The following is a 56716-nucleotide window of genomic DNA, read 5'->3' as shown; positions in this document are numbered from 1 at the left end:
GCGTTGGCGCGCATAACGGCAATACCGGTGCCAATGAGAACCGCCTGCGCCAGCAGGTCGTCGGCACGTTCGGCCGCGTGACGACACGGTTCCGCCTCGATGAGCGCTTCAATCCGCGTGGCAACGAGATCGGCGTGCGCATCCGCCCACTGTTGCGCTACAATCACCCGCTGCGCGCCACTGGGCTGGCGCTGTTCGCCAGCCACGAAAGCTTCATCCTGCCCAACAGCACCGCCTGGGGGCAACGCAGCGGCTATGAACGGATGCGCAATATCCTCGGCATTACCGTCCCGCTCGGCCGCGTCATGGCAGCGGATATCGGCTATCTCAACCAGTTCCGCCCGGCCCGCGCCGCAGCGCGCGCGCAGATGGACCATGCCTTGAGCCTGCAGCTGACGATCAATCTGCGCGACGCTTTATCCACCAGCGTCAACGACTAATCGGACTGGTTTCAGGGCGTCAGCTGCGCGCCGCCCGGCGTCGTATCCGCCTCACGCTCGGCCACATAATTCACCACCCATTTGGGATAGCCCTCAGGCGTCAGCACGATGTCGGGCACGGCGACCGGATCACCGCCTGTCTCGATCCACCCCGCACCGTGGCAATAGGCGCAGACCGCGCGCTTGCAGCGGAAGCTGACCAGATCGATCTCGGTGTTCCACTGGCCATAGCCCAGGCAGATCGGGCAGCGGGCATCGAGCGTGCCGTTGCGTATCTGGAGCGGGATGTTGTCGAAGGCGTGCGGACTATCGGGGCCGTCGCACAGGACGATATTGCTGGCATGGGGCATCGGACGGTCAACGCGGGGAGACGGATTCGGTTCAGGACCATTTGGGCGCAGCAGCAATTGTCGGGCAAGCGGAACGGGCTGCCGCGCTCGGCGGTTAGAGCGCGACCATCGGGCAATTCGGTCCCGGGTACGAACAAGGATCGCACCAATGTCTGCACCCGAAGATCTCATGGAAATCTACACCGACGAGCTGAAGGATCTGTGGTCCGCCAACGACCAGATGAAGAAGGTGCTGAAAAAGATCACCGCCAAGGCAAGCGACAAGGCGCTGAAGGACATGCTGACCAATTCGCAGGCCGGCATCGAAAAGCATACCGACGTGCTGAAGGAGCTGATCGCGGCCAATGACGAGAAGGTGTCCAAGGAGCATTGCAAGGGCATGGAAGGCCTCGTTGCCGAGGCGACCAAGCATGTGCTCGAAGAGGGGCCGGAAAAGGGTCCGCTGCTCGATGTGATGATCATCGCGCAATATCAGCGCATGACGCATTACGGCATTGCCGGCTTCGGCACCGCGGCGGCCTTCGCCAAGGCGCTGGGCCTCAAGGACGACAGCAAGAAGCTGAGCGCCGCGACCAAGGAAATCTATGGTGGCGACGAATATATGACCAAATTGGCTGAAACGAGCGTCAATCTGCAGGCAGAAGACGCTTAGAGCCGCCAATGCCCGTCGACTTTCGGGTCGGCGGGCATTTTGCCGTGCTGACGATAAGGGATGTGACCATGACGACTTACCCGCTGAGCGAGCCGGCGACAATTTATCGCAGTGACGCGCACCAATCGGACGCCGTGGTGTCGCGCGGGTCATTATCCGATTGCGCTGACCTGCTGCAGGATTGGTCGACCGAAGACCGCGCCGCCGTGCGGATCGAGATCGACGACATGGAGTTGCGCTATGGCCCCGAGCAGATCGAGGAACTGCTCAAATTTCTCCGCGAGGAGGATGACGCGCCGTTACCCGCCGTGGCGACCGGGAACCTTCTCTAGCGGCGGCGGTTGGGAAAATGGGTGGGCCGCGAAAGGTCTCCAATCATGCAGTCTGCGACATTTCTATCCTCGCTCAATCTTGGCACGCTTGTCATCGTCGTGGTCATCGTGGCGATCGGCTTTGCCTATTTCCTGCGCAAACGCTCCAACCGCCATCCGCTGGACGGCCGCGAGGAGCGTAACGTCGCGCGCGATCTGGATGCCGGTCGCGAGCCGCCCGATCACTCACCGCGCGCCTAGCGCTTAATCCGGCCTGCCGCGGCGGCCCAATGGAGTATCTACATGGCCGGAACGGCATTGGTGGTTGGCGCAAGCGGGATCGTGGGCAGCGCAACGGCGAAATTACTGGTCGAGCAGGGCTGGGATGTACACGGCCTCGCGCGTCGCCCGACCGCGCAGGACGCCGTAACCGGCGTGGCCGCGGATCTGCTCGATGCCGCTGCCACCAAGTCGGCGCTGGCCGATCTCCGGCCCGACGCGGTGTTCATTACCACGTGGCTGCGCCAGGATAATGAGGCGGAGAATATCCGCGTCAATGCGGCGATGGTGCGCAATCTGCTCGACGGGCTGCGCCCGACGGAGGGCCCGCGCCATGTCGCGTTGGTCACCGGGCTGAAGCATTATCTCGGGCCGTTCGAAGCCTACGGCAAAGGCGCGCTGCCGCAGACGCCGTTCCGCGAGGAGCAGGGCCGGCTCGAGGTGGAGAATTTCTATTATGCGCAGGAGGACGAAGTGTTCGCCGCCGCCGCCCGCGATGGCTTCACCTGGAGCGTGCACCGCCCGCATACGGTGATCGGCAAGGCGGTGGGCAATGCCATGAACATGGGCACGACGCTGGCCGTCTATGCCACCTTGTGCAAGGAAACCGGGCGTCCGTTCCGCTTCCCCGGCTCGGCCGCGCAATGGGAAAGCCTGACCGACATGACCGATGCGCGCCAGCTGGCGCGGCAATTGCTGTGGGCAGCGACGACGCCGGCGGCGGCCAACGAGGCGTTCAACATCGTCAATGGCGATGTCTTCCGCTGGAGCTGGATGTGGGCGCGGATCGCCGCTTGGTTCGGCGTCGAGCCTGCGCCGTTCGACGGCACGGTGCAGCCGCTGGAAACGCAGATGGCGGACGATGCCGGCTTGTGGCGCCAGATCGCCGCGCGCGAGGGGCTGGCCGAGCCCGATCTGTCGCGGCTGGCTTCGGCCTGGCATACCGATGCCGATCTCGGCCGGCCGATCGAGGTGGTCACGGATATGTCGAAAAGCCGCCGGCTGGGGTTCACCGCCTATCAGCCGACGGATGATGCCTTCTTCGACCTGTTCGCCGAGCTGCGCACCGAGCGACTGATCCCGTGACCCGGCGCGTCATCTCGGCACCGGCCGGGATGACGGCGGGCGGCACTACCCGCGATACGGCAGTGTGAATACGAAGCGTGCCCCCTGCCCCGGCGCGCTATCCACCGTAATATCACCGCCCATCGCGCGTGCCAGCCGCCGCGCGATATACAGGCCAAGCCCGCTGCCACCCGGTTCGCGCGGATCGACGCGTTCGAATTTGTCGAAGATGCGCGCCTGATCCTCACGCGCGATGCCCTTGCCGTGATCCGCCACGATCACCGCGGCGATATTGCCACCGCGTTCGGTGCGGATCCACACCATCCCGCCTTCGGGCGAATAGCGCACCGCATTGCCGATCAGATTGACCAGCACTTGCAAGGCGCGGCGGAATTCGCCGCTGGCCGGCAGCACTTCGCCGAGCGGCGGCTTGTCGATCCGCACCTTCGCCTCGCCGGCGCGCACGCTGAGCAGTCCGGCGGCGCGGCGCGCGACATCGGCAAGGTCGAGCGCGTCGCTGGCCACCGCGAAGTCGGGCCGCTCGATCGCCTGCAGATCGACCAGATCGTCGACCAGACCCATCAGATGACGCCCCGCGCTCGCGATATCCGCAGCATAATCGGCATAATCCTGCCTGAGCGGGCCTTCGGCTTGCGCGCTGATACTATCGGCATTTGCGATGATCCGCCCCAGCGGGTGGCGCAGCGCCGCGTCCAGCCGCTCGGCAAACGCGGTCGGCAGCCCTTCCTCCGCCGAGGGCGGCGCGGGCGTGGCCGCGCCGGGATCGATCAGATGCGCGCCGCCGATAAAGCCCGTGAAGATCCCCGCCTTGTCGGTGCGCGGGGTCGCGGCCAGGCGGACACTTTGCGTCGTGCCGCGGATCGTCGCACGTTGATCATCGAAGCGCTGGCGCAGGGCGAGACCGCCAAGGATCGGAAACACGCCCTCATTATCCTCGCCCAGAATAAACAGGCGAGTCAGCGGCTGTCCCAGCACCGCGTCGGGATCGAAACCATGAAGCGCCCCGGCGAAAGGCGATACGAAAGTGAGCCGCAACGCAGCGTCCGCTTCCCACAGCCAATCCGCGCCGCTGCGCAGGAAATCGCCGTCCCGCTCGTCCAGGGCCCCGCCCGGCGCCCAGGGCGCGCGCAGTCGCCAGCCGGTAATCTCTAGCCGTACGCCCGCCGGCTCGGGATAGGCGCGGACCCACAGATCGACATCGCCATCGCCGTCCCCCGCCACCGCGGCGCGCGAAATGAGCGTTCCCAGGCGCTGTGCCAATCGCGCGAGCGCGGCGATGCCCGGCACCGCCAGCGGCTGGCCGATCACACCGCCGGCACGCTCATTGAGCTCGCTCAACCGTTGATCCGCTTCGATCAGGCCACCGTGCGGATCGACCAACCCGCGCACCGGTGCCATGCCGGGTTCGGGGACGTTCATGTCGCCTCGCCCAGCGCCAGCAACGCGGCGCGCAGATCGGGATGCATCTTCAGCGCCGCCAGCCCGGCCTGCGCGGCATCGGGCTGCAGCGCCATCGCATCGTCGAGCGTTGCCGCGAACGCATCGAGATTACGACGCGGATCCGCCTCGCACAAAGCAAGGCCGATGCGGGCGATTGTTCCGCGATCCAGATCGAGCGCGCGCAGGGCGAGCAGCAACTGGTTGCCGGCCGGATCGGCGACAAAATCGCGCACCAGATCATAATCCATCGCTACGCTGTCGGCGAGCAATGCCGTGAACATTACAAGGCGCCGATCACCCAAAGCCTCGATCAGCATATCCACCAGTTGCCCGCGAGACGGGGCGACGACCCGCGCCAGCCGCATTGCCGCTGCCTCCAGCGCCTCGCCCTCGTCGTGCGCCGCCAGAACCCGTGAGGCAGCATCGGTCAGCGCGGCATCGCGCAGCGCCGCATCGTCGACATCATCCAGGCGTTGGCGCAACGCGGCGGTGATCCACCACACCAAGCGGTGATGCAATTCGGCCGGCAGATCGCTTGCCATGCCCCCGTCGCGGATTGCGCGGCGGCGATTTTCGGCAACGAACAACGCGCGGGCGGCACCTGCCACGACACGGTCGGAATGGTTGGCCAGCCGCGTTAGCAGGCTAGGATAATCGGCCCGTAGCGGCGCTTCGGCGGGCAGCGCATCGCCGATCTGTTCCTGCCGCGCGCGCGCGATCACTTCACGCATCAGCGCCACGTCACGGAGCACCCCGGCCTCGGCCAAACGTCCGAGCAGCGAGACCGCAGGTTGCGCCAGCCGCAAGGCCAGTTCCGGTGCATCGCGCGTCGTCAGCAGGCGCGCCGCATGCGCCGCGATGGCGCCTTCGGTGACCGCGACGATCGCCGCGAGCGAACGCGCGACGCCGGCGCGCAGGCGATCGTCCAGCCGCCCGTCTTCGCCCAGGAAAAAGTCGTCGATCGCTGTCGTCAGCCGGGCGTGTGCCAGTGCCGGTGCCGTCGCGGCGCGCGCGATCAGCGCGGCCGGCACCGCCGAAACCCCATCATCCGTGTCGCGAAAAGAACTGGCCATGCAGCCCCCATGGGGGAAATGTCGTTAAAACGACCCTAAGGCCTGTCGCGCAATCCCTCAATCGCCGCGGCCAGCGTGGTCGTGGCATAGGCGCCGGCCGCTGCCAAAGCGATCAGCGGCATCCCGGCGATCGACAGCGGCAGCATGATCAGCAGATACGCCACCGGGCTGCCCCACCAGCGCCGCTTGGCGCCCGGCCCGGCGGCCCGCTCGGCCAGCGCGGCGGCCACGACAGCGGCGATGCCCAACGTCCAGCCCGTGGCGGTGTCGTCGCTCGTGCTGGTGACATGGCCCAGTAGCAGCGCGGCCAGCGCCGCCATGCCAGGAATGGCATTACGCTGAAACGCCGCCAGCGGCTCTTCGTCGCGCAGCCAAGACAGCGCCGCACCGATCGTAAATACCAGGATGGCGAGGATCGCCAGCGCGATGCCCGGGGCGGCGCGGTCGAAGAAAATGGCAGCCACGGCGGCTAGCCCGAGCACAATCCCGCTCGCGGCCACAGCCATGCTGTGTACGGTGCGTGCCATCAATGGCGGCAAGGCAAGCCGCGCCAGCGGCGCGAGAATGTAGCGATCCGCCCACACCACCGGTTTCGACACCAATACCGCCAGCATTATCGTGCCGCGCGCCGCCAGCGCGCGCGAATCGCGCTCAATGCCGTGCGCGCCGCCCGATAGTGCCGCGGGCAGGCGAACATGCGCCGCCTCGCCCTGCGCCGCGACGCGCAGCAGCGTCGATTGGAAATCATAATCCTTGGGCATCGCCGCCACTTCGGCCACGCGCTTGGCATCAAGCCGCGCCACCCCGGCCCAGGCGGTCTCCGCGCCAACCCGCTCGAACCCCGGCGCCGCCTCCAGATCCGACACGGTCAGCAAAGCGTCGCCGCCCTCTTCCGTCAGCAGCGACAACACATCGCCCGTGGTGACCAGCCCATCCGCGAGCACCAGCACCCGCGCGAGCGGGTGCAATTTGTCCGCCGCCTCGACCGCGGTGCGCACGACATCGACCGATGCGCCGCGCCGTCCGATACGCGCGATCGCGCCGAGCAATTCCGGCGTCAGCCGCGTCACCACGACGAGCAATTGGCTTACGCCGGCGCCGATCAGCAAGCGCGCCTGGAATTCGATCAGCGTCAGCCCACCGAACGGCAGCGTCGCCGCCAGCGTGCCCACGCGGTCATCGGCATCATCGGTCGCAAAGATAAGTCCTGCCAGCATCATCGGGCTGTTAGGCGGTCATGGCGTGGAAGGCAAAGGCAGGGTCACCGACGCTTTTTGCCGCCCCGGCCGTCGCGGCTGAACTATAGCCGCTCCACCGCGCGGCGCAGTTTGCGCAAGACGACGACATCCTGCACCACCGCGCCCGCCGCCTCGCCGGCGATCGCCATCAGTCGCACCGCGCCAAAGCTCGCCGCCAGCCCCTTCAGGCGCAATGCCGCGATCTGCCACGCGTCGATGCTATGGGCGGCCTCCAGCCCATCGAGGCCACGCCGCACGCTGTCGAGAAAGGCATCGCGCAGCTCCGCGATCAGCACGGGTTCGTCCCCCACGGCCGCGGCCAGCGTTGCGTCGATTGCTCCGGGATCATAGGCCATGAGCGAACGGTTAACGCCAATCTCTTAAGGCAAAGTTTCGTAATTCGCTTTCTTGGGCGCCGTTTCGTGATAGACAAAGGGATGAACGGGGGTTCGCGCATCATCAATATTCGATCGAGCGGGGGCCGCGCCGTCCCCGATAGCGATCTGCTGCTGGAAGAGAGTATTCTCATCGACACGCCCGATTTCCCCGCCGAGATGTATGACACCGATGCGGAGGCGCCGGATCGTCGCGGCTGGATCTTCCCACTGCTCGGCCTGCTCGTGTCGCTTGGCTGGATCGCCGGCATGCTGGCCTTGTGCTGGCCGCAGCTCGGCGCGATCACCCCGGTTGAACTGGCCGGCTTTATCGCCGCCCTCTGCGTGCCGCCGGCATTGATCGGCGTGTTGCTGCTGCTCGGGCTGCGCACCAGCACGGCCGAAGCGCGCCGCTTCGGGCGCACTGCCCAGGCCATGCGGGCCGAGGCGGCGGCGCTTGAGCGCACCGTTGGCATGCTGTCGCACGCGATCGACGCCAACCGTGTGCGGTTGGCCGAGCAAGCGACCGAATTGCTTGCCCTGGGTGACCATACTGCCGCCAGCATGGCCAGCACGACGGCCGGCCTCAACGGGCAGATCGCCGATACCGCGGCGCATGCGCAGACGCTGGCCGATGCGGCGGCGGCGACCCACGCCAAGCTCGACGTGCTGATGTCGCTGCTGCCGCGCGCGCACCGCGAGACGGTCGATATCGGCCAGGCGCTCGATCGCGCCGGCACCGGGGCCGCCACGCATGCCGGCGCGCTCGATGCGCAATTGCAGGCGCTGGCCGAACGCGGGCGCGATGCCGAGGCGCTGGCGCAGGGCGCCGCGCAACAGCTGGTCACGCAAACCGCGCAGTTGGAAGCCAGCGGCAAGATGACGAGCGCACGCATTGAACAGGTCACTGGTCAGATGACCGAGGCAGTCGATGCATTGCTCGATCGCACCGCCGAAGCGCTAGACGAGACGCGCAAGCGCATCGCCGGGCATACCGATGCGACCTTCGCGCTGTTCAACGCCAATCAGGCCGCGATCGATCGCGCCGTCGGCGAAAACGCCGATGCTTTGTCGGCACGGGTCGCCGCGGTCGATGTCGTGATCGACCGCATCGCCGCGCGCCTGCGCGATCAGCGCAGCGCGGGTGAAGCATTTATCGGCACGCTGGATGGCGATATCACGCACGTTTCCCGGCGGCTCGATTCGCTCCACGCGCAGGGCGTCGAGCGCAGCCAGCATCTCGCGGCCTCGATCAGCGCGCTCGGCGGCTCGGCCGAGGCGATGACCGAAGCGCTGCAGATCGGCGACGTCATGGCCACCAATGCGATCGCCACGACCGAGCAATTGCTCGTCGCGCTCGACGCTGCGGCGCGCGAGATCGACGAAACCTTGCCGGATGCGCTGGCGCGGCTGGATGCGCGGATCGGCGAAAGCCGGCGGATCGTAGGCGCGGTCACCCCCGAATTGCTGTCCCTGGTCGGCACGGCGGAAAGCACGCATGACGCGGTCGCGGCGATTGCCGGCGTGCTCTCGGCGCAGCGCGACACGATCGAGCGCCTGTCCGCCAGCCTGCTGGAAACGCTCACCGAGGGCCGCGCCAAGGCCAGCGAACTGGGCGATATGGTCGACGAGACGATCGGGCGCAGCAATCGTTTTGCCGATGAAGCGGCGCCGCGGCTGATCGAGACGCTGATCCGGGTCCGTGACACTGCCAGTGTCGCCGCCGATCGCGCGCGCGAGACGCTCGTGGCCGTCATCCCCGAAGCCGCCGCCGCGCTCGAACAGGCCAGCGCCGCAGCGATCGAGCGCGCGTCGGGCACTGCCTTGCGCGATCAGCTGAGCGCGATCGGCCAGGCCGCCGCCAACGCCGCCGATGCCGCGACGCGCGCCTCGGAGCGTCTGACCCAGCAGCTGGCGACGATCGTGGAGAGCACGGCGCAGGTCGACCAGCGCATCGACGCGGCGCGCAGCGAACGCGACGCCGCCGATACGGATACGCTGGCACGGCGCGTATCGTTGCTGATCGAGGCGCTCAATTCGGCGTCGATCGATATCGCCAAGGCGTTTTCGACCGATGTCACCGACAGCGCCTGGGCGGCCTATCTCAAGGGCGATCGCGGCGTCTTTACGCGGCGCGCGGTGCGGCTGATCGATGCCAGCGATGCGCGCGAGATCGTCCGCCTGTATGACGACGACGACGCCTTCCGCGATCAGGTCAACCGCTACATCCACGATTTCGAGGCGATGCTGCGCGCGATCCTCGCGCAGCGCGATGGCTCACCGCTGGGGGTGACGTTGCTGTCCTCCGATATGGGCAAGCTGTACGTCGCACTGGCGCAGGCTATCGCGCGGCTGCGCACGTGATGCGCACGCCGGCGGCGGGGCGTCAGCCGCCGTTGGCCTGAAACAGCGCCAGCGTGCGCTCCTTGGCCAGATCGGCGCTCGCTTCGTGATAATCCTTGCGCCGGTCCGAATTGAAGCCATGCCCGGCCTCATAGACATATACGCTCGCATGCGGGTGGTTCGTCGCGATCACCTTCTCGACGCCCTCCATCGGGATGCCGGTATCGTGCCGCCCGAAATGCAGGATCACCGGCACTTTGGGGACCTCCGCCGCCGCGGCCGGGATCAGGCTGCCATAATAACCACTCGCCGCCGCCACCCCCGTCAGCCGGCTCGCCGCGAACCACGCGATCGAGCCGCCATAGCAATAGCCGACGACGAACACCGGGCCTTGGGGCCTCAGCGCATCGACACAGCGCTGCACATCCGCCAGGCTCAGCGCGAACGGGTGCAGCTGCCGCGCCAGTTCGACGCCGCGCGCGAGACCGTCCGCATCATAGCCCGCTTCGAACCCCGGATGCTCGCGATCGAACAGGGCCGGCGCCAGCACCTCATAGCCATCGCGCGCATACTCCTCGGCGAGATCGCGGATATGATCGGTAACGCCGAAAATCTCCTGCACCAGCACCAGCCCGCCGCGCCGCTGGCCCTCGGGCTGCGCATGATAGACCGCGATCACTGCGCCGTCGGACATCGTCATTGGCTCGAAGGCACCCATCGTCTTCACTCCCGAAAGTAAGGTGCCCCGGGCTAGCCCGCGTCGGCGCGACCGGCAAGCTGACGCAACACGCCTTCGAGCAGAACGCGCTCGCGCGGCGACAGTCCATCGAACAGCGCCGTTTCTGCCGCGCCGGCGATCCGTTCGAGCTGCGGCACGAGCAGCGCGCCCGTCCCCGTCAGGCCAATAATCTGCACCCGCGCATCGCCCCCGCCGCGCCCGCGCACCAGCAGCCGCTTGGCCACCAGCCGATCGACCAGCTTGGAGATCGCCCCCGGCGTCATGCCCAGCCGCTCCGCCAGCCGCACCTGCGGCACCGCCCCGGCGGCGCGAAGCTCGCGCAGCAAGGTCCATTCGGCGGCGGTGACGCCGTGCGGGAGCAGCGCGCGCGCCAGCGCCTGGTGCGCGGTGCCGGCAGCGGTGCGGAGCAGATCGGCGAGCTTGGTATCGGCCGGGGGCATCACATCGCCCCCCTCGTCACCCCGGACTTGGTCCGGGGTCCACCAAGCCGCCTGCGCTGGGCTTGCACCACTATTCCCCCGCCTGCCGCGCGGTGGACCCCGGACCAGATCCGGGGTGACGGTAAGGGGGGTGGCCCGCGCAGATCACGCCCCACAACTGCATCCAAATATGTTTCCTAGTCAACCAACCACCCGCCAAGCCTTGCATCCCCCCCGCCCCGATGCTAACCGCCCGGCAACCCATCGGAGGTGCCGCCTGCGGCGCCCCCTTCCCCATGGGGCCATCTGTCCGACTATCCGAGGAATTAGATCGCGTGGAGCATTCCGGCGGTATTCAAGCAAGCTTAAGCGGCCGCTATGCCACCGCATTGTTCGAGCTCGCGCGTGACGCGCGCGCGATCGACATGGTCGAGGCGAGCCTGGCGCGCGTCCGCGCCGCGATCGATCAGTCGCCCGAATTTGCCGAGCTGATCGCCAGCCCGATCATCGCGCGCAGCGCCGCCGCCAAGGCCATTGCGGCCTCGGCCGAGCTGATCGATATCGACGAGACGACCGAGAAGTTCCTCGGCGTCCTCGCGCAGAACCGCCGCCTGGCGCAGCTTCCCGCCATCATCCGCGCCTATCGCAGCCTGGCGGCCGATCACTGCGGCGAAACCACCGCCGAAGTCGTCTCCGCCCACCCGCTGTCCGAAACCCAGGTCGATGCGCTGAAAGATCAGCTGCGCGCCCGGGTCGGCCGTGATGTTGCCGTCGATCTTTCGGTAGATCCTTCCCTGCTTGGCGGGCTGGTCGTCAAGATCGGTTCGCAGATGATCGATAGCTCGATCAAAACCCGTCTCAATACCCTCGCGCATGCGATGAAAGGCTAACCCATGGACATCCGCGCCGCAGAAATTTCCAAGGTCATCAAGGACCAGATCGCCAGCTTCGGCACCGAAGCGCAGGTTTCCGAAACCGGCCAGGTGCTGTCGGTCGGCGACGGCATCGCGCGCATCCACGGGCTGGACAATGTCCAGGCCGGCGAGATGGTCGAATTCGCCAATGGCGTGCAGGGCATGGCGCTCAATCTCGAGGCGGACAATGTCGGCGTCGTGATCTTCGGCTCGGATTCGGAGATCAAGGAAGGTGACGTCGTCAAGCGCACCGGCACGATCGTCGACGTCCCCGTCGGCAAGGGCCTGCTCGGCCGCGTCGTCGATGGCCTCGGCAACCCGATCGACGGCAAGGGCCCGATCGTCTCCGAGCAGCGCAGCCGTGTCGAGCGCAAGGCGCCGGGCATCATCCCGCGCACCTCGGTCAGCGAGCCCGTGCAGACCGGGCTCAAGGCGATCGACGCGCTCGTCCCCGTCGGCCGCGGCCAGCGCGAGCTGATCATCGGCGATCGCCAGACCGGCAAGTCGGCCGTCGCGATCGACGCGTTCATCAACCAGAAGGCGGCGCATGCCGGCACTGACGAGAAGCAGAAACTGTACTGCATCTATGTCGCGATCGGCCAGAAGCGCTCGACCGTCGCGCAGATCGTGAAAACGCTCGAAGAGAATGGCGCGATGGAATATTCCATTGTCGTTGCCGCGACCGCTTCCGAGCCCGCGCCGATGCAGTTCCTCGCGCCCTATACCGGCGCGGCGATGGGCGAATATTTCCGCGATAACGGCATGCACGCGCTGATCGTGTATGACGATCTTTCCAAGCAGGCCGTCGCCTATCGTCAGATGTCGCTGCTGCTGCGCCGCCCACCGGGCCGCGAAGCTTATCCCGGCGACGTCTTCTATCTGCACAGCCGTCTGCTCGAGCGTGCGGCCAAGATGAACGACGACAATGGCGGCGGCTCGCTCACCGCGCTGCCGATCATCGAAACGCAGGCCGGCGACGTTTCGGCCTATATCCCGACCAACGTGATCTCGATCACCGACGGCCAGATCTTCCTCGAAACCGATCTGTTCTTCGCCGGCGTCCGCCCCGCGATCAACGTCGGCCTGTCGGTCAGCCGCGTCGGCTCGGCCGCACAGACCAAGGCGATGAAGAAGGTGTCGGGCTCGATCAAGCTCGAGCTGGCCCAGTATCGCGAAATGGCCGCGTTCGCGCAGTTCGGCTCGGATCTTGATGCCAGCACGCAGAAGCTGCTAAACCGCGGCGCACGTTTGACCGAACTGCTCAAGCAGGCGCAGTTCTCGCCCATGCCGTTCGAGGAGCAGACCGCCTCGATCTTCGCGGGCACCGCCGGCTATCTCGATACCGTGCCAGTCGATGCGGTCGTGCGCTACGAGCAGGCGATGCTCGCCGATCTGCGCGCGAATCACCCGCAGGTGCTGGCCAAGATCCGCGACACGCGCGATCTCGGCGACGAAGCGAAGTCGGGGCTGAAGTCGGCGCTCGACGCCTTCGCCAAGACGTTTGCGTAACTGACCGTCACCCCAGCGCACGCTGGGGTCTCAGGCCGCAAGGGTGCGGTCTGTGGCACGAGATCCCAGCGTTCGCTGGGATGACGAGGTAGGAATAGAATGGCGTCACTAAAGGCCCTTAAGGTCCGCATCGGCTCGGTGAAGTCGACGCAGAAGATCACCAAGGCGATGAAGATGGTCGCCGCCGCGAAGCTGCGCCGCGCGCAGGAAGCGGCGGTCGCCGGTCGTCCCTATGCCGAGCGTCTCGAAGCCGTGATGGCCAGCCTGGCGTCGAAGGTCGGCGTCAGCGAAGGCTCGCCCAAACTGCTCGCCGGCACGGGCAGCGATCAGGTCCACCTGATCATCGTCGCCACCTCCGAGCGTGGCTTGGCCGGCGCGTTCAATTCGAACATCGTCCGCGCCGCGCGCCGCAAGGCGGTCGAGCTCGAACAGCAGGGCAAGACGGTGAAATTCTATCTCGCCGGCAAGAAGGGGCGCGTGCTGCGCCGCTTCTTCCCGACGCAGATCGCGCACGATCACGAGATGAGCCAGATCAAGAAGCTCGCCTTCAGCGACGCGCGCGAGATCGCCGATGACGTCGCCGCGCGCTTTGCCGCCGGCGAGTTCGATATCGCGCACCTGTTCTACGCGCGCTTCCAGTCGGCGCTGGTGCAGGAGCCGGTCGGCCGCCAGATCATCCCCGTCGCGCTGCCGGCCGCATCGGTCACGGCGACGACCTCCGATGCCGCAGTGATCTACGAGCCCGATGAGGAATCGATCCTCGCCGATCTGCTGCCGCGCAACATCGCGATCCAGATCTTCCGCGCATTGCTCGAAAACGCCGCCTCGGAACAGGGCAGCCGCATGACCGCGATGGATAACGCCACGCGCAACGCCGGCGACATGATCAACAAGCTGACGATCCAGTATAACCGCACCCGCCAGGCCGCGATCACGACCGAGCTGGTGGAAATCATCTCCGGCGCCGAAGCGCTCAAGTAGTTCGAAGCAAGGAAGCAAATATGGCAACCGCCGCAGATACATACGCTCCCGCCGCGACCACCAACAATGTTGGCCGCATCAGCCAGGTCATCGGCGCCGTCGTCGACGTGACGTTCAATCAGGGCGAACTGCCCTCGATCCTGTCCGCGCTGGAAACCGACAATAACGGCAACCGCCTGGTGCTCGAAGTTGCGCAGCATCTGGGTGAAAACACCGTGCGCACGATCGCCATGGACACGACCGAGGGCCTGACCCGCGGCCAGACCGTGACCGACACCGGCTCGCAGATCCGCGTCCCCGTCGGCCCGCAGACTTTGGGGCGCATCCTCAACGTGATCGGCGAGCCGATCGACGAGCGCGGTCCCGTCGGCCACACGCAGACCATGCCGATCCACGCCAGCGCGCCCCTGTTCGTCGATCAGTCAACCGAGAGCGCCATTCTCGTCACCGGCATCAAGGTCATCGATCTGCTCGCGCCCTATGCCAAGGGCGGCAAGATCGGCCTGTTCGGCGGCGCGGGCGTCGGCAAGACCGTGCTGATCCAGGAACTGATCAACAACATCGCCAAGGGCCATGGCGGCACCTCGGTGTTCGCCGGCGTCGGCGAGCGCACCCGCGAGGGTAACGATCTGTACCACGAGTTCCTCGACGCAGGCGTCATCGCCAAGGATGCCGATGGCAGCCCGACGCCCGAGGGCTCGAAGGTCGCGCTCGTATTCGGCCAGATGAATGAGCCGCCAGGCGCACGCGCCCGGGTCGCACTGTCGGGCCTGACGATCGCCGAATATTTCCGCGATGTCGAAGGCCAGGACGTTTTGTTCTTCGTCGACAACATCTTCCGCTTTACCCAGGCGGGTTCGGAAGTGTCGGCGCTGCTGGGGCGTATCCCATCGGCAGTGGGCTATCAGCCCACCCTGTCGACCGACATGGGCGCGCTGCAGGAGCGCATCACCTCGACCAACAAGGGCTCGATCACCTCGGTGCAGGCGATCTACGTGCCGGCCGACGATCTCACCGATCCGGCCCCGGCAACCTCGTTCGCCCATTTGGACGCGACGACCAACCTCAACCGCGCGATTTCGGAACTGGGTATCTATCCAGCAGTCGATCCGCTCGACTCCACCTCGCGCGTGCTGACCCCGGCGATCGTCGGCCAGGAGCATTACGACACGGCGCGCCGTGTCCAGGAGACGCTGCAGAAGTACAAGTCGCTGCAGGACATCATCGCCATTCTCGGCATGGACGAGCTGAGCGAAGAAGATAAGCAGGTCGTCAGCCGTGCGCGCAAAATCCAGCGTTTCCTTAGCCAGCCGTTCCACGTCGCCGAGGTCTTCACCGGCATCAGCGGCAAGTTCGTCCAGGTCGAAGACACGGTCCGCTCGTTCAAGGCAGTTGTCGACGGCGAATATGATCACCTGCCCGAGAGCGCTTTCTACATGGTCGGCGGGATCGACGAAGTGATCGCCAAGGCCGAAAAGATGGCGCAGGACGCGTAACGAAAGTCCCCCTCCCGCTCGCGGGAGGGGTTAGGGGAGGGTCTGTCGAGCGACGCGCCATCCCCACAGGCCCTCCCCCAGCCCCTCCCGCACGCGGGAGGGGAGCGAGACAAGAAATGCTCCACTTCGAACTCGTCACCCCCGAAAAGCTCGTCCGCAGCGAGGACGTCTATATGGTCGTCGTCCCCGGCAGCGAGGGTGATTTCGGCGTGCTGCAGGGCCATGCCCCGCTGATGTCGACGATCCGCGATGGCGCGCTGGCGATCTACCGCACCGAAAAGGGCGAGCCCGAGACGCTGTCGATCGTCGGCGGCTTTGCCGAGGTCAGCGAAAGCGGCCTGACCGTACTGGCCGAGAGCGTCGCCTGAACGCCCTACCCACGGCCCACGGCCCACGCCCGCGGCGCATGATTAGCTAATTATAAAACCTTCGCCGGTAATCGCTTCCTTAAGCATAAGGGATCGATTGGCATGAGTGCATTTGGACGTCGCCCCGGAGCGACAACGGGCAAGCGTCCCGCCTTTGGCGTCGCGCGGCCGATGCAGGGCGGCGGCCTCCGCCCCGCGGACAGCATCGGTGGCGAGCAATTCCCCCCGCTGCCCCTGCCCGGCGATTTCCCCGCGCCTGAGGCAGGCGCGGACCCCGCCACCGGCCCTGGCCCCAATCACGAAGCGTTGCAGCGTCTCGCTGATCGCCACGCCACATCGGGCGATGCCGCCAACAGCCGCGTCGAAGGCTTCGAAACCTCGATCCACAAGATCAAGGAACAGGTGCTCCCGCGGCTGCTCGAACGCGTCGATCCGGAGGCCGCCGCCACGCTCAACAAGGAGGAGTTGGCCGAGGAATTCCGCCCGATCATCGGCGAGGTGCTGGCCGAGCTCAAACTGACGCTCAACCGCCGCGAACAGTTCGCGCTGGAAAAGGTGCTGGTCGATGAGCTGCTCGGTCTCGGGCCGCTCGAGGAACTGCTCAACGATCCGACCATCACCGACATCATGGTCAACGGCCCCGATCAGACCTATGTCGAGCGCAAGGGCCAGCTCGTTCTCGCCAACATCCAGTTCCGCGACGAGGAGCATCTGTTCCAGATCGCGCAGCGCATCTGCAATTCGGTCGGCCGCCGCGTCGATCAGACCACGCCGCTGGCCGATGCCCGCCTCAAGGATGGCAGCCGCGTCAACGTCATCGTGCCGCCGCTCAGCTTGCGCGGCACCGCCATCTCGATTCGTAAATTCTCCGACAAGCCGATCACGCTCGACATGATGGCCGGATTCGGCTCGATGAGCCCCAAGATGGCGACCGCGCTCAAGATCGCCGGCGCCAGCCGCTTCAACATCGTCATTTCGGGCGGCACCGGCTCGGGCAAGACGACGATGCTCAATGCCCTGTCGAAGATGATCGATCCGGGCGAGCGCGTGCTGACGATCGAGGACGCCGCCGAACTGAGGCTCCAGCAGCCGCACTGGCTCCCGCTCGAAACGCGCCCCGCCAATCTCGAGGGCCAGGGCGAGATCAGCATTCGCGATCTCGTCAAGAACGCGCTGCGTATGCGCCCCGATCGTATCATCCTGGGCGAAATCCGCGGCTCCGAGTGTTTCGACATGCTCGCGGCGATGAACACCGGCCACGATGGATCGATGTGTACGCTCCACGCCAACTCCCCGCGCGAGGCGCTGGCGCGTATGGAGAACATGGTGATGATGTCGGACATCAAGGTGCCCAAGGAAGCGATTTCGCGCCAGATCGCCGATTCGGTCGAGCTGATCATCCAGGTGAAGCGCCTGCGCGACGGCTCGCGCCGCGTCACCAACGTCACCGAAGTGATCGGCATGGAAGGCCCGGTGATCGTCACGCAGGAATTGTTCAAGTTCGAATATCTCGATGAAAGCGCCGACGGCAAGATCATCGGCGAATATCGCGCCATGGGCCTGCGCCCCTACACGCTGGAAAAGGCGCGGCAATACGGCTTCGATCACGCGTTTCTCGAGGCCTGCCTGTAACGCGCGCCCGTGCCCCTCGCTGTCCGTCACCCCGGCTTGAGTGGGGCACCGGCAAGCCTGCTTGCGGATCAGCTCTTGGGTACCAGGCACCGCCGCTTAGAAATCATAACGAATTCTGCCGATTATCCGATCGCTGGCATGCGCTCGATCGGCATACGGACCCGCAAAGTCACCGCGACTGATGTCTGTGCCGAGATAATCTACCGCCAGGGTAAGCGCTCCCCGCCGGTGCTCCGCGCCGAGGCGCCAGTTGGCATAATTGCCGTCAGGGCGGAGACGCTGTGCTCGAACCGGATCGGACGTGCTGCCCGACGAATGGCCCAGCCCGGCGATCAGTGTGAACGGTGTGCCGGGAATGCCCGCATTTGCATTGACGTACAGATGCAGGTTGCTGCCGCCTATCGCGTCCTGGGAAGGCGCAAATTCGACACCTCCGGTCAGTTGTGCCGGGCCGTAGCTGTATGACGCCGATGCGCCCAGCTCCGCATAATCCATCGCCTCGCGGGCGCCTGTGAACAGGTGACCGGTCAACCCGGTGCGCATCTGAAGGGGACCCAGATTCCAGCTGCTCGCGAGGGCCACGTCGATCACGGCATCGGCCCCGGCGTGCCGCTCGGAACCACGCGTCGTCGCAGCACGCGCGGAAGCCTCGACGGGACCAAGCACGCCCCACACATCGGTGGAAAGCGCCGCGCGCCCCCCACTCCAGCTCAATCCGCGCCTGACTTCATCATTGCTGAATTCCACCCCGGCCGATGGGGACCGCTGCGCGGCGGCAGGATGGGCCGATAGCGCCAGCGCGGCCGCTGCGATAAAAACGCCAGATCTCGTTTGCGTCATCCGGCGTTGACCGCTCCATGCGCGCGGTCGAGTTCTGCGCGAAGCACCTCATGATCTTCCTGCGCCACCGCGACCATGTGACGATCGAGATCGCGCGTTTGGCGGGCCACGTGACGGGCAATGGCGGCATGGTGCGTGCTGCACCAGCCCGTCCGAGTGCCGCTGGCAACGCGCTCACGAACGAAGTTTCGAGTCAGCATCGTCCCCGATGCCGCCTTGGCTTCGCGAGCAACGACCATGTCGGCTTGCCACCGGCAGCCAAGGGTCGAGGGTCGCCCGCCCGGGGCGACAGAGCCAACCTGCTTGTGGCTGATGTGCACGGCACCGCGATAGCGCACATCGACCGCGCCGCTTTGGTGATCAACCCGCGTCGCGTGATCGACTGTCACCGCGGACACGATCGCCGAAAGACCAAGAGCCAGCCCTGCTACCACTGTGTATGCCATCATTTTCTCCTTGCGGCGCCCCGGCCCATGCTGGCCGGTGACGAGAACTCTTAACCGTATCATTGGCCTAACAACCGAACCGCGCCTTTGGTGCCGTCCCCGAGCAAGCGCGGCGGACGATTGCGGCCCGCTGAGCTGCTTAGCAAAGCGGTGCTACCCGTTGGAAATCAAGTCTATATGGCGAATGAGCCGCTGCCAATCCGGCGCTCGTCCGTCAGGACGGGCGCATGGCCGATCAGCATCCGCCCGTTTCCCGTCGAGTAGGCAATTGCGGGACTCTTAAATCGGGAACAGTTGTTAGGAAAGCGATGCCCGCCGGGGGGCGAGGGTTACGGCGCGGTGCCCGATCGGAACGGGCAGGCGGGCAGCACGGTATTCATCGTTCCCGTCGATCGTCCGCAGGCGACGCAGACGCTCGTCCTTCCCCACAATAATCAACGTGAGGGCTATCGGACGCGGGGCGGACCAGGCTACTTCGCCGTTAAACCACCATTGCATGGGTAAGCGATCCACCAGGCAGCGCCGGCTGCTTGCCCGTAGCTGCGGATCGTGGTGTATCGCTGAAAATGCCCAAGGCACGGTCGCGCTTGCGCTGTCGTATCGACGCCTTGCGCAAGAGTGGGCGTCGCCGCCAGCATCACGGTTGATACAAATAAGAGAAACGCATAGCCACACTCCCCCGGTATGATTGGAAGGCTAGCGTTCTGCTACAGGAGCGCAAGCGCGGCGCGAGGGTAAGCATTCTACAATAGGGCGCGAGCTTCCGTTCGGCTACCGACGACTTCGCAGTCGTTGCGCGAAAACATATCAAAGATAGCAAGCCATCATTCAGTAACCGCTATCGATACACAACATCTTATTGCGCTGCAGCAGCGCTATCCAAATCTTACAAATAGGCCTCAAAGTTTTTCGTTCTGCTGGAATGTACGCAAGTCTATATAGACTGTGTATTTTCCAAGATCATTGTCGCCGTCTAACCCACTTGCTGTAATAGCGTGGGTGTATTCGATTTCTCCGCCCACCGCACCATCAACTGGCAAAATAAACCGCTCGTGAGGCCGTTGCGCTAGCTCAGCAAAGCTGAGCCGCAAATAGGCCGGATTGAACGGATCGTCCGGAAGACCAATCATATTTTCAATAGCATTTACAACCCCGAGCGAAATTGTCTGGATGAATCTGGGGCTAAGGAACATAGATTCAGCAGCCCCCCCGCCCACTGCTGCCAAACCCGCCTGCGCCGCCTTGGCAATGGTGGCAGCGATTTCTTTCTTGGCTTCGCTAGTGTCGCCTGAGTCTTGCTGGATAAGCATCACAGCAATGAGGACGTCGGCAACGGGGCCGCTGTAAATGAGTCCGCTTGCACCCGAAACGCGAAGCCCCACTGGCCCCATTTTAAACACACCATCCCCGTCGTCGGGTATTTTGACGGTCGTTGAGTTTGAGTTTGCTGAATTTGCTATAAGACAACTGACGGTGCCATATATTTCATCGACAGCTTCCTGTCGAATATTACACTGAATTCCCACGACAGAAATTTCACAGAAGGTTTGCGCGATTGCGAAAATATCCGTACCGTCCGCTTTCACTGAAATAAAGCCTGAGCGAAAGCTTGTCTCGAAGCTGTCGGCAGATTGTCGAATAGGCATGCTGGGAACAAGCGGAAGGCCAAGGCGAGATTTGAACCCGCCGATTTGATTGTACTTTGTTTCGATTAAGCGGCGGAGTTTTTCGAAATCGGGCTCTTCCGCGACGGGAGGCGCCTTGACTTCGAGGCCAATGTCCAACGTGTCCCATGCAAAATTGACGTCGCCGATGCTACCGTCAGTTTGCAGCCCGCCAATTGCCACTATCCGAACAGCGTTTGTAGCGTCACGTAGTGGGCTGTCAGCGGCAATTCGCAGCATCGCTTGAGCTGTCGTCGCGACACCTTGGACGGCTTTGATCGTCAGCGGCAACATCTCGACGCCCTGTTGAGGATGCATGGTCAAACTCAGTGTCACATCGCGGCCTTGGATTACCCTCGCAGTAATTTCAAACGAAGCTTCCTGGCCTCGCTCGAGCGAGATGATGGCTGTGGAAGATGTGATATCCACGATGTTAGTCGGAACGAAAGCGATCGCGACGTCCGCTTTACCCCAGCTCTCGCCTTCGACAGTTAGAACGCCACTACCGGCAATGAAGTCAGCAGGCGGCATCTCCGACCCCATGACAATATCGACATGGGTGCCGCTTAAAACTCGTAATGGGGTATCTCCGCTGACGCGTGATATCTCGTGTCGCTCCTCGACGATGAAGGGAGCGTGTGGGGGCGATCCCGGAGGTCCATCGCCTGGGTCCTCAATAAGGGTCTCGATTGTGGTCCAATTTATTAGTGTGCGGACGGACGCTGCGTGTGTTGCGTCAGGTGGCAGTGTAAGTCTTGCCACCAGGAGCAGATCGCTCGGTGCGTTCGACACAACGACCGTACAAGAGCCTGGAGCTTGAAACCGTTCGACACGTGCTGGCACAGCAAAAAGCTTGAGCATTGCGTAAACTCCGCTCGGTGCTACCGTATTCATCTCGGCGCAGTACAAATATGATTGCTTGATCACATAAATTAAATATATCCATTGATAGGTTATACTCAGATTTAGATTATTAACACTTGATATGAGATGAGCTGTGTAAATTTTTGGATAGTGATGGGGAAGGTGCTCATAACGATTTATTACAGAATGATTGCGACGTGTTTTGCGCTGAAACAAAACATTTTTTATCCTCTCTATTGGCTTGCGTCATTTTTGAAATCGGCCAATTTTGTGCTGGCAAAGGGCAACTTTTGTACATCGGCGCCCGAAAGCCGCCGGTCAGCACCCCACCAGTTTTCGCCGTTCACGACGTCTTACGACGATCACGATGCCCGTAAGCCGACTGGCAGCTTACGGGCAGAAAAGCAGCCAAGCAGAAATGGCCCACTAGTGGACGTCGCCTTGCTGGTGGTTGCGCCAGCCTCCATACGGAAGCCGTATACTCAACACATGGCTAACCCCGTTTCCGGTTATAGCACCGGCAACAGTCCATCAAAATCAGCCCGCCACCTCGCTCCCCTTGCAATGTTGGATGTCGTCTGAAATCCTTCTCGCGATCTTTGAAATTGTCGGTCCGCCGGCCCGACCGAGTGCGCGATCCCGCTAGCGCATTGGCGGTCTCATCACGTCGCCAGGCTGTCATTCGCTTCGGCGACGCATGCTCAGCGCGCTGGATGGCGCGATAGCGCGTCACTGTCGCCAGCCCGTAGCGCGGATGGCGCTTCGCCGTCGCGCAACGGACGCGTCGCGAGCGCGTCCCTGACGCTTCGGCAGCGCGCGGCGGGCGCTTTACGGGCGCGCCCGCAACAAAACCCCGCCACCGTGTCAACATTGTCAACATTCGCCGCTGATCCGCGGTCAGCGTCGCCCCCCACCCGCCACGGCGCGCTAGGGGAAAGCGCCGCCACGCGTTAGGCACGCTGATGCGCCTCCTTACCGCCCTCCTCCTGCTCCTCCCCACCGCCGCGGCGCCCGCCGCCCAGCGCGCCGCGCCACCCACCGACACGCTCGCGCCCGATAGCGAAGCGCGCTGGATCCCCTTCGATCTCACCCCCGGCAACCAGATCCGCTTCACTGTCACGCTCGATGGCCAGCCGATCGCCGCGATCCTCGATACCGGCGTCAGCTACACTGCGCTGTCGCGCGCCTATGTCACCACGCACAAGCTTAAGGTGCGCAGCGGGGGCAGCGCCAGCGCGATCGGCGGCCTGGTGCCGATCGGCTGGATCGACCCCGGCACGATCCGCTTCGGCGGGCTGACGCGCCGCGGCGGCAGCATCAGCGTCGCCAGCCTGCCCGCCACCGCCACCGGCAGCACGCCGGTCGACATGCTCGTCGGGCGCGATCTCACCGCGGCCTATGCGCTCGATATCGATTATGCCGCGCGCCGCTTCCGCCTGTTGCCCAGCGGCCGGCTGCCCTTCACCGGCGTCACCGCGCCGCTCGCCGTGTCGCCCACGCGGCTGGTCTATTCCGGCGAGGTGACGCTGAACGGCCGCCGCCTGCGCCCGATGATCGTCGATACCGGCGATGGCAATGCGGTGACCGTGTCGCACGAGGCCTGGGCCACCACCAGGCTCGTCCCCGCAGCGCTCACCTCGACCATCTCGTTCGGGCTGGGCGGCGCGATCGTGTCCGATCTGGCGATTGTGGATACGCTGCAAACGGGCGCGCTCACGGCGGCCAACGTCGAGGTGCAGATCGAGGGCAAAGGCGGCTTCTCGCACCGGCTCGGCATGGCCGGGCGGATCGGATCGGGCTTTCTGCAGCAGTATCGCGTGCTGCTCGATCCCAGCGCCGGCCGCATGGTTCTCCAGACCGGCGAGCAGGCCGGGCAGATGCCGCTGCGCTCGACCAGCGGGTTGCTCGTTACGGCGGAACGCAATCGGCTGCGCGTGCTGCACGTGATGCGCGGCAGCCCTGCGGCGGAGCGCGGCTGGAAAGCCGGCGAGACGATCTGCCGGGTCGACGACGTGGCCGTGCCGACGGCGTATGCCGGCAGCGCATATGCCGGCTGGTCGATCGGCGCGCCGGGCCGGAGCGTCGCGCTAGACCTGTGCGATGGCGCGCGCCGCACGCTGACGCTGCGCACCTTCTATTGATACCGGCGGCGATGCGCGGCACACTCGCCGCCCCCGCCCTTTCGAAAGCCCGAAGCCCATGCGCCCGATCGCTCTCGCCGCCCTGCTGATCCTGCCCGCCGGCCTCGTGCTGGCCGCGGCCCCCGCCCCCTCTCCCGCGCTCACCGCCGCGGTCAAGGCGCCGACCCGCACCCCCGCCAACGTGGCGCGCGATCGCTATCGCCATCCCGCCGAGACGCTGGCCTTTTTCGGCGTGAAGCCGACGGACACGGTGGTCGAGATCTGGCCCAGCGGCGGCTGGTATACCGAGATTCTGGCGCCCTACACGCTGGCTCGCGGCACGCTCTATGCCGCCGCGCCGAGCGACAAGGGGCTGGCCGGCGTGCGCAAGCTGCAGGCGGCGCACCCCGCGGTTTACGCCAAGCTCAAGACCGCGATCTTCCCCGCCGTCGCCGGCCAGCCGGGCGTGCCGGCGGGCAGCGCGGATGTCGTGCTCACCTTCCGCAACGTGCACAACTGGCGCTTCGGCGCGGTCGATCAGACGCAGGCCGCGTTCGATCAGATGTTCGCCATGCTGAAGCCCGGCGGCACGCTCGGCGTCGAGGAGCATCGCCTGCCCGAGGACATGGATGCCGCGCGCGAGGGCAAGAGCGGCTATATGCGCCGCTCCTCGGTGATCGCGTTTGCCACCAAGGCCGGGTTCACCTTCGCCGGCGAAAGCCAGGTCAACGCCAACCCCAAGGATACGCATGACTATCCCGGCGGCGTGTGGACGCTACCGCCCAATTATGCCGAGAAAAACAAGGATCGCGCGAAATATGCCGCGATCGGCGAAAGCGACCGGATGACGCTGAAGTTCGTCAAACCGCGCTGAGCGCTCAGTCGTGCAGCGCGATCATCACCAGGATCGCGCTGCCGATCAGCGCCAGCATCTGCAGCGTCGGCCAGTCGATCAGCCCGACCCGGTCGAGATCGGTGCGCCGTTTGCGCCGCCAGTCGCCGACGCCAGCGCCGATCGCCACCAGCAGCGCCACCGCCGCGGCAACCCAATACGGCGCCGCGTCGTCCACCAGCCATGCTGCGGGATTACTGATCCAGCTTCTCGATCTTCTCGGTCAACTTGCCCAATTCCGCCTTCAGCGCGGCGATTTCGTCATCCTTGCTGACATGGCTCTCAGCCGGGGCCGGCGCGGCCGGCATGCCGGGCATGCTGCCCGGCTTGAAGGCCTTGGCCGCCGCCTCGAACATTTCCAGGTTGCGCTTGGCCAGTTCGGCAAACGGCGAATTGGCGAACGCACCTTCCACCGCGGTCTTGAACTGCTCGTGATTGCGATGAAAACTGTCCATCGACGCCTCGAGATAGCCCGGCACCATCGCCTGCATCGAATCGCCGTACATTGCGATCAACTGGCGCAGGAAATTTACCGGCAGCATGGAGGTGCCGCGCGATTCCTCTTCCATGATGATCTGCGTGAGCACGCTATGGGTGATGTCGTCATCGGTCTTGGCATCGACAACTTTGAAGTCGCGGCCCTCGCGCGTCATCGTCGCGAGGTGGTCGAGCGTGATATAAGATGAAGTCTCGGTATTATACAGCCGCCGATTGGCGTACTTCTTGATGATCACCGGGCCGTTACCCGTGTTTTGCTTTTTCATCCTGAAAGGCTCCCCGACCTTGTTTGATCGGCCTGTACCATCCTTTCATGCCGCGCCGCAACACGGCCCCCGCCCGCTGCCGTTGTTCCTAGACCTCCTCCGCGAGCAGACCGCCGAGGCGCCCGAACGCCGGGCCGCCGCGCTGGCCGGATTGCGGGCATACCAGGATGCTCCGCGCGGGCGGCCGCGCAAGCCCGCGCCGGCGCGCTACCGCAGGGGCCGCGCCCGGCTCCGCGATTATGGTGTGAACGGCGATGGCCGCCGCCCGGTGATCCTGGTGCCGTCGCTGATCAACCCGCCCTTCATCCTCGATCTAACCCCCGACATCTCGTTGCTCCGCTGGCTCGCCGCGCAGGACTTGCATCCCTATCTGCTCGATTGGGGCAGCCCAGGCCCGGCCGAGCGCGACATGGATATCACCGCCCATGTCGAGCAGCTGCTACTACCGCTGATCGACAAGCTGCCCGAGCCCCCCGTGCTGGTCGGCTATTGCCTGGGCGGCACGATCGCGCTCGCGGCAGCTTGCACCGCGCCGGTCGCGGGTTTGGCGCTGGTCGCCGCGCCCTGGAACTTTGCCGGCCTCGGCCCGACCGCCCGCGCCGACATCGCCGCATTATGGGCGGCCGCGCAGCCGACCTGTGATCTGTTGGGCCTGGTGCCGATGGAAGTGTTGCAAGCCGGCTTCTGGCGGCTAGATCCAGCGCGCACGATCGCCAAATATGAGGGGTTCGCCACGATGGGCCCAGCCAGCCCCGCCGCTGCCCTATTCATCGCCATGGAGGATTGGGCCAATGCCGGCGCGCCGCTACCCTATGCCGCGGGCCAGCAATTGTTCGAACGGTTCATCGCCGAAGACCAGACGGGTGGGGGCGAATGGACCGTCAGCGGCGTTCGCGCCGATCCTGCCGCCCTGCCCTGCCCGGCGATCGACTTCGTCTCGCTCAACGATCGCATCGTCCCCGCCGCCACCGCCGCCGATCTGCCCGACCGCCACGATCTCGGCGCGGGCCATGTCGGGATGATCGTGGGGCGCGGTGGACGCGCGCAGTTATGGGAGCCGCTGGCGCACTGGATAAGCCGCCTGCCACGGTTTAACTAACACCCAACACAATTGCAGGAGTTCCCCGATGGACATCGTCATCACCGCCGCCAAGCGCACGCCCGTCGGCAGCTTCCTTGGCGCATTCGCAACCACCCCGGCGCACGAGCTTGGCCGCATCGCGATCGAGGCCGCGCTGGCGCAGGCCGGCGTTTCGGGCGAGGATGTGTCCGAAGTGATCATGGGCCAGGTGCTGACCGCCGCGCAGGGTCAGAACCCGGCGCGTCAGGCCTCGATGGCGGCGGGTGTGCCCAAGGAAATTCCTGCCTGGGGCGTCAACCAGGTGTGCGGCTCGGGCCTGCGCGCGGTCGCGCTGGCGGCACAGGCGATCCAGTCCGGCGATGCGACAATCGTCGTTGCCGGTGGCCAGGAGTCGATGTCGCTCTCGGCGCACGCGCAGAACCTGCGGGGCGGCACCAAGATGGGCAATGTCGGGCTGATTGACACGATGATCAGCGATGGCCTGACCGACGTGTTCAACCAGTATCACATGGGCATCACCGCCGAGAATCTGGCCGAGCAATATCAGATCACGCGCGGTGATCAGGATGCCTTCTCGGTCCGCTCGCAGAACCTGGCTTCGGCCGCCCGTGCGAGCGGTCGTTTCAAGGACGAGATCGCCGCAGTGACGATCAAGGGTCGCAAGGGCGACACCGTAGTCTCTGACGACGAATATATCCGCGACGGCGCCACGCTTGACAGCGTCTCCGGACTAAAGCCCGCCTTCAAGAAGGACGGCAGCGTCACCGCGGCCAATTCCAGCGGACTCAACGACGGCGCCGCCGCGCTCGTCATCATGAGCCGGGCGGAAGCCGGGAAGCGCGGTGCGCCGATCCTCGCCACGATCAAGAGCTGGGCCTCGGCCGGCGTCGATCCTTCGGTCATGGGCATCGGCCCCGTCCCCGCCACCCGCCGCGCGCTGGAGAAGGCCGGTTGGACGATCGCCGATCTCGATCTGATCGAAGCCAACGAAGCCTTCGCCGCGCAAGCATTGTCGGTCGGCAAGGAGCTCGGCTGGGATGCCGAGAAGGTCAACGTCAACGGCGGCGCGATCGCCATCGGCCATCCCATTGGTGCTAGCGGCGCGCGTGTGTTGACCACGCTGATTTACGAGATGCAGAAGCGCGACGCCAAGAAGGGGCTGGCCACATTGTGCATCGGCGGCGGGATGGGCATCGCGATGTGCGTGGAACGCGGATGAGCTGATTTGAATTTGGGATTTAAGTGACGTGGCGAGCGCCGGACACTGTTATCCTGCAGGTTTCTATCGTTTGTGTTGCTGGAAATGTCTGATTGTTACCTTTTTGTCACAGGTCGGTAAAACGTTCATCTGGGCTTAATGTACGTCTTGCTCAGACTTCATGATGACCCTCTAATGTCACAATCGGTTCACAGCGAACCACATGACAGGGGTGCTTGATGAAATTGTTCCGCTTATACGCCGCGGTGGCGCTCGCGCCGCTCGCCATTGCGTCCGCCCTCCCCGCTTGGGCACAGGTGTCGACTCCGACCGTTCCGACCGACGGCGAAGGCGACGAAACCACACAGGACATCGACGAAACCACGCAGGACATCACGGTTACCGGTTCGCGCATTCGCGCGCCTAATCTTGAGTCCGCGGTTCCGGTAACAGTGGTCAGCGGCGAGCAGTTCTTCCAGACTGGCCGCGTGTCGATCGGTGATGTGCTCAACGATTTGCCGCAGCTGCGCAACACGTTCAGCCAGCAGAACTCGACACGCTTCCTCGGCACGCGCGGCCTGAACCTGCTCGATCTGCGCGGCTTGGGCACACAGCGTACGCTCGTATTGGTCAACGGTCGCCGCCATGTCGCTGCGGACATTCTGTCCAACGGCGTGTCGCCGGACACAAACACCTTCCCAACCGATCTGATTGAGCGCGTCGAGATCGTAACCGGCGGCAACTCCGCCGTATATGGCTCGGACGCCGTCGCCGGCGTGGTCAACTTCATCCTCAAAGACAGCTATGACGGCCTGCAGATCCGCGGCCAGTCGGGCATCAGCCAATATGGTGATGCTGCCAACCAATATGTCTCGGCGCTGGGCGGCAAGAATTTCGCCGATGGCCGGGGCAATATCGCGCTCAATCTGGAATATGCCCATCAGAGCCGGTATTTCGGCTCGGGCCGGCCGAGTCTCCGCCAGGCCGATGGTTTCCTGGTCGTCGACACCGATCCGGCTGGCGCGGTCAACGGAGCGGATGGCGTCTTCGATCGCCAGTTCTTCCGGGATTTCCGGTCGACGACAATCTCTCCCGGCGGCCAGGTCGGCATCCGTTACGCTAACAATGCATCCGCCCCCTGTGGTCGTGACGGCGTCGGCAGCGCCTTTACCTGCGCTTATCTGTTCCAGCCGGATGGCTCGCTCGCTCAGCAGACCGGTCAGCGCGTCGGCCTCGGCCCGAATGGCAACTTCATCGGTGGTAACGGCCAGACCGGGCGCGAAGGGCAGTTGTTGACCTTGTCGCCACAGCTCGACCGCTATTCGGCCAACGCGATCGGCCATTTTGAAGTTTCGCCCGCGTTCGTGCCATTCTTCGAAGCGAAGTATGTCCGTACCGAAGCGTTCGGGTCGGTCAGCGGCCCACTGTTCTCGCAGGGGCAGACGCTGTCGGACAATTTCACCGTCGATGGTTTTCGTGATGCATCTTATTTCAATACTGGCGGCGCGGCAGGCAACGTCAACCGCGAGGGCATCCGTCTCGACAACCCGTATCTGACGACCCAGGCGCGCGGCGTCCTGCAGCAACAACTGCTGGCTGCCGTGAACAGCAGCGCGCTTGGCTTGAACCCCAACACCGGCGCAGCCTTTACGGATACGGCCGCTAGCCAGGCCGAGCGGGCGCGGATTATCGCGCAGATCAACGACGGCTCGTTCCGGTTCAGCAATCGCCGCAACTATGTTGATCTCGGCATCCGCGACGAGCGCATCCGTCGCGAGACGTACCGCGGCGTTGTCGGTGTCCGTGGCACGTTTAACGATGACTGGAATTACGAGGCCTCGGCGAATTACGGCGTCTACAAGGAACGCAATGTCATCCAGGGCAATATCAACACCCAGCGTTTCCTGCTGGCGAACGATACGGCCCGCAACGCGGCTGGCCAGATCGTTTGCCGCTCGCAGATCGATCCGCGCTATGCCGGCGAGGACGCTGGCGGCAATCCGGCGCAGTTGGCCGCCGATATCGCCGCCTGCGTTCCGCTCAATCCGTTTGGCGCGGGCTCGGTCACGAGCGCGGCACGCGATTATCTGACGGTCCAGTCGGAAGCCACGGGCAAGATCACGCAGTTTGTCGGCGCCGCATTCATGTCGGGCGATCTCAGCCAGTTGTTCGAGCTGCCCGGTGGCCCGGTCGCTTTCTCGGTCGGTGGTGAATATCGCCGCGAGACTAACCGCTACGATCTGGATGACCTCACTCAGGCTGGCTATGCCTTCTACAACGCCATTCCGTCCTTCACGGCACCGGCGTTTGCAGTGAAGGAAGCCTATGGCGAGTTGCGCGTACCGTTGGTCAAGGACATGTTCCTGTTGCAGGAACTAACCTTGTCCGCTTCGGGCCGTGTTTCCGATTACAAGGGCGCGACGGGGACCGTCTACGCCTATGGTTTCACCGGTGAATGGCGGCCAGTTGACCAGTTGCGGTTCCGTGCCGCCTATAACCGCTCGGTTCGCGCGCCGAACCTTTCCGAATTGTATTCGGAGCAGGGCCAGAATTTCACGCCAGCACCCAACGATCCCTGCTCGGAGCGCAACATCGGTACCGGATCGGCCACGCGCGCAGCAAATTGTGCTGCAGCAGGGCGCCCTGCTGGTTACGATTACGTCTATACCGCATCGCTCGAGACACTCAGCGGAGGCAATCCGAATCTGAGGCAGGAAACTTCGGACTCCTACACATATGGTGCTGTGTGGCAGCCGTCGTTTGTTCCGGGCCTGTCGATCTCCGTCGATTACTACAATATCCGGGTTAAGGACGTGATCACGGCGACGGGAACGCCTCAGCAAATCCTCAACCTGTGCTACGACTCGCCCACTTTGGACAACGCGTTCTGCTCGCTGTTCCAGCGAGCAGGCGCCAGCGGCGGCCCACGTGGCGAACAGGCGTTCCGCGTGCTTGAAGGATCGCTGCTGCAGTCCTCGGCAAACTTCGCGGCCCTGCAGGTCCGCGGCATCGACACGAACATCGCTTATCGCCACCGGTTCGATTTCGGCTTGGTGAACTTGGGCGCGGTTTGGACGCACACGCTGCAGAACGACGAGTTCACCAACCCTGCCGATCCCAACTTCGCCAACGTGCTTACCAACGAGCTTGGCGATCCGCAGGATCAAGTAAACGTCAACGCCAGCGTCAAGATCGGTGCCGTCACCTTCGGCGGCCAGGCGCGCTGGATCGGTAAGATGTATCTCAACACGTTCGAGGATTATAATCCGCTCAACGGTCTGCCGGCGCAGAACACTGATTATGCAGTGATCAAGAAATACGGCATTGCCTTCTACCAGGATCTTCGCGCCGACATCGACGTGAACGACAAGTTCAACTTCTATCTTGGCGTCGACAACGTCACCAACAAGCAGCCCCCGTTCGGCCTCACCGGCGTTACTGAAGGCGGCGGCATCTACGACGTTCGCGGTCGCTATGCTTATGCAGGTTTCGTTGCAAAGTTCTAAGTCTACGCGATAAACTCGATATAAGGGCCGGGGTATTCCCCGGCCCTTTCTTTATAGGACTTACCAGATGACAAGCCGATCGGCCGCGGAGGCTGAAGCAATCGCACGCGTTGAACATGCCGCCGACGCTGGTGACGTGGACGCCGTGATGCGTCTGGCGACATGGCGGCTGCTCGGTGCGCCGCTGCGCCGTGACCTGCATCTGGCACGTGCGTTGCTGGCACGCGCCGTGGCCATCGGTCATGTCGATGCGGCGCTGATGGAAGTCGCGCTCACTGCCAATGGCTCCGGCGCGGCGCCCGATTGGCCGGCGGCGCTCGCCCTGCTTCGCATTGCCGCGGCAAACGACTCAGTGGCCGCCGAGCATCTCGCACTCTTGCAGGCAATGGATATCGATGATGACGGTCGCCCACGTCACCTGCCAAGACCAGAGCGGCTGAGCGGGTCGCCGGATGTCGTGCGCTATCCCGCGCTGCTCACGCCACAGGAGTGCGCACACATCGCGGGCATTGCCGCTGACATGCTGGAGCCGGCCACCGTGCTTGATCCCGTCAAGGGCACCCCGATCGCCCATCCCGTGCGCACCTCTCACGGAACGGTGATCGGCCCCGCCAAGGAAACGCTCCCGGTGCGCGCCGTCAACCACCGGCTCGCGGCAATTAGCGGCACGGCCACCGAACAGGGCGAGCCGCTGGCAGTCTTGCGATACACCCCCGGGCAACAATATCGCCCGCATCTCGACACGATCGCAGGCGCGCCTAACCAGCGCGTCAAAACCGTCTTAGTCTATCTCAATCAGGGCTTTGTCGGCGGCGAGACGCGCTTTCTGGCCAATGGCCTGACGGTGTCGGCGCGCGGCGGCGATGCCATCGTGTTCAGCAATGTGTTGGCCAACGGCCAGCCCGACCGCCGCGCCGAACATGCCGGCTTGCCCGTCATCCAGGGCGCCAAATGGCTGGCCACCCGGTGGATCCGCGCCGCGCCTTACGATCCCTGGAATGCCGCTGCAGTACAAGCCTAGATCCAGTACCGATCGAACCGGCTACCCAGCCCGGTGAGCAGTTCATACTGGCTCATGCCGGATTTCCGGGCGGCATCCGGCAATGCATAATCCAGCGCCACCCAATCGCCTTCGCTGAGCGCGCGCCCCGACACGTCCAGCGCGACCAGATCCATCGACACACGGCCGATTACGGGGAAGCGCCCGCCCTCGCCTGAGCCGGCATCCGAAAAGCCGCGCCAGTAGCCATCGGCATAGCCCAAATTGAGGATCGCCACGTCGGTGTCTCGCGGCGCAGTCCAGGTGGCGTTGTAGCCCACTGTCGCCCCCGCCGCGACGCGCCGCCGCTGCAGGACTTGCGCTTGCGGGGTCACCACCTGCGTGATCGCGCCGGCAAACGCCGCACGCGGGATGCCGCCGTACAATGCCAGCCCCGGCCGCGTCAGATCGAAGGCATAGTCTGCCCCCAAGCCGATCCCGGCGGAGTTAGCGAGGCTCAGCCGCCGCGCGCTCGAGCGCCTCGCGAGCCCGGCAAATGCCGCCAATTGCCGCTGGTTCAGCGCGTGATCCTCGTCAGCGCATGCCAGATGGCTCATCAGCGTTTCGATCTGCAGCTCCTCAAGCAACGCCAGTTCGTCGACCGACAGGCCGAGTCGGTTCATGCCGGTATCGATCATCACGTCGCACGCGCCCCCGCCCGCTGCTTTCCAGCGCGCGACCTGCACCGCACTGTTAAGCACCGGGCGGGCGATGCCGGACAGGGCTACATCCATATCCTCCGCCCGCACGCCGTGCAGCACCGATACCGGCAAGTTCAGCGGTGCCAGCGCCGCCGCCTCTGCCCAGGTCGCGACGAAGAAATCGCGGCACCCGGCATCGGCCAGCCGGATCGCCACGCCGACCGCGCCCAGCCCGTAGCCATCGGCCTTGATCGCCGCGCCGCACGCAGCCGGCCCGCTCATGCGGGCGAGCGCGCGCCAATTGTCGGTCAGGGCTTGGCCATCGAGGCGGAGGCGTAAGGGTGCAGTCACGCCGCTGCGGTTAGCGCCCCCCGCACCGCCGCGCTAGTCGGCGCGTGTCGGGCGCACGTTGTCCAGCCCCACCAGGGTCACCACCAAGGCCATCGCCACCACCACCCAGGTGTACCACAAACCGGCATAGGGATCGCCGCTGCGCGCCACGATATACTGGCTGATAAACGGCAGAAATCCGCCGAAATAGCCCGTGCCGATATGATAGGGGATCGACATCGAGCTGTAGCGGATGCGTGGCGGAAACATTTCCGCCAACAACGCCGCCACCGGGCCATATGTCACACCGGACAGCGCACCCAGCACTAGGATGGCGAGCAGGATCACCGCGATGTTGAGCGGCGCGGGCACGACCTTGTCGAGATTATAGCCCGCCGCGGTCAGCGCGGCATCCAGGCCGGCCGGCGTGGTGTCGCTCACCGCCAGCCCACCGATCCGCACCACGGTCGCCGGGGTCTGTTCCTTGGTATATTCCACCCCGCGCTTGGAGAAGTGATCCAGCAGCTGGCCGCAGCGGTCGGTCTGCTGTGCCGCGAACGGATCATAAGCGCAGGACGGGCCGGACACGATCACCGGCGCGCGTTTGGCAGCCTCGGCCAAGGCCGGGTTGGCCGCGCTGCCCATCGCCCAGAATACCGGGAACAGCAGCACCAGGGTCGCGGCATAGCCGATCACGATGGGCGTCTTGCGCCCGACCCGGTCGGACAGTCGCCCGAACAAGACGAACCAGAACAATCCCGAGGCGGCGCCCGCGCCGACGATCAATTGCGCCGCGGTTTCCTGCACGCGCATCGTCGTCTGCAGAAAGGAGAGGACGGTGAACATCGCGGTATACCAGATCACCGTCAGCCCGGCGGCAATGCCGAACAAGGCGACGAACAAGCGCTTGAGATTGCCGGGATAGGTAAAGCTTTCGGTAAAGGGATTTTTCGCCGTTTCGCCGGCTTGCTTCATCGCCTTGAACACCGGGCTCTCGGAGAGCTTCAGCCGCATATAAAGCGATACGGCGAGCAGAAGCAGCGAGAACAGGAACGGCAGCCGCCAGCCCCAGCTATCCCATAGGCCCACTGGCAACAGCGCCTTGGTGATGAGCACGACGGCCAGGCTGAGGATGAACCCGCCGACCACGCTGGCCTGAATGAAGCTGGTGAAATAACCCGCGCGGCCCGGCGGCGAATGCTCCGCAACGTAAATTGCGGCGCCGCCATATTCGCCTCCCAGGGCGAGGCCCTGCAGGATGCGCAGGAAGATCAGGATCAACGGCGCGGCGAGGCCGATCGACGCGGCGGAGGGCACCAGCCCCATCCCCGCGGTGGCAATGCCCATCAGTGTGATGGTCACCAGGAACGTGTATTTGCGCCCCCATTTGTCGCCAAGAAAGCCGAACAGCACCGCGCCCAGCGGGCGGAAGCCAAAGCCGACGGCAAAGCCCGCCCAGGCGAATAGCGTCTGCAACAGTTCGGAGCCGCCAGGGAAGAAAGTGCGCCCGATGATCCCGGATGCCGCCAGCGTGCCGTAAATGAAGAAATCATACCATTCGAACACGGTACCGAGCGACGAGGCGGTGATGACCAGCTGGATCTGCTTGCGCGTCGGTGGTTTGGCAACGTCCAGCCCAATCTCGTTCGTCGCCTGCATCACCGTCATGCATCATCTCCCCTGCTGATCAGGTTTAACGCGCTGGTGGGGGCGGGCAAGCCGGCATTACCGTCACGACATTATACCGTCGGCTCGGCGTCCGCCTGGCCAAGATTGATATTGTCGTACAGCGCGAGCAGCGCATTGACCTCGGCGATCACCGTTTCCTGCTCGGCGCGCCAACGGGCGGTGGCGTCGTCGAGCGGTACCCCGTCCCGGCCATCGTGCAGCGTGTAGCCGTGATCGATCAACCAGATCGTGTCCGCCGCGCGCGAACGCTGACGCCGCAGATGGAATACCCACTGCTCGATTATGCCCGACGGTACTAAGCGGTCCAGATCACCCATATGCTCGCCTAGCCGAGCGGTCGGCATCGCGCCACCGTGCATCGCTTATTTGCCCCCCAACAGGCGGATGATGCCAGAAAAATCGACTCTGCCTTGACCCGCCGCGGCAAAGCGCTCGTACAATTCGGCGGCCCTCGCGCCCATTGGCGTCTCGGCCCCGGCGCCCTGCGCCGCTTCCATCGCCAGGCGCAGATCCTTCAGCATCAGCGCGGTAGCAAAACCGCCCTGATAATCGTGATCGGCAGGCGTATCGGGGCCGACACCTGGAAGCGGCGCATAGGACGTCATCGACCAGCTTTGCCCGGACGAAACACTGGAAATATCGAAGAATTTCTGCGCATCCAGCCCCAATTTCTGCGCCAGCAGGAACGCTTCGCACGTTCCTACCATAGTAACCCCGAGCAGCATGTTGTTGACGATCTTTGCCGCCTGCCCGCTGCCATTGGTGCCCGCGTGGATCACCGCCTTGCCCATATCGGCGAGAAACGGCCGCGCACGGTCGAACGCGTCGGCACTGCCACCGACCATGAAGGTCAGCGTCCCGGCATTGGCGGCGGCGATGCCCCCCGAAACGGGTGCGTCGACCACAGCAAAACCCTTGGCCTGCGCCGCTTCCGCGACACGCTTGGCGGTGGCGACGTCGATCGTCGAGCAATCGATCAGGATCGCTGACAGGGGCGCTGCGGCGAACACGGCGTCGCTGTAGACGCTCTCCACCTGCGTGCCGGCCGGCAGCATGGTGATCACCGCCTCCGCGCCTTCGAGCGCGTCGATTGCGCTCGCGGCCGGCAGGCACCCGCCCTGTTCCGCTCGCGCCAGCGCTTCGGCGGACAGATCGAAGGCGCGGACGTCATGCCCCTTCTGCGCCAGATTGGCGGCCATCCCGCCGCCCATATTGCCCAGCCCGATAAAGGCGATGCGTGCCATGTCTCTCTCCCAAATTCTTATCTGCTGCCCATACCGTCATCCCAGCAAAAGCTGGGATCTTTGTGGGGCAGGTGCCGCGACCACCCCATCGAGACCCAGCTGTCGCTGGGGTGACGGCTGTGACGAACCTACTTCCCCGTCCACACGCCCGGGCGCTTCTCGACGAACGCCGCCATGCCTTCCTTCTGGTCCGCCGTGCCAAACAAACCGTGAAACAGGCGCCGTTCGAACTGCACGCCCATGCTGAGCCCGGTCTCGAATGCGGCGTCGACCATTTCCTTGTTCGCCTTCACGGCCAGCGGCGCCATCCCGGCGATGGTCGTCGCGGTCTTCACGGCATCCTCGATCAGGTCCGCCGCCGCCACGATGCGCGATACCAGCCCGGCGCGCTCCGCCTCGGCGGCGTCCATCAGCCGCCCGGTCAGGCACATTTCCATCGCCTTCGCCTTGCCGATCGCGCGGGTCAGCCGCTGTGATCCGCCCATGCCGGGCGACACCGCGAGCTTGATCTCGGGCTGGCCGAACTTGGCGGTATCGGCGGCGAGGATGAAGTCGCACATCATCGCCAGCTCGCAACCGCCGCCCAGCGCATAGCCCGCCACCGCCGCGATGATCGGCTTGCGCGTGCGGGTCAGCATTTCGTAGCCCGAGAAATGGTTGCTGCCATACATTTCGGCGAACCCTTGCGTCTGCATCTCCTTAATGTCCGCGCCGGCGGCAAAAGCCTTCTCGCTGCCGGTCAGCACGGCGCAGCCCTGGCTGTTATCCGCATCGAAGGCGGCCAGCGCCGTGAGCAGATCGGCCAGCACCTGCGCGTTCAGCGCGTTGAGCGCCTGCGAGCGATTAAGCGTGATCAGCGTGACGGGCCCGCGCTGTTCGACGAGGATGGTTTCGTAGTTCATGATCTTCTCCAAATGCGTCAGTTCAGGCCGGCGTCCAGGCCTCGGCATCGGGCAACGGCGCGAAGATCTGGTCGATCACATGATCGCTCACGTCCTCGGGCGCCGCGGACTGCCAGCGCGGCGCATGATCCTTGTCGACGATCACCGCGCGTACGCCTTCGAGGAAATCATGCCGCTGCACGATATGCGCGCCAAGCGCATATTCCTGCCGCATCTCATCCTCGAACGTCGCCATCTGCCGCCCCTCGTGCAGCAGCCGCAGCGACACTTTCATGCTCTGCGGCGATTTGCTCCGGAGCGTGGCCAGCTGCTCGGCAGCCCAAGCGCCCTCATCAGCCGCCAGCGCGGCGAAAATGTCCTCCAGCGCCTCCGCCGCAAACAGCCGATCGATCGCCGCGCGCTGCGCCAGGATAGGCGCGTCCGGCGCGGGCGTCGCCAGGTCGTTGAGAACAGCCGCGATATCCTGCGGTGCCGCCGCAATCTGCCGCTTGGCCTCCTCCAGATGCTCGCTGCGCAGGTAATGCGTCGCCAGCCCCAGCGCCAGACACTCCGCGCCATCCAGCCGATGCCCGGTCAGCGCCAGATACTGCCCGGTGCGCCCGGGCAGCCGCGACAGATACCAGCCCCCGCCGACATCGGGGAACAGCCCGATCCCCGTTTCCGGCATGGCGAATTTGGTATTCTCGGTCGCCACCCGGAAATCGCACGGCAGCGAAATGCCGACCCCGCCGCCCATCGTGATCCCGTCCATGAACGCCACGGTCGGCTTGGCATAGGTGAACAGGCGGTGGTTGAGCCGATATTCGACATGGAAAAACGCGCGCGCTTCCGCCCCGTCCTTGGCGCCGGAGTCCGCCAGCATGCGAATATCGCCCCCGGCGCAAAAGCCGCGGCCCTCGGCATGATCGACCATGATCGCAGCAATCGCCGGATCGGTCGCCCAGCCGTCCAGCGCCGCCAGCATCGTCCCGCACATCGCCGTATTCAGCGCATGGATCGCCTTGGGCCGATTGAGCCGGACACGGCCCAGCGCGCCATCGATGGAGGTGAGGACATCGCTCATTGCCGCGTCAACTCGCGCCCGACGATCATGCGCATGATCTGATTGGTCCCCTCCAGGATCGAATGCACGCGCAGGTCGCGCCAGAAGCGTTCGATCGGATAATCCTGCAGATAGCCATAGCCGCCATGCAGCTGCAGCGCGCGATCGACCACGGAGGATCCCGTGTCGGTCGCCAATCGCTTGGCCATTGCGGCAAAGCGCGTCTTGTCCGGTGCATTGTCCGTCACCTTGGCCGCGGCGACATAGAGCAGCGCCCGCGCCGCCTCCAATTCCGTCGCCATGTCCGCCAGCATGAACTGCGTGTTCTGAAAATCGGCAATCGCGGTGCCGAACTGCTTGCGATCCTTGGTATATTGGATCGATTCGTCAAGGCAGCGTTGCGCGCCGCCCAGCGAACAGGCGCCGATGTTCAGCCGCCCGCCATCCAGCCCCATCATGGCGATGCGAAACCCCTCGCCCTCCGCGCCGACCAGATTCTCCGCCGGCACGCGCACATCCTCGAAGATCACCTGCCGCGTCGGCTGCGCATGCCAGCCGAGCTTGCGCTCGTTGGCGCCGAAGCTGACCCCCGGCATGTCCTTTTCGATCACCAGGCAGGAAATGCCCTTCGGCCCCTCCTCGCCGGTGCGCACCATCGTGACATAGACTTCATTCTCGCCCGCGCCGGAGATGAACTGCTTGCTGCCGCTGACGATATAATGATCGCCCCCCGCATCGGTGCCGCGCACCCCCTTGGTCTTGAGCGCCGCCGCATCCGAGCCCGACGACGGTTCGGTCAGGCAATAGCTCGCCATGCGCTCCATCGTCACCAGATCGGGCAGATATTTGCCTTTCACCGTGGTCGCGCCGAAGCGATCGATCATCCAGGCGGCCATATTATGGATGCTGATGAACGCCGAGGTGGCGGGGCAGCCATAAGCCATCGCCTCCATGATCAACGCCGCCTCGAGCCGCCCCAGCGCGATGCCGCCGCTCTCCTCGGAGACGTAGATCGAGGCGAAGCCCAGCTCGGCTGCCGCCTTGATCGTGTCTTTGGGGAAAATATGCTTCTCGTCCCATTCCGCGGCATGCGGGGTGATGCGATCGGCCGTGAAGCGGCGCGCCAGATCCTGGATCTCGCGCTGGTCGTCGGTAAGGTCGAACTGATTGGTCATGGTCATCTCGTCTGGAGGTCAGCAGCGCTCGTAGCGATAGCTTTGGCCGCCGGGTTCGGTGCGCTGCAGCACAGTGTTGGCCGCGGTCAGCGCGAGCTGGTCGCGGCGCGGCGCGGGCGCATCCTTGCCGGTAAAGGTCAGGTCGGCCACGACCTGGTAGCGCGATGGCCCGGCGATCACCTTGGCATCGGCGCTGGCGGTGTAAAAGGTAAGGTTGCTGCCGCGGATCACCAGCAGCCCCTTGGTGTCGCTGCGCGCGACATCGCAATCGGCCGGGGTCAGCCCCCACCGCCCTTCGAACATCGGCGGCAACTGGCCGGGCTTCACCACGACGCTGTCGTCGCTCACCGGCAGGCCGCGCAGCACATTGCCATCGGCCGCCTGCTGCGCCTGATCGACGGCCACTTCGGCCTGCGCGTCATTCACCTCCGGTGCCGTGTCGGCGCAGGCGGCGATCGCGAGCACCGGCACCAGGCACATCAAATTCACAAAGCGCATTCTCATCCTTTCGCAGCGTTACGACGGCGTAACGCTTCGGCACCGGCAACGCTCCAGATCATCTCAGCCGCACTTTGCATAGACGTATGATCCGGCCGGTTCTTCCTCGCTGCGCGAAAGCCGGCGGCCCCCTGCGCTAAGATCGAATACTGTCCGGCTCTGCCAATTTTGCCCCTCGCCGCTGAACGACAGATCGGCGGCGATCCGCGTCGGCGACGATACGGTGAGCGCGGCGATAGTGCCCCGCGATTCATAGAAGCGGATCGCGTCGGCGGTGATCGTGATCAGCCCCTTATTATCGTCGCGCGCCGGGTCGCAATCGGCGGCATTCATGCCCCAGCGCCCGCGAAACGCCGCCGGAAACGTGCGCGGCTTGTCCTTGGCGGCTACCGACGGTGCAGGCGTCGGCGCGGCCTCGGGGGGCTGCGTCACTTCAACCGCATTCTCCTCCGAGACCACGGTGACATCGTCCGCTGGCGCAGGCTCCCCGACCGCCTCGTTGCCCGCCTCGTTGCCCGCCTCGTTGCCCGCCTCGGGCGCGCTCGGCCCGGAACAGGCGGCAAGCGCGATGAGCAGGCCGAGACCGATGGCTCCGCGCATCACCACGTCAGCCCATCGTCGGGATGACGAAGGCATTGGCGCCGTCGCCGACGCCGCCATCCGGCCAGCGCTGCGTGATCGTCTTGACCTTGGTCCAGAACTTCACCCCCTCCATGCCATGCTGATTGGTGTCGCCAAAGGCCGATCGCTTCCACCCGCCGAAGGTGTGATAGGCCACCGGCACCGGGATCGGCACGTTGATGCCCACCATGCCGACATTCACCCGCGCCGCGAATTCGCGCGCGGCATGGCCGTTGCGCGTGAAGATGGCGACGCCGTTGCCATATTGATGGTCGCTCGGCAGCCGCACCGCTTCCTCGAAATCGGCGGCGCGGACGATCTGCAGCACGGGCCCGAAAATCTCTTCCTTATAGGCCTGCATGTCGGGCGTAACGTGATCGAAGAGGCTCGGGCCGATGAAGAAGCCCTGCTCATGACCCTGCAATTCGAACCCGCGGCCATCGACCACCAGTTCCGCGCCTTCGTCGATGCCAGTCTGGATCCAGTTCTCCACCCGCTGCTTGTGCGCCGCATTCACTACCGGCCCGTAATGCGCCTCGCTGTCGGTCGAAATACCCACACGCAGCGCGGCGATCGCCGGAATCAGTTTCTCGCGCAGCGCGATGGCCGTCTTCTCGCCGACCGGCACGACCACCGGGAGCGCCATGCAGCGCTCGCCGGCCGAGCCGAATGCCGCGCCCGACAGATCGGCAACGACCTGATCGAGATCGGCATCGGGCATGACGATGCCGTGATTCTTGGCCCCGCCCATCGCCTGCACGCGCTTGCCCGCAGCCACGCCGCGCCGATACACGTAATGCGCGATATCGGACGAGCCGACAAAGCTCACGGCGGAGATCGCCGGATGATCGAGGATGGCATCGACCATTTCCTTGTCGCCATGCACGACCTGCAGGATGCCCTCCGGCAACCCGGCCTCGAGAAACAGCTCGCCCAGCCGCACCGGCACCGATGGATCACGTTCCGACGGCTTGAGGATGAAGGCATTGCCCGTGGCGATCGCCACGCCCGACATCCACAACGGGATCATGCCCGGGAAATTGAACGGCGTGATGCCAGCCCCGATGCCGAGCGGCTGACGCATCGAATAGACGTCGATGCCGGGGCCGGCGCCTTGGGTATATTCGCCCTTCAGCACGTGCGGGATGCCGCAGCAGAATTCGATGACTTCCAGCCCGCGCTGAATATCGCCCTTCGAATCCGCGATCACCTTGCCGTGTTCGGAGCTTAGCAGATGCGCCAGCTCGTCCATGTTCTGCTCGACCAGCGCCTTGAAGTTGAACATCACGCGCGCGCGGCGCTGCGGGTTGGTCGCTGCCCAGCCCGGCTGGGCCTTGAGCGCCGCGGCCACCGCCTGGTCAAGCAATGCCTGATCGCCGAGCTGCACCGTCGCCTGGATCTGGCCGGTATTGGGGTCGAACACGTCGCCGGTGCGGCCGCCGCCGCCGCCGGCATACCCCGCGATCAGATGGTCGATGACGCGCATTTCACTCTCCGATTTTTGTTGCCGCCCCTATCCCACCGCCAAGAGGCGCAAGCAAGCGTTGCAACTTGTCCGGCGGGATTGTCGCACACCCCCGATCGGTGGCACTGATCGGCGATGACCGATCTCGATACCGTGCGGCAGATGGATGCCGCCGACCCGCTCGCGGCATTCCGCCAGCGCTTTCTCCTGCCCGAGGGGCAGATCTATCTCGACGGCAATTCGCTCGGCGCCTTGCCGCGCGACACGCCCGCGCGCGTCGCCGACACGGTGGCGCGCGAATGGGGCGAGGGCCTGGTCGGCAGCTGGAACAGCGCCGACTGGATCGGCGCACCACAGCGCATCGGCGCCAAGATCGCGCGGGTCATCGGCGCGGCGCCGCAGGAAGTGCTGGTGGCGGATTCCACCTCGGTCAATCTCTTCAAGCTGCTGGTCGCAGCAATCGGCGCGCGCCCCGGCCGTCATGTCATCCTCACCGAGCCGGGCAATTTCCCCACCGATCTGTATATCGCGCAAGGCGTGGCGGCGCTGCTGCCAAGGGTCGACGTGCGCACGGTGCCGCGCGCCGACATCGTGGCCGCGATCGATCCCGACACCGCCGTCGTGCTGCTCACCCACGTCCATTATAAAAGCGGTGCGCTGTTCGATATGGCGGCGATCACCAGGGCGGCGCACGATCACGGCGCGCTGGCGCTATGGGATCTCAGTCACAGCGTCGGCGCGGTCGAGCTCGATCTGACGGCCGCGAACGCCGATCTGGCCATCGGCTGCGGCTACAAATATCTCAACGGCGGCCCCGGTGCGCCCGCCTTCCTTTATGTTGCCGCGCGCCATCAGGCGACGTTGCGTTCGCCGCTCACCGGCTGGATGGGGCATGCCGCGCCGTTCGACTTCGGCGATGATTATGCCGCCGGTGCCGGGGTGAACCGATTCCTCTGCGGCACACCGCCAATCCTCGGCATGGCGGCGCTGGAGGTCGGCGTCGATCTCTGGCTCGAGGCGGATCGCGCCGCGCTCTTCCAGAAATCGCGCGCACTATGCTCGTTATTCATCGAACTCGTCGAACAACGCTGCGCGGGGTTGGGCCTCACACTGGCGTCCCCTGCGGCAGCGGATGCACGCGGCAGCCACGTCTCCTTTGCGCACGCCGACGGGTATCCGGTCATGCAGGCGCTGATCGCGCGCGGCGTGATCGGCGATTTCCGCGCACCCGACGTCCTGCGCTTCGGCTTCACGCCATTGTACATTGGGTACGAAGACGTCTGGCGCGCCGTGGAGATATTACGCGACGTGCTCGACAGCGGCAGCTGGGACACGCCCGCATTCCGCGCGCGGGCGGCGGTGACGTAACCACCGCCCGGCACCGATCGAGGACGTTTAGCGCCCGATCGAGCTGTACGCGAATCCGGCCCGCTCGACATCCGACGGCGGATAGATGTTGCGCAGATCGACCATCACCGGCGCGTTCATTGCCGCCGCCACGCGCTTGAGATCCAGCGCGCGATACACGTCCCATTCGGTGACGATAACGACGGCATCGGCGCCCGCCACCGCTTCATAGGCATCGCCGCAATAGGTGATATCGGGCATCATCGCCTTGGCCGGCTCCATGCCCTCGGGGTCATGCGCCTGCACCTTGACGCCGGCATCGATCAGGCTCTGCACGATCGACAGGCTCGGCGCATCGCGCATGTCGTCGGTATTGGGCTTGAACGTCAGGCCGAGCATGGCGACCGTCTTGCCCTTGACGCCGTCGCTGCCGATGCCGCCGAGCGCCTTGATCACCTTGCGGCCCATCGCGCGCTTGCGATTGTCGTTCACCCGCACCACCGCCTCGACGATGTGCACCGGCGTATCGTAATCTTCCGAGGTCTTGAGCAGGGCCAGCGTGTCCTTGGGGAAACACGAACCGCCATAGCCCGGGCCGGCATGGAGGAATTTGGAGCCAATGCGATTGTCGAGCCCAATGCCGCGGCTGACATCCTGCACGTTGGCGCCGACCGCTTCGCATAGATCGGCGATTTCGTTGATGAAGGTGATCTTGGTCGCGAGAAACGCGTTCGCCGCATATTTGATCAGTTCGGAGGTGCGCCGGCCGGTGAACAGGATCGGGCTGTGATTGAGATGGAGCGGCCGATACACGTCCCGCATCACCTGCATCGCGCGCTCGTCCTCGGTGCCGATGACAATGCGGTCGGGGCGTTTGAAATCGCCGATCGCAGCGCCTTCGCGCAGGAATTCAGGGTTGGACACGACCGCAATCTCATGGCCCGTATTGGCCTCGGCCATGATCTCTTCGACCTTGTCGCCCGTGCCCACCGGCACGGTCGATTTGGTCACGATCACGATCGGCCCGGTCACCGCCTCCGCGATCTCCTTGCTGGCGGCGAACACGTAACTAAGATCCGCATGGCCGTCCCCTCGACGTGATGGGGTGCCCACCGCAATAAACACCGCATCCGCGCCAGCCACCGCGCTCTTAAGATCGGTGGTAAAGGTTAGCCGGCCAGCGGCGACGTTGGTTTCCACCAGCTTATCGAGCCCCGGCTCGAAGATCGGCATCTTGCCCGCTTCGAGCGCAGCGATCTTGCTCGCGTCCTTGTCGACGCAGATTACGTCATGCCCGAAATCAGAGAAACAGGCGCCAGAAACGAGGCCGACATAGCCCGAACCGATCATTGTGATTCGCATAGAAGATTATCCTAGAGAAAGCGGCTTCAGCGCAGCAGATCGACGGCGAAGGCGCGCACCGATTCGCCGATATCGTCACGGCCCAGCGCGACCGCCAGATTGGCCTGCACATAGCCCGCCTTGTCACCGCAATCATAGCGTGTACCGTCAAAGGTCAGGCCGTGGAACGGCTGATCGCCGATCATCCGCGCCATCGCGTCGGTCAGCTGGATCTCGCCACCCGCCCCTTTCCCTTGCGTTTCCAGCACGCGCATCACTTCGGGCTGCAGGATGTACCGGCCGATCACCGCCAGATTGGAGGGCGACGTGCCCTGTTTGGGCTTCTCGACCAGCCCTTTCACCTCGGTCAGCGCGCCGTTGCGCGCGCCCGGCGTGATGATGCCGTATTTGTCGGTGGCATCGTCGGCGACCTCCATCGCGCAGATCATGTTGCCGCCGGTCTGGTTATAGGCATCGACCATCTGCTTGAGGCAGCCTGGCTTGCCCATCATGAAATCGTCGGCCAGCAACACGGCGAACGGCTCGTCACCGATAATGTCCCGCGCGCACCACACGGCGTGGCCCAGCCCCATCGGCTCCTGCTGCCGCACATAGGCAACGGCACCGGGCTTCAATCGCGTGCTGTCCAGCACGTCGAGCGACTTGCCGCGATTGGTCATCGTTGCTTCGAGCTCATAGGCAATGTCGAAATGGTCCTCGATGGCGGATTTGCCGCGCCCGGTAACGAAGATCATCTGCTCGATGCCCGCCTCGATCGCTTCGTCCACCGCACACTGGATCAGCGGGCGATCGACCACGGGAAGCATTTCCTTCGGCATCGCCTTGGTGGCGGGCAGAAACCGGGTGCCCAGGCCGCCCACGGGAAATACGGCTTTTCGCAAACGCCTGATCATCAAAACACCCTCGAAAATTGTGCACTGCACCTATCGGTTTCGCGATTGCTAAACAAGGAGTAACCATGGTGAACGCGCGTCACGATCAACGTTCGCGCGGTCAGCTATAAACGTCGCGCACGGTCTCCATCGCCACAAAGGTCGAAGTACTCGCCACGTGCGGCAGGCTGGAGATCTTTTCACCCAGCACAATCCGATAGCGCCGGATGTCCGAGGTGCGCACCTTGAGCAAATAATCGAAACTGCTGGCGATCATATGGCATTCCTCGACTTCGGGAATGCGCCGTACCGCAGCGTTGAAGTCGTCCAGCGCCGCCTCGCGCGTGTCGGACAGTTTGACCTCGGTGAAGGCAACGTGGTCCATACCCAGTTTGGCAGGATCGATGATCGCGCGGAAACCGCGGATATACCCGTCCTCGATCAGCCGCCGCAGCCGCACCTGCGTGGGCGTCTTGGACAGGCCTACGTGCGCCGCCAGATCGGTTACCGTTATCCGGCCGTCGTCGATCAGCGCCTGAAGGATGGCGCGGTCGAACCGATCTATATCGCCGCCCTGATCAGTCACTTTGGCTGTCATGACCGTCAATTGAAGTCGAAATGTCCTGCAGGTCAAGCTGATTTGGGCGGATTGCCGGCCCGACCCGCCTTATACGTTGGACAGTCACTGACGTTGTCCAAGGTTGATCATGCCCCCTCTGCCCTTCGCCGATTTCGCCCCGCCGCTGCGCCTGCCCGATCCGCTGCGCCGCGCCATTACGGCTGCCGCTCGCGTGCCGGAAACCGAATGTGTGCCAAAATTGGTCACCGCGGCGTCGATCTCCCCGGAATTGCGCGCGCAGGCGGCAAACACCGCGCGTCATCTGATCGAACTACTCCGCGCGGCGCCGCAGCGCGGCGGGGTGCAGGCGCTGGTGCAGGAATATGCGCTGTCCAGTCAGGAAGGCGTCGCGCTGATGTGCCTCGCCGAAGCGTTGCTCCGCATCCCGGATACGGCGACGCGCGACGCGCTGATCCGCGACAAGATCGCCGGTGGCGATTGGGCATCGCATCTCGGCGACGGCCGCTCGCTGTTCGTCAACGCAGCGACCTGGGGGCTGGTCGTGACGGGCAAGCTGACCAATAGCGCCGACGATCGCGGGCTCGGCCACGCGCTTACCCGCCTGGTCGCGCGCGTCGGCGAACCGGTGATCCGCCGCGGCGTGGATATCGCGATGCGCATGATGGGCGAACAGTTCGTCACCGGGCAGACGATAGACGAGGCGCTCAAGCGCGCGCGTGACCGCGAAGCGCGCGGCTATGCCTTTTCCTATGACATGCTCGGCGAAGCGGCGACCACCGCGGCCGACGCGGCGCGCTATCTTGGCGATTACGAACGCGCGATCCACGCCATCGGTCAGGCCTCGGCCGGGCGCGGCATCTTTGCCGGCCCCGGCATCTCGATCAAACTCTCCGCGCTGCATCCGCGCTATGCCCGGTCGCAACAGACGCGCGTGATGGCGGAATTGCTGCCCCGCGTGCGCGATCTGGCGATCCTCGCACGCGGCTATGATATCGGCTTCAATATCGACGCCGAGGAAGCCGATCGGCTCGAACTGTCGCTCGATATCCTGCAGTCGCTGGCGGAAGATCCGGCGCTCGCCGGATGGGCGGGGCTGGGCTTCGTCGTGCAGGCTTACGGCAAGCGCTGCCCGATGGTGATCGATTGGATCATCGCGCTGGCGCGGGCGAACCAGCGGCGGATCATGGTCCGGCTGGTCAAGGGCGCCTATTGGGATGCCGAGATCAAGCGCGCGCAGGTCGATGGCCTGGCCGATTATCCGGTCTACACGCGCAAGATCTACACCGACGTCGCCTATATCGCCTGCGCGCGGAAGCTGCTGGCGGCCAAGGATGCCGTCTTCCCGCAATTCGCCACGCATAATGCCCAGACGCTCGCGACGATCCACACGCTCGCCGGCCCCGATTTCGCGATCGGCGATTATGAATTCCAGTGCCTCCACGGCATGGGCGAGCCGCTTTACGATCAGGTCGTCGGCGCGGACAAACTCAACCGCCCGTGCCGCGTTTATGCGCCGGTCGGCACGCACGAGACGTTGCTTGCCTATCTTGTCCGCCGCCTGCTCGAAAACGGTGCCAACTCGTCGTTCGTCAACCAGATCGGCGATCCCGACGTGCCGATCGCCGAGCTGATCGCCGATCCGGTCGAACGTGTCGCCGCGATGCGCATCCTCGGCCAGCCGCACGAGCAGATCGCGCAGCCTGCCGCCATCTATGGCGCGCGGCGCAATTCCGCCGGGCTGGATCTCAACGACGAGGCCACGCTCACCATGCTCGGCGAGGCGCTCGCCGACAGTGCCCGGCGCGATTGGACGGCGGGCGTCGGCGACTCGCGCCCGGTGCTAAACCCGGCGGATCATCGCGATGTCGTCGGCCATGTCGCCGACGCCACCAAGGACGCCGCGCGCGCCGCCGTCGACGTGGCCGTGTCCGCCGCAGAGGATTGGGCGGCCGTGCCCGTCGCCATCCGCGCCGCCTGCCTGGAGCGGGCCGCCGATTTGCTCGAACAGCGCATGCCGGTATTGCTCGGCCTGATCATCCGCGAGGCGGGCAAGTCCGCCGCGAACGCCATCGCCGAGGTCCGCGAAGCGGTCGATTTCCTGCGCTATTATGCCGCCCAGGCGCGCCAGACGCTCGGCCGCGGCGTGCCGCTCGGCCCGATCGTGTGCATCAGCCCATGGAACTTCCCGCTCGCCATCTTCACCGGCCAGGTTGCCGCCGCCCTGGTCGCGGGCAATCCGGTGCTGGCCAAGCCGGCCGAGGAAACCCCGCTGATCGCCGCCGAGGCAGTGCGCCTGCTCCACGAAGCCGGCGTACCGCGCGACGTGCTCCAGCTCGTGCCCGGCGCAGGGGAGGTCGGTGCCACGTTGGTCGGTGCCGATGCCACCGCCGGCGTGATGTTCACCGGCTCCACCGAGGTCGCGCGGCTGATCCAGCGCCAGCTCGCCGGGCGGCTGTCTGCGGAGGGCACGCCGATCCCGTTGATCGCCGAAACCGGCGGGCAGAATGCCATGATCGTCGATTCTTCGGCGCTCGCCGAGCAGGTCGTCGCCGATGTCATCGCCTCCGCCTTCGATAGCGCGGGCCAGCGGTGCTCGGCGCTGCGGCTGCTCTGCCTGCAGGACGATATCGCCGATCGCACGCTGGCGATGCTCAAGGGCGCGGTGGCCGAGCTCTCGGTCGGCGTGACCGACAAGTTGCGCGTCGATATCGGCCCGGTCATCACGGCAGAGGCGCGCGACGGCATCGAGGCGCATATCGCCGCGATGCGCGCGGCCGGGCACGCCGTGACGCAGACCCCGCTGGGCCGCGAAACCGCCCGCGGCACCTTCGTCGCGCCGACCATCATCGAGCTCGATCGCATCGACGCGCTCCGGCGCGAAGTGTTCGGCCCGGTGCTGCATGTCGTGCGCTTCAGGAGCGGCGAACTGGATGCGCTGATCGAGGCGATCAACGCCACCGGCTACGGCCTGACCTTTGGCCTGCACACCCGGCTCGATGCCACGGTCGAGCGCGTGACGAAAAAGGTCGCGGCGGGCAATCTGTACGTCAATCGCAACATCATCGGCGCAGTCGTCGGCGTGCAGCCGTTCGGCGGGCGTGGCCTGTCGGGCACTGGCCCCAAGGCCGGCGGACCGCTCTATCTCTCGAAACTCGTCGCGGCCTCCAGCTGGGATGGCGGCGCGGCCACCGGCACCGGCGATCCCGCGCTGATCGCGTTTGCCGCCTGGCTGATCGGGCAGCGCGGCGACGCCCGGACCGCCGCTACGGTCAGCGCCCTCGCGCGGCGCTCGCGGCTCGGGCAGGAAGCAGAGCTGCCCGGGCCGGTCGGCGAACGCAATCTCTACGGCTATCATCCGCGCGGTCGCGTCGCGGTGCTGGCGCAGAGCGAGGAAGGGCTGCGGCGACAGATCGGCGCCGTCCTGGCGACCGGCAACCATGCGGTGGTGATCGGTGGTCCGGTGGCCACCGCGCCGATCGATCTGCCGGCAATCGTCGGCTCGCGCATCGACTGGTCGCATCACAGCCTGGCGGATGCGCCCGATCTCGCCGCCGCGCTGATCGAGGGCGATGCCGCGGACATCGCTGCCGCGGCGCGCATACTGGCGGCGCGCCCGGGCGCGATCGTCTCGCTGCAGGCGGAAGGGCCGCAGGGTTATGTGCTCGATTGGCTGCTGGAGGAAGTGTCGGTATCGATCAACACCACCGCGGCGGGCGGCAATGCCAGCTTGATGGCGCTGGCGTAGCGCCAGAACGAGCCCCTCTCCTGCTGGGGAGGGGCTTTGAACGATGCGCCCGACTGCCAAATACATTTCTGCCAAATATATTTTTATCCCCATCAGCCACTTGCCGCGTTGGCGCGTTAGCGCAGCCGGGAAACGCCGAACGTCGCATCGGCGCCGGCTGCGGGAGGACAGACGCTGGACGAGATTGCCGGATGGGTCGCGCCGATCGCGACGATGATCGCCGCGATGATGACCGCCGCCAACCTAGGCGCGCGCGTCACCGGCTGGGGCTTTGTCGTGTTCACCATTGGCTCGGTGTGCTGGTCGATCGTCGGCCTGTCCTCCGGCCAGACCAATTTGCTCGCCACCAATATCTTCCTGACCGTGGTCAACCTCGTCGGCATCTGGCGCTGGCTGGGGCGGCAGCGCGCCTATGAGGACGGGGCCAAATCGGCGCAGGAAGCCAGCCGCCGCTGCGCCGCGCCCAATCTGTTCACTGCCGGCGGCATCCCCGGCATGGCCGTAGAAGACGCGAGCGGCAACACGATCGGCAAAGCCGTCGAGGCGCTGATCGAATGCCGCACCGGCACGCTCAGCTACGTCGTCGTCGCCAGCGGCGGCGTCGGCGGCGTGGCCGAAGAGCTGCGCGCCGTGCCGCATGACGCGATCAGCATCGGCCATGATCGGATCGTGCTGCAGCTTCCCGCCCCCGCCTTTGCTGCGCTTCCGCCGCTCGCCACCGGCGATTGGCCCGCCGCCGCCCCTTCCGTGAAAGACGCCGCCGCATGAACCTCGCTTACCTTGCCACGCGCATCGCGCAGACGCTGGCAACTGACGATCTGGTCTTTCTCGCCGACGATGAGCAACAGGCGGATGCCTTGGCCGGCGCGCTGGCCGCGATCCTGCCGTTGCACAGCGTGTTCTTCATCCCCTCCAGCGATACGTTGCCGGGGGATGTCACCCCCGCTTCCCCCGCCAATGCCGGCCGCCGCGTGGCCGCGCTGCGCGCGCTGCGCCTGGCGCAGCAGCAGCCGGATCGCCCGCGGCTGGTCTGCATCCTGAGCGGCGAAGCCGCGGCGCGGCGCTATCCGCATCCCAAGGCGCTCGACACCGCGCCGCCTGCGCTCACCATCGGCCAGCCGATCGATACCGATACGTTCGCCACCACGCTGGAGGCGCTCGGCTATTTCGCTGATGACCGCGTCGACGAACCCGGCGAGATGGCGGTGCGCGGCGAAGTGATCGATATCTTCCCGGCCGATGCCGGGCTGCCCGCGCGCATCGATGTTGCCGATGGCCAGATCACCGCGATCCGCTCCTATGATCCGGTCACCCAGCGTACCGTCGCCGAGCTGGACATCCTGGAGATCGGCCGCGCCGCCGAACCGCCGCTGGCTGAAGCGACGCCATTCCTCGCCCATCTCAGCCCCGCGCTTCTTGCTTTGTCCGATCAGGCTGACAAACGCCGCCAACGCTTCATCCAGCTGGCCGATGACGCCGTCGGCGGCGGCGGTGCAGCGATCGATGCGATTGACGACAAGGCCTGGAAGGCCGCGCTCAAGAAATGGCGCACGATCCAGTTCGACGACGAGGTCGTCGCCATCCCGCATTTCGCCGAGCAGCGCAGCCCGCTTGCCGCCTTCGTGCGCTTCACCAAACCATTGCTCGACACCCGCGCGCTGCTGCTCGCCGGCAGCCAGCGCGACATCCGCTTCCTGCGCGGCAAGGTCGCCAAGCGGCTCGGACTGGAGCTCACCGAGCTGAGCGATTGGGCCGGCATCACCGCGCTCACCCCGGGCAGCGCCGCCACGATCGACATGCCGGTCGATGCCGGCTTCGTCGATGACGCATACATCGTGATCGCCGCCGCCGATCTGCTCGGCAGCCGCGCCATGCTGGGCGACACGCCCGCCAGCGTCGGCAACCCGTGGTCGGCTGGCACCGAGATCCGCCTCGGCGACGTCGTGATCCACGAAGATCATGGCGTGGCGCTGGTATCGGGGCTGGAGCCCGCGCCGCTGGCGGATAACGACACCGGCGAGATGATTGCGCTGCAATATGCCGGTGGCGCGCGCCGCCTGGTGGCGATCGACGATGCCGATCGCCTGTGGCGCTATGGCGCCGATCCCGATGCCGTGACGCTCGACAAGCTCGACGGCTCCTCCTGGCTCAAACGCCGCGGCGATATCGATGCCTCGATTGCGGAAAGCGCACGGGGCCTGGCGGCGCTCGCCGCGGCGCGCGCCGTGCTGGAGGCGCCCGTTCTCTCGCCCGATCCTGCCGCTTACGAAAAGTTCGCCAACGGCTTCCCGTTCAATGAAACGGCGGATCAGGCGCGGGCGATCGGCGCGGTGCGGGATGATCTGGCGAGCGGCAAACCGATGGACCGGCTGATCGTTGGTGATGTCGGCTATGGCAAGACCGAGGTCGCGCTGCGTGCCGCTGCCTTTGCCGCGCTCGCCGGATACCAGGTGGTGATCGCCGCGCCCACCACCGTGCTGGTGCGCCAGCATCTCGAAAGCTTCCGCCGCCGCTTCAAGAAATCGGGCATCACCGTCGCCGGGCTGTCGCGCTTGTCCAGCGCGGCCGAGAAAAAGGCGACCAAGGCCGGGCTCGCGGACGGCTCGATCCAGATCGTCATCGGCACGGGCGCGGTGATGGCCAAGGGCGTGAGCTATGCCAGGCTCGGGCTCGTGGTGATCGATGAGGAACAGCGTTTCGGCGCCGCCGACAAGGCGCGGCTGCGTGGCTCGGGCGAGGTCCATCTGCTGACGCTCAGCGCCACGCCGATCCCGCGCACGCTGCAAATGGCCTTGGTCGGGCTGCAACAGATCTCGATCATCGCCACGCCCCCGGCGCGCCGCCAGCCCATTCGCACCAGCGTCGATCATTATGACGACATACGCATCCGCACTGCCTTGCAGCGCGAAAAGGGGCGCGGCGGGCAAAGCTTCGTGGTCGTGCCGCGGATCGAGGACATGGCGACGATCGGCGACAAGTTGCGCCGCCTCGTGCCCGATCTCTCGCTGGTCGAGGCGCATGGCAAGATGCCCGCGACCGACATCGACGATGTCATGGTCAGCTTTGCCGAGGGGCGCGGCGATATCCTGCTGGCCACCAACATCATCGAGGCGGGGCTCGATGTGCCGCGCGCCAACACGATGATCGTGTGGCGCGCCGATCGCTTCGGGCTGGCGCAGCTGCACCAATTGCGCGGCCGCGTCGGGCGCGGCAATCGGCGCGGGCAGGTCATGCTGCTGACTCAGGAGGCCGACGGCATCGGCGAACGCACGCTGAAACGCCTGCGCACACTGGCGACGTTCGATCGGCTCGGTGCCGGATTTGACATCAGCGCGCAGGATCTCGACATGCGCGGCGCGGGCGATCTGCTTGGCGAAACGCAGGCGGGGCACACCAAGCTGATCGGCATCGATCTGTACCAGCATCTGCTCGGTGCGGCGCTGCGCCACGCGCGCGGCGAGGATGTCGAGCGCTGGACCCCGGAGCTGAACCTTGGAACAGCCGGCGCATTGCCCGACAGCTGGATTCCGGAACCCGATATCCGCTTGTCGCTATACGTGCGGCTGGCGCGCATTGCCGATGAGATCGAGCTCGAATCGTTCGAAGCGGAACTGGTCGATCGCTTCGGCCCGCCCCCCGCCGATGCAGAGGCGCTGCTCGCCCGCGCGCGGCTGCGCCTCGCCGCGCGCGGCGCCAAGGTGCAGCGCATCGATGCCGGCGCGGCGGCGATCGCGCTCACCCCGCGGCGCGATTTCTCTGCCGACAGCAAGGCGGCAGGGCTGACCGAAAAGAACGGGCGGCTGCTGCTGGCTGAGCAGACCGACGAGACCGGGCGCGTCGAGCGCGTCCAGGCGCTGCTGGAGGAGTTGGCGGCGTGATGCGCGGTCTCGATTTCAGCTCCTGGCAAAGCGTGCTCGCCACGGTTCTCGGCCTTGCGCTGTTCACGCTGATCGGCGTGGGCACGCGGCTGCTGATGATGATGACCATCCAGCAGCGCCGCGAGCGCATGAACCGCCAGATCAACGAGCGGCTGCGCACGCTGATCGCCGCGTACAAGACCCTGGGCGGCTCGTTCACCGGCAATCTCACGGTCGATCCACGTCATTTGCGCGATACGCGTCAGCAGCCTGAAAGCGAGACGCCAGCGATTGATTTCAGCGCCGCGGGATCGGATCGCACGCGGCGGATCCGTGACGCGGTGGAGGCGGCATTGTCCGATGTGATCCTGCTCGGCACCGAGGAGCATGTCCGGCTGGCGCAGCGCGCCGTGCTGGAGCTGGTCGCCGGCCATCCCGTCCATACCCACGATCTGGTCGTCGCGTTGCGCGCGTTTGTGCGCGAGGCGCTGGGGCTTGATCCGATCCCCGCCGATGTCGTGATCCCGATGCAGGGCCCGACGCGCCCGGCCGGCGGCGCTGGCGGGCGCGACAAGGGGAAGGATGGCGGCCAGGGCGGCGGGCAAGGCGGCGGCGGTGGCGGCATGGGCGGTGGCGGCGGCATGGGCGGTGGCGGCGGCATGGGCAGCGGCGACGGGTCTTTGCAAAACACCACTCATCCCGCCAGCTAGTTTTTCGGGGGCCGCCATCCTCCGCTCCTGACGCAAGGTGCTCAGATCATGTTAAGCAGACTCACCGCGTTTTCGGCGAGTCCCTTCCGCCCCACCCCGCGCTCGCGTGACCGCTAAGGAACGACGCCCATGATCCTGCTGCTTGCCCTGCTCATCGGCGTCGTCGCAGGCCTGCGCACCATGACCGCCCCCGCCGCCGTGGCCTGGGCCGCGCAGCTCGGCTGGATTTCACTCGACGGCACGTGGCTGGCCTTTGTCGGCTTCCGCTTCACGCCGTGGATCCTCACGGTGCTGGCGCTTGCCGAACTCGTCACGGATCAATTGCCCGCAACGCCAAGCCGCAAGGTGCCGCCACAGTTCATCGCACGCATCCTGTCCGGCGGGCTGAGCGGCGCGGCGCTGGGCGCAGCAGGTGGCGCGCTGGCGCTGGGCGCGGTGGCCGGCGTGCTCGGCGCGGTGATCGGCACGATCGGGGGGGCGGCGGCACGCGCGCGTCTCGCCGCCGCGTTCGGCAATGACCGGCCCGCCGCGCTGCTCGAAGACGTCGTTGCCATCGGCGGCGCGTTCCTGATCGTCGCTGCGGCATGACGCGCTCGTTCGATGCGATCATCGTCGGTGCGGGGCAAGCCGGCCCGTCACTCGCCGGCCGGCTGGTCGCGGCGGGGCAAAAGGTCGCGCTGATCGAGCGCGACCGGATCGGCGGCACCTGCGTCAACACCGGCTGCACGCCGACCAAAGCACTGGTCGCCAGCGCCTATGCCGCGCACCTCGCGCGCCGCGCGGGCGATTATGGCATCGGCACGGGCGTGGTGACGGTCGATTTCGCCGCGGTGATCGCGCGCGCACAAGCCATCGCCAGCGCCTCGCGCGGGCGCAACGAGACGTGGCTCGCAGGGCTCGACGGGCTGACCGTGCTGCACGGCGATGCCAAACTTACCGGCCCGACCAGCGTTGCCGTCAATGGCGAGACGCTGGAGGCGCCGCGCATCTTCCTCAACGTCGGCGGCCGCCCCAACCGCGCGCCGATGCCCGGGCTCGATCAGGTCGAGACGCTGACCAATATCGAGATGCTGAAGCTGGAGACGGTGCCCGAGCATCTCGTGGTGATCGGCGGCAGCTATATCGGGCTGGAATTCGCTCAGATGTTCCGCCGCTTCGGATCGCAGGTGACGATCGTCGAAATGGCCCCGCGGCTGATCGCGCGCGAGGATCCCGCCATATCCCAGACGATCCGCGCGATGCTGGAAGCCGAAGGCATCTCTGTGCGCACCGATGCGACCTGCATCGCCTTCACGCCGCGCGATGGCGGGATCGGCGTCCAGGTCGATTGCCGCGAGGGCGCGCCCGAAGTGATCGGCAGCCATGTGCTGATGGCCACCGGGCGCCGCCCCAACACCGATGGCCTCGGGCTGGACGCGGCCGGGGTCGAGACCGACGAGCGCGGCCATATCATCGTGGACGACACGCTCGCCACGACTGTGCCCGGCATCTGGGCGCTGGGCGATTGCAACGGCCGCGGTGCCTTCACGCACACCGCCTATAACGATTACGAGATCGTCGCCGCCAATCTGCTCGACGGCGATCACCGCCGCCTGAGCCAGCGCATCCCCGGCTATGCGCTGTACACCGATCCCCCGCTCGGCCGCGTCGGCCTGACCGAGGCGCAGGCACGCGAGACCGGGCGGCCGCTGCTGATCGCAACACGGCCGATGACTCGCGTCGCGCGCGCGATCGAGAAGGGCGAGACGGTCGGGCTGATGAAGATCGTCGCCGATGCCGAGACGCGGCGCATCCTCGGCGCGGCAATCCTGGGAGTCGGCGGCGACGAGGCGATCCACGGCGTGCTCGACCTGATGAGCGCCGATCAGCCGCTCGACGCACTGCGCTGGGCCGTGCCGATCCATCCGACCGTCGCCGAACTGATCCCGACGCTGCTGGTCGATCTCAAACCGGCCTGAGCTTACTGCTTGGGCGTAACCCACACCGACACGGGCACCGCGAACTTGCCCGGCGCAGGCTTGCCGACCTCGACGCGATCGGCGGTGACCAGCTCGCCCGTGGTGAGATTGAACGATACCCAGGGCTTGGGCATGCGGCCGAACACCATCTTCTGGATCGGCTGGCCGGTGGCGGTATTCATGATCGTCGCGGTAATGCTCATGGGCGGTGCGATAGCGAGCGCGGCGCGGGGCTGTCCAGCGCAGATCAGCCGCACCTGCCCTTCGTCATTCCCGCCTGCGCGACCGTTATGCGACGAGCATCTGCGGCGCATCGCCCGCCCCCCACGGCCTGCGCCGCACCATCGCCGCCTCGAACAGCGCCGAGCCCGCATGCCAAGAGAGCCACGCCTGCACCGCCGGCACCGGCTGCACCGCGAACCATGCGCGGTCCACCGCGGCAAACTGCCGCACGAACGGGAAGATCGCGATATCCGTCAGCGCGCGCGTTTCGCGGCACAGATTGGCGTTCACCGCCAGGCGCCGCTCCAAATCTCCCAGCAGCGCAAGCCCCGCCACGCGGTGCGCCAGCGGATCGCTGTCATGCCGCTCGGGATATTTGTAGCGATCGAGATGCCCCT

Annotated in this window: 53 protein-coding genes (2 of these 53 running past the window's edge); 27 read left to right on the top strand and 26 right to left on the bottom strand. The window is 65.5% G+C overall.

What is annotated here, in order from left to right; all coding sequences use genetic code 11:
- Nucleotides 1–440: the 3' portion of a DUF2490 domain-containing protein gene (locus tag ABC969_RS09580; protein ID WP_345864466.1), read on the top strand. 268 nt of this gene lie to the left of the window's left edge; only the last 440 of its 708 coding nucleotides appear in the window; its start codon lies off the left edge, out of view; its stop codon occupies nt 438–440.
- A gap of 11 nt (nt 441–451) precedes the next feature.
- On the opposite strand, the gene ABC969_RS09575 is transcribed toward ABC969_RS09580, so the two are convergent.
- Nucleotides 452–790: a hypothetical protein gene (locus tag ABC969_RS09575; protein ID WP_345864465.1), complete on the bottom strand. Its 339-nt coding sequence runs from the start codon at nt 788–790 to the stop codon at nt 452–454.
- A gap of 148 nt (nt 791–938) precedes the next feature.
- Here ABC969_RS09575 and ABC969_RS09570 point away from each other — a divergent pair, with 148 nt between their 5' ends.
- The 4 genes from ABC969_RS09570 to ABC969_RS09555 all read left to right on the top strand — a co-directional run bounded on the left by ABC969_RS09570 (nt 939) and on the right by ABC969_RS09555 (nt 3118).
- Nucleotides 939–1442, top strand: coding sequence for a DUF892 family protein (locus tag ABC969_RS09570; RefSeq protein ID WP_345864464.1), 504 nt, complete (start codon nt 939–941; stop codon nt 1440–1442).
- A gap of 68 nt (nt 1443–1510) precedes the next feature.
- Complete coding sequence (locus ABC969_RS09565) at nt 1511–1774, top strand: hypothetical protein (RefSeq protein ID WP_345864463.1); 264 nt, start codon at nt 1511–1513, stop codon at nt 1772–1774.
- 45 nt (nt 1775–1819) lie between these two features.
- Nucleotides 1820–2014, top strand: coding sequence for a hypothetical protein (locus ABC969_RS09560; RefSeq protein WP_345864462.1), 195 nt, complete (start codon nt 1820–1822; stop codon nt 2012–2014).
- 42 nt (nt 2015–2056) lie between these two features.
- Nucleotides 2057–3118, top strand: coding sequence for an SDR family oxidoreductase (locus ABC969_RS09555; RefSeq protein ID WP_345864461.1), 1062 nt, complete (start codon nt 2057–2059; stop codon nt 3116–3118).
- Nucleotides 3119–3163: 45 nt separating this feature from the next.
- Here ABC969_RS09555 and ABC969_RS09550 read toward each other — a convergent pair whose 3' ends face one another.
- From ABC969_RS09550 to ABC969_RS09535, 4 genes are all read right to left on the bottom strand, one after another.
- Nucleotides 3164–4537 (bottom strand): sensor histidine kinase, encoded by a 1374-nt coding sequence (locus ABC969_RS09550; protein ID WP_345864460.1) that lies wholly within the window; start codon nt 4535–4537, stop codon nt 3164–3166.
- Nucleotides 4534–5631 (bottom strand): DUF2336 domain-containing protein, encoded by a 1098-nt coding sequence (locus ABC969_RS09545; protein ID WP_345864459.1) that lies wholly within the window; start codon nt 5629–5631, stop codon nt 4534–4536. Before ABC969_RS09545 ends, ABC969_RS09550 begins: the two co-directional genes overlap by 4 nt.
- A gap of 35 nt (nt 5632–5666) precedes the next feature.
- Nucleotides 5667–6848 (bottom strand): hypothetical protein, encoded by a 1182-nt coding sequence (locus ABC969_RS09540; protein ID WP_345864458.1) that lies wholly within the window; start codon nt 6846–6848, stop codon nt 5667–5669.
- A gap of 83 nt (nt 6849–6931) precedes the next feature.
- The gene (locus ABC969_RS09535) at nt 6932–7225 is read right to left on the bottom strand and encodes a GNAT family protein (RefSeq protein ID WP_345864457.1); all 294 of its coding nucleotides are present in this window, start codon (nt 7223–7225) and stop codon (nt 6932–6934) included.
- A gap of 81 nt (nt 7226–7306) precedes the next feature.
- Here ABC969_RS09535 and ABC969_RS09530 point away from each other — a divergent pair, with 81 nt between their 5' ends.
- The gene (locus ABC969_RS09530; protein WP_345864456.1) at nt 7307–9607 is read left to right on the top strand and encodes a coiled-coil domain-containing protein; all 2301 of its coding nucleotides are present in this window, start codon (nt 7307–7309) and stop codon (nt 9605–9607) included.
- Between the two features lie 22 nt (nt 9608–9629).
- Here the strand turns inward: ABC969_RS09530 and ABC969_RS09525 are convergent, their stop codons facing one another.
- On the bottom strand, nt 9630–10280 hold the full coding sequence (locus tag ABC969_RS09525; protein ID WP_345864455.1) for a dienelactone hydrolase family protein: 651 nt from the start codon (nt 10278–10280) through the stop codon (nt 9630–9632).
- Nucleotides 10281–10336: 56 nt separating this feature from the next.
- The gene (locus tag ABC969_RS09520; RefSeq protein WP_345864454.1) at nt 10337–10765 is read right to left on the bottom strand and encodes a MarR family winged helix-turn-helix transcriptional regulator; all 429 of its coding nucleotides are present in this window, start codon (nt 10763–10765) and stop codon (nt 10337–10339) included.
- Nucleotides 10766–11079: 314 nt separating this feature from the next.
- On the opposite strand from ABC969_RS09520, the gene ABC969_RS09515 reads away from it, so the two are divergent.
- From ABC969_RS09515 to ABC969_RS09490, 6 genes are all read left to right on the top strand, one after another.
- On the top strand, nt 11080–11634 hold the full coding sequence (locus tag ABC969_RS09515; protein WP_345864453.1) for a F0F1 ATP synthase subunit delta: 555 nt from the start codon (nt 11080–11082) through the stop codon (nt 11632–11634).
- 3 nt (nt 11635–11637) lie between these two features.
- Nucleotides 11638–13167, top strand: coding sequence for a F0F1 ATP synthase subunit alpha (gene atpA, locus ABC969_RS09510; protein ID WP_345864452.1), 1530 nt, complete (start codon nt 11638–11640; stop codon nt 13165–13167).
- Nucleotides 13168–13266: 99 nt separating this feature from the next.
- A complete protein-coding gene (locus ABC969_RS09505; protein WP_345864451.1) occupies nt 13267–14148 on the top strand; it encodes a F0F1 ATP synthase subunit gamma in 882 nt (293 codons plus the stop codon).
- Nucleotides 14149–14168: 20 nt separating this feature from the next.
- A complete protein-coding gene (gene atpD / locus ABC969_RS09500; RefSeq protein ID WP_345864450.1) occupies nt 14169–15644 on the top strand; it encodes a F0F1 ATP synthase subunit beta in 1476 nt (491 codons plus the stop codon).
- A gap of 116 nt (nt 15645–15760) precedes the next feature.
- Nucleotides 15761–16012 (top strand): ATP synthase F1 subunit epsilon, encoded by a 252-nt coding sequence (locus ABC969_RS09495; protein ID WP_345864449.1) that lies wholly within the window; start codon nt 15761–15763, stop codon nt 16010–16012.
- Between the two features lie 102 nt (nt 16013–16114).
- The gene (locus ABC969_RS09490; RefSeq protein WP_345864448.1) at nt 16115–17644 is read left to right on the top strand and encodes a TadA family conjugal transfer-associated ATPase; all 1530 of its coding nucleotides are present in this window, start codon (nt 16115–16117) and stop codon (nt 17642–17644) included.
- A 96-nt stretch (nt 17645–17740) separates the two neighbouring features.
- Here the strand turns inward: ABC969_RS09490 and ABC969_RS09485 are convergent, their stop codons facing one another.
- Entirely contained in the window at nt 17741–18484 is a 744-nt protein-coding gene (locus ABC969_RS09485; protein WP_345864447.1) for a TorF family putative porin, read from the bottom strand.
- 17 nt (nt 18485–18501) lie between these two features.
- On the opposite strand from ABC969_RS09485, the gene ABC969_RS09480 reads away from it, so the two are divergent.
- Complete coding sequence (locus ABC969_RS09480; protein ID WP_345864446.1) at nt 18502–18984, top strand: hypothetical protein; 483 nt, start codon at nt 18502–18504, stop codon at nt 18982–18984.
- Nucleotides 18985–19829: 845 nt separating this feature from the next.
- On the opposite strand, the gene ABC969_RS09475 is transcribed toward ABC969_RS09480, so the two are convergent.
- Nucleotides 19830–21455 carry a hypothetical protein gene (locus ABC969_RS09475; protein WP_345864445.1) on the bottom strand — a complete coding sequence of 542 codons (1626 nt, stop codon included), beginning with the start codon at nt 21453–21455 and terminating at the stop codon, nt 19830–19832.
- Between the two features lie 156 nt (nt 21456–21611).
- Between ABC969_RS09475 and ABC969_RS09470 the strand changes: the two genes are divergently transcribed.
- The 3 genes from ABC969_RS09470 (at nt 21612) to ABC969_RS09460 (ending at nt 24452) form a co-directional block, all read left to right on the top strand.
- Nucleotides 21612–22040 (top strand): hypothetical protein, encoded by a 429-nt coding sequence (locus ABC969_RS09470; protein WP_345864444.1) that lies wholly within the window; start codon nt 21612–21614, stop codon nt 22038–22040.
- Nucleotides 22041–22420: 380 nt separating this feature from the next.
- A complete protein-coding gene (locus ABC969_RS09465; RefSeq protein WP_345864443.1) occupies nt 22421–23599 on the top strand; it encodes an aspartyl protease family protein in 1179 nt (392 codons plus the stop codon).
- A gap of 58 nt (nt 23600–23657) precedes the next feature.
- On the top strand, nt 23658–24452 hold the full coding sequence (locus ABC969_RS09460; RefSeq protein ID WP_345864442.1) for a class I SAM-dependent methyltransferase: 795 nt from the start codon (nt 23658–23660) through the stop codon (nt 24450–24452).
- 4 nt (nt 24453–24456) lie between these two features.
- Here the strand turns inward: ABC969_RS09460 and ABC969_RS09455 are convergent, their stop codons facing one another.
- Both ABC969_RS09455 and phaR read right to left on the bottom strand, forming a co-directional pair.
- Nucleotides 24457–24648 (bottom strand): hypothetical protein, encoded by a 192-nt coding sequence (locus ABC969_RS09455; RefSeq protein WP_345864441.1) that lies wholly within the window; start codon nt 24646–24648, stop codon nt 24457–24459.
- 16 nt (nt 24649–24664) lie between these two features.
- On the bottom strand, nt 24665–25234 hold the full coding sequence (gene phaR / locus ABC969_RS09450) for a polyhydroxyalkanoate synthesis repressor PhaR (protein ID WP_345864440.1): 570 nt from the start codon (nt 25232–25234) through the stop codon (nt 24665–24667).
- A gap of 82 nt (nt 25235–25316) precedes the next feature.
- On the opposite strand from phaR, the gene ABC969_RS09445 reads away from it, so the two are divergent.
- The 4 genes from ABC969_RS09445 (at nt 25317) to ABC969_RS09430 (ending at nt 32040) form a co-directional block, all read left to right on the top strand.
- Nucleotides 25317–26333 carry an alpha/beta fold hydrolase gene (locus ABC969_RS09445; RefSeq protein WP_345864439.1) on the top strand — a complete coding sequence of 339 codons (1017 nt, stop codon included), beginning with the start codon at nt 25317–25319 and terminating at the stop codon, nt 26331–26333.
- 28 nt (nt 26334–26361) lie between these two features.
- A complete protein-coding gene (locus tag ABC969_RS09440; protein ID WP_345864438.1) occupies nt 26362–27534 on the top strand; it encodes an acetyl-CoA C-acetyltransferase in 1173 nt (390 codons plus the stop codon).
- A gap of 218 nt (nt 27535–27752) precedes the next feature.
- On the top strand, nt 27753–31019 hold the full coding sequence (locus ABC969_RS09435; protein ID WP_345864437.1) for a TonB-dependent receptor domain-containing protein: 3267 nt from the start codon (nt 27753–27755) through the stop codon (nt 31017–31019).
- A 67-nt stretch (nt 31020–31086) separates the two neighbouring features.
- Entirely contained in the window at nt 31087–32040 is a 954-nt protein-coding gene (locus ABC969_RS09430; protein WP_345864436.1) for a prolyl hydroxylase family protein, read from the top strand.
- Here ABC969_RS09430 and ABC969_RS09425 read toward each other — a convergent pair.
- The 10 genes from ABC969_RS09425 to ABC969_RS09380 all read right to left on the bottom strand — a co-directional run bounded on the left by ABC969_RS09425 (nt 32037) and on the right by ABC969_RS09380 (nt 41686).
- Nucleotides 32037–33050, bottom strand: coding sequence for an alanine racemase (locus ABC969_RS09425; protein ID WP_345864435.1), 1014 nt, complete (start codon nt 33048–33050; stop codon nt 32037–32039). The two genes, ABC969_RS09430 and ABC969_RS09425, sit on opposite strands and share 4 nt — an antisense overlap.
- A 33-nt stretch (nt 33051–33083) precedes the next feature.
- On the bottom strand, nt 33084–34688 hold the full coding sequence (locus tag ABC969_RS09420; RefSeq protein ID WP_345864632.1) for an MFS transporter: 1605 nt from the start codon (nt 34686–34688) through the stop codon (nt 33084–33086).
- Between the two features lie 80 nt (nt 34689–34768).
- On the bottom strand, nt 34769–35035 hold the full coding sequence (locus tag ABC969_RS09415) for a hypothetical protein (RefSeq protein ID WP_345864434.1): 267 nt from the start codon (nt 35033–35035) through the stop codon (nt 34769–34771).
- 45 nt (nt 35036–35080) lie between these two features.
- Complete coding sequence (gene mmsB / locus ABC969_RS09410; RefSeq protein WP_345864433.1) at nt 35081–35962, bottom strand: 3-hydroxyisobutyrate dehydrogenase; 882 nt, start codon at nt 35960–35962, stop codon at nt 35081–35083.
- Between the two features lie 128 nt (nt 35963–36090).
- Nucleotides 36091–36864 (bottom strand): enoyl-CoA hydratase, encoded by a 774-nt coding sequence (locus ABC969_RS09405; RefSeq protein ID WP_345864432.1) that lies wholly within the window; start codon nt 36862–36864, stop codon nt 36091–36093.
- 22 nt (nt 36865–36886) lie between these two features.
- Nucleotides 36887–37927, bottom strand: a complete 1041-nt coding sequence (locus ABC969_RS09400) for an enoyl-CoA hydratase/isomerase family protein (protein WP_345864431.1) — start codon at nt 37925–37927, stop codon at nt 36887–36889.
- Complete coding sequence (locus tag ABC969_RS09395; protein WP_345864430.1) at nt 37924–39081, bottom strand: acyl-CoA dehydrogenase family protein; 1158 nt, start codon at nt 39079–39081, stop codon at nt 37924–37926. The genes ABC969_RS09400 and ABC969_RS09395 overlap by 4 nt, the downstream gene beginning before the upstream one ends.
- A gap of 18 nt (nt 39082–39099) precedes the next feature.
- Complete coding sequence (locus ABC969_RS09390; RefSeq protein WP_345864429.1) at nt 39100–39579, bottom strand: hypothetical protein; 480 nt, start codon at nt 39577–39579, stop codon at nt 39100–39102.
- 63 nt (nt 39580–39642) lie between these two features.
- Entirely contained in the window at nt 39643–40179 is a 537-nt protein-coding gene (locus ABC969_RS09385; protein WP_345864428.1) for a hypothetical protein, read from the bottom strand.
- Nucleotides 40180–40186: 7 nt separating this feature from the next.
- Nucleotides 40187–41686, bottom strand: coding sequence for a CoA-acylating methylmalonate-semialdehyde dehydrogenase (locus ABC969_RS09380; RefSeq protein WP_345864427.1), 1500 nt, complete (start codon nt 41684–41686; stop codon nt 40187–40189).
- Nucleotides 41687–41800: 114 nt separating this feature from the next.
- Here ABC969_RS09380 and kynU point away from each other — a divergent pair, with 114 nt between their 5' ends.
- Nucleotides 41801–43033, top strand: coding sequence for a kynureninase (gene kynU, locus ABC969_RS09375; RefSeq protein ID WP_345864426.1), 1233 nt, complete (start codon nt 41801–41803; stop codon nt 43031–43033).
- Nucleotides 43034–43060: 27 nt separating this feature from the next.
- Here the strand turns inward: kynU and ABC969_RS09370 are convergent, their stop codons facing one another.
- The 3 genes from ABC969_RS09370 to ABC969_RS09360 all read right to left on the bottom strand — a co-directional run bounded on the left by ABC969_RS09370 (nt 43061) and on the right by ABC969_RS09360 (nt 45844).
- Nucleotides 43061–44374, bottom strand: coding sequence for a UDP-glucose dehydrogenase family protein (locus ABC969_RS09370; RefSeq protein ID WP_345864425.1), 1314 nt, complete (start codon nt 44372–44374; stop codon nt 43061–43063).
- Nucleotides 44375–44400: 26 nt separating this feature from the next.
- Nucleotides 44401–45267 carry a UTP--glucose-1-phosphate uridylyltransferase GalU gene (galU, locus tag ABC969_RS09365; RefSeq protein WP_380807732.1) on the bottom strand — a complete coding sequence of 289 codons (867 nt, stop codon included), beginning with the start codon at nt 45265–45267 and terminating at the stop codon, nt 44401–44403.
- Between the two features lie 100 nt (nt 45268–45367).
- Nucleotides 45368–45844, bottom strand: coding sequence for an Lrp/AsnC family transcriptional regulator (locus tag ABC969_RS09360; RefSeq protein ID WP_345864423.1), 477 nt, complete (start codon nt 45842–45844; stop codon nt 45368–45370).
- 109 nt (nt 45845–45953) lie between these two features.
- Between ABC969_RS09360 and putA the strand changes: the two genes are divergently transcribed.
- The 6 genes from putA to ABC969_RS09330 all read left to right on the top strand — a co-directional run bounded on the left by putA (nt 45954) and on the right by ABC969_RS09330 (nt 56096).
- Entirely contained in the window at nt 45954–49571 is a 3618-nt protein-coding gene (putA, locus tag ABC969_RS09355; protein WP_345864422.1) for a trifunctional transcriptional regulator/proline dehydrogenase/L-glutamate gamma-semialdehyde dehydrogenase, read from the top strand.
- Between the two features lie 213 nt (nt 49572–49784).
- Nucleotides 49785–50339, top strand: coding sequence for a PRC-barrel domain-containing protein (locus ABC969_RS09350; protein WP_345864421.1), 555 nt, complete (start codon nt 49785–49787; stop codon nt 50337–50339).
- Nucleotides 50336–53449 carry a helicase-related protein gene (locus ABC969_RS09345; protein WP_345864420.1) on the top strand — a complete coding sequence of 1038 codons (3114 nt, stop codon included), beginning with the start codon at nt 50336–50338 and terminating at the stop codon, nt 53447–53449. The genes ABC969_RS09350 and ABC969_RS09345 overlap by 4 nt, the downstream gene beginning before the upstream one ends.
- Entirely contained in the window at nt 53449–54138 is a 690-nt protein-coding gene (locus ABC969_RS09340) for a hypothetical protein (RefSeq protein ID WP_345864630.1), read from the top strand. Before ABC969_RS09345 ends, ABC969_RS09340 begins: the two co-directional genes overlap by 1 nt.
- A 129-nt stretch (nt 54139–54267) precedes the next feature.
- On the top strand, nt 54268–54726 hold the full coding sequence (locus tag ABC969_RS09335) for a DUF4126 domain-containing protein (RefSeq protein WP_345864419.1): 459 nt from the start codon (nt 54268–54270) through the stop codon (nt 54724–54726).
- Entirely contained in the window at nt 54723–56096 is a 1374-nt protein-coding gene (locus ABC969_RS09330; protein WP_345864418.1) for an FAD-containing oxidoreductase, read from the top strand. Before ABC969_RS09335 ends, ABC969_RS09330 begins: the two co-directional genes overlap by 4 nt.
- 2 nt (nt 56097–56098) lie before the next feature.
- On the opposite strand, the gene ABC969_RS09325 is transcribed toward ABC969_RS09330, so the two are convergent.
- Nucleotides 56099–56299 carry a hypothetical protein gene (locus ABC969_RS09325; RefSeq protein WP_345864417.1) on the bottom strand — a complete coding sequence of 67 codons (201 nt, stop codon included), beginning with the start codon at nt 56297–56299 and terminating at the stop codon, nt 56099–56101.
- A gap of 85 nt (nt 56300–56384) precedes the next feature.
- Nucleotides 56385–56716, bottom strand: partial view of a glutathione S-transferase gene (locus ABC969_RS09320; RefSeq protein WP_345864416.1) — the 3' portion only. 289 nt of this gene lie beyond the right edge of the window; 332 of the gene's 621 nt are visible here — the last part of the coding sequence; its start codon lies off the right edge, out of view; the stop codon is at nt 56385–56387.

It is taken from the genome of Sphingomonas qilianensis (assembly GCF_039614825.1).
GTDB classification, from domain to species: Bacteria; Pseudomonadota; Alphaproteobacteria; order Sphingomonadales; family Sphingomonadaceae; genus Sphingomonas; species Sphingomonas qilianensis.
This window is presented reverse-complemented; position numbering and strand designations above follow the sequence as displayed.

What these genes read in the sequence shown, in the direction of transcription:
- ABC969_RS09575 (WP_345864465.1), bottom strand. Translation starts at nt 790, where the DNA reads ATGCCCCATGCCAGCAATATCGTCCTGTGCGACGGCCCCGATAGTCCG.
- ABC969_RS09570 (WP_345864464.1), top strand. Translation starts at nt 939, where the DNA reads ATGTCTGCACCCGAAGATCTCATGGAAATCTACACCGACGAGCTGAAG.
- ABC969_RS09565 (WP_345864463.1), top strand. Translation starts at nt 1,511, where the DNA reads ATGACGACTTACCCGCTGAGCGAGCCGGCGACAATTTATCGCAGTGAC.
- ABC969_RS09560 (WP_345864462.1), top strand. Translation starts at nt 1,820, where the DNA reads ATGCAGTCTGCGACATTTCTATCCTCGCTCAATCTTGGCACGCTTGTC.
- ABC969_RS09555 (WP_345864461.1), top strand. Translation starts at nt 2,057, where the DNA reads ATGGCCGGAACGGCATTGGTGGTTGGCGCAAGCGGGATCGTGGGCAGC.
- ABC969_RS09550 (WP_345864460.1), bottom strand. Translation starts at nt 4,537, where the DNA reads ATGAACGTCCCCGAACCCGGCATGGCACCGGTGCGCGGGTTGGTCGAT.
- ABC969_RS09545 (WP_345864459.1), bottom strand. Translation starts at nt 5,631, where the DNA reads ATGGCCAGTTCTTTTCGCGACACGGATGATGGGGTTTCGGCGGTGCCG.
- ABC969_RS09540 (WP_345864458.1), bottom strand. Translation starts at nt 6,848, where the DNA reads ATGCTGGCAGGACTTATCTTTGCGACCGATGATGCCGATGACCGCGTG.
- ABC969_RS09535 (WP_345864457.1), bottom strand. Translation starts at nt 7,225, where the DNA reads ATGGCCTATGATCCCGGAGCAATCGACGCAACGCTGGCCGCGGCCGTG.
- ABC969_RS09530 (WP_345864456.1), top strand. Translation starts at nt 7,307, where the DNA reads ATGAACGGGGGTTCGCGCATCATCAATATTCGATCGAGCGGGGGCCGC.
- ABC969_RS09525 (WP_345864455.1), bottom strand. Translation starts at nt 10,280, where the DNA reads ATGTCCGACGGCGCAGTGATCGCGGTCTATCATGCGCAGCCCGAGGGC.
- ABC969_RS09520 (WP_345864454.1), bottom strand. Translation starts at nt 10,765, where the DNA reads ATGCCCCCGGCCGATACCAAGCTCGCCGATCTGCTCCGCACCGCTGCC.
- atpA (WP_345864452.1), top strand. Translation starts at nt 11,638, where the DNA reads ATGGACATCCGCGCCGCAGAAATTTCCAAGGTCATCAAGGACCAGATC.
- ABC969_RS09505 (WP_345864451.1), top strand. Translation starts at nt 13,267, where the DNA reads ATGGCGTCACTAAAGGCCCTTAAGGTCCGCATCGGCTCGGTGAAGTCG.
- atpD (WP_345864450.1), top strand. Translation starts at nt 14,169, where the DNA reads ATGGCAACCGCCGCAGATACATACGCTCCCGCCGCGACCACCAACAAT.
- ABC969_RS09495 (WP_345864449.1), top strand. Translation starts at nt 15,761, where the DNA reads ATGCTCCACTTCGAACTCGTCACCCCCGAAAAGCTCGTCCGCAGCGAG.
- ABC969_RS09490 (WP_345864448.1), top strand. Translation starts at nt 16,115, where the DNA reads ATGAGTGCATTTGGACGTCGCCCCGGAGCGACAACGGGCAAGCGTCCC.
- ABC969_RS09485 (WP_345864447.1), bottom strand. Translation starts at nt 18,484, where the DNA reads ATGACGCAAACGAGATCTGGCGTTTTTATCGCAGCGGCCGCGCTGGCG.
- ABC969_RS09480 (WP_345864446.1), top strand. Translation starts at nt 18,502, where the DNA reads ATGCGCGCGGTCGAGTTCTGCGCGAAGCACCTCATGATCTTCCTGCGC.
- ABC969_RS09475 (WP_345864445.1), bottom strand. Translation starts at nt 21,455, where the DNA reads ATGCTCAAGCTTTTTGCTGTGCCAGCACGTGTCGAACGGTTTCAAGCT.
- ABC969_RS09470 (WP_345864444.1), top strand. Translation starts at nt 21,612, where the DNA reads ATGGGGAAGGTGCTCATAACGATTTATTACAGAATGATTGCGACGTGT.
- ABC969_RS09465 (WP_345864443.1), top strand. Translation starts at nt 22,421, where the DNA reads ATGCGCCTCCTTACCGCCCTCCTCCTGCTCCTCCCCACCGCCGCGGCG.
- ABC969_RS09460 (WP_345864442.1), top strand. Translation starts at nt 23,658, where the DNA reads ATGCGCCCGATCGCTCTCGCCGCCCTGCTGATCCTGCCCGCCGGCCTC.
- phaR (WP_345864440.1), bottom strand. Translation starts at nt 25,234, where the DNA reads ATGAAAAAGCAAAACACGGGTAACGGCCCGGTGATCATCAAGAAGTAC.
- ABC969_RS09440 (WP_345864438.1), top strand. Translation starts at nt 26,362, where the DNA reads ATGGACATCGTCATCACCGCCGCCAAGCGCACGCCCGTCGGCAGCTTC.
- ABC969_RS09435 (WP_345864437.1), top strand. Translation starts at nt 27,753, where the DNA reads ATGAAATTGTTCCGCTTATACGCCGCGGTGGCGCTCGCGCCGCTCGCC.
- ABC969_RS09430 (WP_345864436.1), top strand. Translation starts at nt 31,087, where the DNA reads ATGACAAGCCGATCGGCCGCGGAGGCTGAAGCAATCGCACGCGTTGAA.
- ABC969_RS09420 (WP_345864632.1), bottom strand. Translation starts at nt 34,688, where the DNA reads ATGCAGGCGACGAACGAGATTGGGCTGGACGTTGCCAAACCACCGACG.
- ABC969_RS09415 (WP_345864434.1), bottom strand. Translation starts at nt 35,035, where the DNA reads ATGGGTGATCTGGACCGCTTAGTACCGTCGGGCATAATCGAGCAGTGG.
- mmsB (WP_345864433.1), bottom strand. Translation starts at nt 35,962, where the DNA reads ATGGCACGCATCGCCTTTATCGGGCTGGGCAATATGGGCGGCGGGATG.
- ABC969_RS09405 (WP_345864432.1), bottom strand. Translation starts at nt 36,864, where the DNA reads ATGAACTACGAAACCATCCTCGTCGAACAGCGCGGGCCCGTCACGCTG.
- ABC969_RS09400 (WP_345864431.1), bottom strand. Translation starts at nt 37,927, where the DNA reads ATGAGCGATGTCCTCACCTCCATCGATGGCGCGCTGGGCCGTGTCCGG.
- ABC969_RS09395 (WP_345864430.1), bottom strand. Translation starts at nt 39,081, where the DNA reads ATGACCAATCAGTTCGACCTTACCGACGACCAGCGCGAGATCCAGGAT.
- ABC969_RS09390 (WP_345864429.1), bottom strand. Translation starts at nt 39,579, where the DNA reads ATGCGCTTTGTGAATTTGATGTGCCTGGTGCCGGTGCTCGCGATCGCC.
- ABC969_RS09385 (WP_345864428.1), bottom strand. Translation starts at nt 40,179, where the DNA reads ATGCGCGGAGCCATCGGTCTCGGCCTGCTCATCGCGCTTGCCGCCTGT.
- ABC969_RS09380 (WP_345864427.1), bottom strand. Translation starts at nt 41,686, where the DNA reads ATGCGCGTCATCGACCATCTGATCGCGGGGTATGCCGGCGGCGGCGGC.
- kynU (WP_345864426.1), top strand. Translation starts at nt 41,801, where the DNA reads ATGACCGATCTCGATACCGTGCGGCAGATGGATGCCGCCGACCCGCTC.
- ABC969_RS09370 (WP_345864425.1), bottom strand. Translation starts at nt 44,374, where the DNA reads ATGCGAATCACAATGATCGGTTCGGGCTATGTCGGCCTCGTTTCTGGC.
- galU (WP_380807732.1), bottom strand. Translation starts at nt 45,267, where the DNA reads ATGATCAGGCGTTTGCGAAAAGCCGTATTTCCCGTGGGCGGCCTGGGC.
- ABC969_RS09360 (WP_345864423.1), bottom strand. Translation starts at nt 45,844, where the DNA reads ATGACAGCCAAAGTGACTGATCAGGGCGGCGATATAGATCGGTTCGAC.
- putA (WP_345864422.1), top strand. Translation starts at nt 45,954, where the DNA reads ATGCCCCCTCTGCCCTTCGCCGATTTCGCCCCGCCGCTGCGCCTGCCC.
- ABC969_RS09350 (WP_345864421.1), top strand. Translation starts at nt 49,785, where the DNA reads ATGATCGCCGCGATGATGACCGCCGCCAACCTAGGCGCGCGCGTCACC.
- ABC969_RS09345 (WP_345864420.1), top strand. Translation starts at nt 50,336, where the DNA reads ATGAACCTCGCTTACCTTGCCACGCGCATCGCGCAGACGCTGGCAACT.
- ABC969_RS09340 (WP_345864630.1), top strand. Translation starts at nt 53,449, where the DNA reads ATGCGCGGTCTCGATTTCAGCTCCTGGCAAAGCGTGCTCGCCACGGTT.
- ABC969_RS09335 (WP_345864419.1), top strand. Translation starts at nt 54,268, where the DNA reads ATGATCCTGCTGCTTGCCCTGCTCATCGGCGTCGTCGCAGGCCTGCGC.
- ABC969_RS09330 (WP_345864418.1), top strand. Translation starts at nt 54,723, where the DNA reads ATGACGCGCTCGTTCGATGCGATCATCGTCGGTGCGGGGCAAGCCGGC.
- ABC969_RS09325 (WP_345864417.1), bottom strand. Translation starts at nt 56,299, where the DNA reads ATGAGCATTACCGCGACGATCATGAATACCGCCACCGGCCAGCCGATC.